48 protein-coding genes and 1 tRNA gene (1 of these 49 cut by a window edge) are annotated in these 50,574 nt (G+C 71.2%); 30 read left to right on the forward strand and 19 right to left on the reverse strand.

The window, feature by feature from the left end; translation table 11 throughout:
- Together pta and IEZ08_RS08505 are read left to right on the forward strand one after the other, a co-directional pair.
- A protein-coding gene (pta, locus tag IEZ08_RS08500) for a phosphate acetyltransferase (protein ID WP_068926441.1) crosses the window boundary here: on the forward strand, window positions 1-312 show its 3' end. The gene continues 1,728 nt to the left of window position 1, outside the view; 312 of the gene's 2,040 nt are visible here — the last part of the coding sequence; its start codon lies off the left edge, out of view; it ends in the stop codon at window positions 310-312.
- The gene (locus IEZ08_RS08505; RefSeq protein WP_189241957.1) at window positions 309-1,469 is read left to right on the forward strand and encodes an acetate/propionate family kinase; all 1,161 of its coding nucleotides are present in this window, start codon (window positions 309-311) and stop codon (window positions 1,467-1,469) included. Before pta ends, IEZ08_RS08505 begins: the two co-directional genes overlap by 4 nt.
- A 226-nt stretch (window positions 1,470-1,695) precedes the next feature.
- Here IEZ08_RS08505 and IEZ08_RS08510 read toward each other — a convergent pair whose 3' ends face one another.
- Entirely contained in the window at window positions 1,696-3,129 is a 1,434-nt protein-coding gene (locus tag IEZ08_RS08510) for an aldehyde dehydrogenase (protein ID WP_068926437.1), read from the reverse strand.
- A 399-nt stretch (window positions 3,130-3,528) separates the two neighbouring features.
- On the opposite strand from IEZ08_RS08510, the gene IEZ08_RS08515 reads away from it, so the two are divergent.
- Entirely contained in the window at window positions 3,529-4,440 is a 912-nt protein-coding gene (locus IEZ08_RS08515) for a coiled-coil domain-containing protein (protein WP_068926435.1), read from the forward strand.
- Between the two features lie 95 nt (window positions 4,441-4,535).
- Here IEZ08_RS08515 and IEZ08_RS08520 read toward each other — a convergent pair whose 3' ends face one another.
- Window positions 4,536-4,988 carry a hypothetical protein gene (locus IEZ08_RS08520; RefSeq protein WP_189241958.1) on the reverse strand — a complete coding sequence of 151 codons (453 nt, stop codon included), beginning with the start codon at window positions 4,986-4,988 and terminating at the stop codon, window positions 4,536-4,538.
- 28 nt (window positions 4,989-5,016) lie between these two features.
- Here IEZ08_RS08520 and IEZ08_RS08525 point away from each other — a divergent pair, with 28 nt between their 5' ends.
- The gene (locus tag IEZ08_RS08525) at window positions 5,017-5,508 is read left to right on the forward strand and encodes a hypothetical protein (RefSeq protein ID WP_068926431.1); all 492 of its coding nucleotides are present in this window, start codon (window positions 5,017-5,019) and stop codon (window positions 5,506-5,508) included.
- 47 nt (window positions 5,509-5,555) lie between these two features.
- On the opposite strand, the gene IEZ08_RS08530 is transcribed toward IEZ08_RS08525, so the two are convergent.
- On the reverse strand, window positions 5,556-6,887 hold the full coding sequence (locus tag IEZ08_RS08530) for a GH1 family beta-glucosidase (protein ID WP_068926429.1): 1,332 nt from the start codon (window positions 6,885-6,887) through the stop codon (window positions 5,556-5,558).
- Between the two features lie 71 nt (window positions 6,888-6,958).
- Between IEZ08_RS08530 and IEZ08_RS08535 the strand changes: the two genes are divergently transcribed.
- The gene (locus IEZ08_RS08535; protein ID WP_068926427.1) at window positions 6,959-7,609 is read left to right on the forward strand and encodes a TetR/AcrR family transcriptional regulator; all 651 of its coding nucleotides are present in this window, start codon (window positions 6,959-6,961) and stop codon (window positions 7,607-7,609) included.
- 15 nt (window positions 7,610-7,624) lie between these two features.
- Here IEZ08_RS08535 and IEZ08_RS08540 read toward each other — a convergent pair whose 3' ends face one another.
- Window positions 7,625-8,563, reverse strand: coding sequence for an aldo/keto reductase (locus IEZ08_RS08540; RefSeq protein ID WP_084780655.1), 939 nt, complete (start codon window positions 8,561-8,563; stop codon window positions 7,625-7,627).
- A gap of 188 nt (window positions 8,564-8,751) precedes the next feature.
- On the opposite strand from IEZ08_RS08540, the gene IEZ08_RS08545 reads away from it, so the two are divergent.
- Both IEZ08_RS08545 and IEZ08_RS08550 read left to right on the forward strand, forming a co-directional pair.
- A complete protein-coding gene (locus IEZ08_RS08545) occupies window positions 8,752-9,114 on the forward strand; it encodes a MerR family transcriptional regulator (RefSeq protein WP_068929122.1) in 363 nt (120 codons plus the stop codon).
- Window positions 9,115-9,251: 137 nt separating this feature from the next.
- Window positions 9,252-10,703 carry a peptidoglycan D,D-transpeptidase FtsI family protein gene (locus IEZ08_RS08550; protein WP_084780653.1) on the forward strand — a complete coding sequence of 484 codons (1,452 nt, stop codon included), beginning with the start codon at window positions 9,252-9,254 and terminating at the stop codon, window positions 10,701-10,703.
- A gap of 64 nt (window positions 10,704-10,767) precedes the next feature.
- Here IEZ08_RS08550 and IEZ08_RS08555 read toward each other — a convergent pair whose 3' ends face one another.
- A complete protein-coding gene (locus IEZ08_RS08555; RefSeq protein WP_084780652.1) occupies window positions 10,768-12,735 on the reverse strand; it encodes an ABC transporter ATP-binding protein in 1,968 nt (655 codons plus the stop codon).
- 220 nt (window positions 12,736-12,955) lie between these two features.
- Between IEZ08_RS08555 and IEZ08_RS08560 the strand changes: the two genes are divergently transcribed.
- The 3 genes from IEZ08_RS08560 (at window position 12,956) to IEZ08_RS08570 (ending at window position 16,241) form a co-directional block, all read left to right on the forward strand.
- On the forward strand, window positions 12,956-14,248 hold the full coding sequence (locus IEZ08_RS08560; protein ID WP_068926424.1) for an ABC transporter substrate-binding protein: 1,293 nt from the start codon (window positions 12,956-12,958) through the stop codon (window positions 14,246-14,248).
- A gap of 174 nt (window positions 14,249-14,422) precedes the next feature.
- Window positions 14,423-15,301 carry a carbohydrate ABC transporter permease gene (locus tag IEZ08_RS08565; protein WP_189241959.1) on the forward strand — a complete coding sequence of 293 codons (879 nt, stop codon included), beginning with the start codon at window positions 14,423-14,425 and terminating at the stop codon, window positions 15,299-15,301.
- Between the two features lie 127 nt (window positions 15,302-15,428).
- Entirely contained in the window at window positions 15,429-16,241 is an 813-nt protein-coding gene (locus IEZ08_RS08570; protein ID WP_229802993.1) for a carbohydrate ABC transporter permease, read from the forward strand.
- A 148-nt stretch (window positions 16,242-16,389) separates the two neighbouring features.
- Here IEZ08_RS08570 and IEZ08_RS08575 read toward each other — a convergent pair whose 3' ends face one another.
- From IEZ08_RS08575 to IEZ08_RS08590, 4 genes are all read right to left on the reverse strand, one after another.
- Window positions 16,390-17,382 carry a LacI family DNA-binding transcriptional regulator gene (locus tag IEZ08_RS08575; protein ID WP_373294333.1) on the reverse strand — a complete coding sequence of 331 codons (993 nt, stop codon included), beginning with the start codon at window positions 17,380-17,382 and terminating at the stop codon, window positions 16,390-16,392.
- A 242-nt stretch (window positions 17,383-17,624) separates the two neighbouring features.
- The gene (locus IEZ08_RS08580; RefSeq protein WP_068926416.1) at window positions 17,625-18,428 is read right to left on the reverse strand and encodes an IclR family transcriptional regulator; all 804 of its coding nucleotides are present in this window, start codon (window positions 18,426-18,428) and stop codon (window positions 17,625-17,627) included.
- 41 nt (window positions 18,429-18,469) lie between these two features.
- Window positions 18,470-19,195, reverse strand: a complete 726-nt coding sequence (locus IEZ08_RS08585) for a CoA-transferase subunit beta (RefSeq protein ID WP_068929119.1) — start codon at window positions 19,193-19,195, stop codon at window positions 18,470-18,472.
- Between the two features lie 104 nt (window positions 19,196-19,299).
- Window positions 19,300-20,118, reverse strand: coding sequence for a CoA transferase subunit A (locus tag IEZ08_RS08590; RefSeq protein WP_068926415.1), 819 nt, complete (start codon window positions 20,116-20,118; stop codon window positions 19,300-19,302).
- Window positions 20,119-20,332: 214 nt separating this feature from the next.
- Between IEZ08_RS08590 and IEZ08_RS08595 the strand changes: the two genes are divergently transcribed.
- The 3 genes from IEZ08_RS08595 (at window position 20,333) to IEZ08_RS08605 (ending at window position 22,999) form a co-directional block, all read left to right on the forward strand.
- Entirely contained in the window at window positions 20,333-20,491 is a 159-nt protein-coding gene (locus tag IEZ08_RS08595) for a hypothetical protein (RefSeq protein ID WP_176728599.1), read from the forward strand.
- A 34-nt stretch (window positions 20,492-20,525) separates the two neighbouring features.
- The gene (locus IEZ08_RS08600) at window positions 20,526-21,725 is read left to right on the forward strand and encodes a CynX/NimT family MFS transporter (protein WP_084780650.1); all 1,200 of its coding nucleotides are present in this window, start codon (window positions 20,526-20,528) and stop codon (window positions 21,723-21,725) included.
- 164 nt (window positions 21,726-21,889) lie between these two features.
- Complete coding sequence (locus IEZ08_RS08605) at window positions 21,890-22,999, forward strand: glycerophosphodiester phosphodiesterase (RefSeq protein ID WP_068926413.1); 1,110 nt, start codon at window positions 21,890-21,892, stop codon at window positions 22,997-22,999.
- Window positions 23,000-23,047: 48 nt separating this feature from the next.
- Here IEZ08_RS08605 and IEZ08_RS08610 read toward each other — a convergent pair whose 3' ends face one another.
- Both IEZ08_RS08610 and IEZ08_RS08615 read right to left on the reverse strand, forming a co-directional pair.
- A complete protein-coding gene (locus tag IEZ08_RS08610) occupies window positions 23,048-23,569 on the reverse strand; it encodes a cysteine dioxygenase (RefSeq protein WP_068926412.1) in 522 nt (173 codons plus the stop codon).
- Window positions 23,566-24,543 (reverse strand): amidohydrolase family protein, encoded by a 978-nt coding sequence (locus IEZ08_RS08615; protein ID WP_068926411.1) that lies wholly within the window; start codon window positions 24,541-24,543, stop codon window positions 23,566-23,568. The genes IEZ08_RS08610 and IEZ08_RS08615 overlap by 4 nt, the downstream gene beginning before the upstream one ends.
- Before the next feature lie 172 nt (window positions 24,544-24,715).
- Here IEZ08_RS08615 and IEZ08_RS08620 point away from each other — a divergent pair, with 172 nt between their 5' ends.
- Entirely contained in the window at window positions 24,716-25,708 is a 993-nt protein-coding gene (locus IEZ08_RS08620; RefSeq protein WP_068926410.1) for a LacI family DNA-binding transcriptional regulator, read from the forward strand.
- A 24-nt stretch (window positions 25,709-25,732) separates the two neighbouring features.
- Here the strand turns inward: IEZ08_RS08620 and IEZ08_RS08625 are convergent, their stop codons facing one another.
- Complete coding sequence (locus IEZ08_RS08625) at window positions 25,733-26,101, reverse strand: phage holin family protein (protein WP_068926408.1); 369 nt, start codon at window positions 26,099-26,101, stop codon at window positions 25,733-25,735.
- A gap of 226 nt (window positions 26,102-26,327) precedes the next feature.
- Between IEZ08_RS08625 and IEZ08_RS08630 the strand changes: the two genes are divergently transcribed.
- From IEZ08_RS08630 to IEZ08_RS08640, 3 genes are all read left to right on the forward strand, one after another.
- Entirely contained in the window at window positions 26,328-26,603 is a 276-nt protein-coding gene (locus tag IEZ08_RS08630; RefSeq protein ID WP_218061771.1) for a hypothetical protein, read from the forward strand.
- Window positions 26,604-26,668: 65 nt separating this feature from the next.
- Window positions 26,669-27,067, forward strand: a complete 399-nt coding sequence (locus tag IEZ08_RS08635; protein ID WP_068926404.1) for an OsmC family protein — start codon at window positions 26,669-26,671, stop codon at window positions 27,065-27,067.
- 479 nt (window positions 27,068-27,546) lie between these two features.
- A tRNA-Lys gene (locus IEZ08_RS08640) sits at window positions 27,547-27,620 on the forward strand.
- Window positions 27,621-27,677: 57 nt separating this feature from the next.
- Here the strand turns inward: IEZ08_RS08640 and rfbB are convergent.
- Entirely contained in the window at window positions 27,678-28,655 is a 978-nt protein-coding gene (gene rfbB / locus IEZ08_RS08645; protein ID WP_068926402.1) for a dTDP-glucose 4,6-dehydratase, read from the reverse strand.
- A 312-nt stretch (window positions 28,656-28,967) separates the two neighbouring features.
- Between rfbB and IEZ08_RS08650 the strand changes: the two genes are divergently transcribed.
- Window positions 28,968-29,753, forward strand: coding sequence for an ABC transporter ATP-binding protein (locus tag IEZ08_RS08650; RefSeq protein WP_068926400.1), 786 nt, complete (start codon window positions 28,968-28,970; stop codon window positions 29,751-29,753).
- Complete coding sequence (locus IEZ08_RS08655) at window positions 29,753-32,263, forward strand: FtsX-like permease family protein (RefSeq protein ID WP_189241960.1); 2,511 nt, start codon at window positions 29,753-29,755, stop codon at window positions 32,261-32,263. Before IEZ08_RS08650 ends, IEZ08_RS08655 begins: the two co-directional genes overlap by 1 nt.
- A gap of 110 nt (window positions 32,264-32,373) precedes the next feature.
- On the opposite strand, the gene rfbA is transcribed toward IEZ08_RS08655, so the two are convergent.
- Window positions 32,374-33,243 (reverse strand): glucose-1-phosphate thymidylyltransferase RfbA, encoded by an 870-nt coding sequence (rfbA, locus tag IEZ08_RS08660; protein WP_068926396.1) that lies wholly within the window; start codon window positions 33,241-33,243, stop codon window positions 32,374-32,376.
- 150 nt (window positions 33,244-33,393) lie between these two features.
- Between rfbA and IEZ08_RS08665 the strand changes: the two genes are divergently transcribed.
- The gene (locus tag IEZ08_RS08665; protein WP_068926394.1) at window positions 33,394-34,506 is read left to right on the forward strand and encodes a DegT/DnrJ/EryC1/StrS family aminotransferase; all 1,113 of its coding nucleotides are present in this window, start codon (window positions 33,394-33,396) and stop codon (window positions 34,504-34,506) included.
- On the opposite strand, the gene IEZ08_RS08670 is transcribed toward IEZ08_RS08665, so the two are convergent.
- The 4 genes from IEZ08_RS08670 to IEZ08_RS08685 are packed head-to-tail and all read right to left on the reverse strand — an operon-like array spanning window position 34,469 to window position 38,038.
- On the reverse strand, window positions 34,469-35,836 hold the full coding sequence (locus tag IEZ08_RS08670; RefSeq protein WP_189241961.1) for an NDP-hexose 2,3-dehydratase family protein: 1,368 nt from the start codon (window positions 35,834-35,836) through the stop codon (window positions 34,469-34,471). The two genes, IEZ08_RS08665 and IEZ08_RS08670, sit on opposite strands and share 38 nt — an antisense overlap.
- Complete coding sequence (locus IEZ08_RS08675; protein WP_084781083.1) at window positions 35,833-36,747, reverse strand: NAD-dependent epimerase/dehydratase family protein; 915 nt, start codon at window positions 36,745-36,747, stop codon at window positions 35,833-35,835. The genes IEZ08_RS08670 and IEZ08_RS08675 overlap by 4 nt, the downstream gene beginning before the upstream one ends.
- 56 nt (window positions 36,748-36,803) lie before the next feature.
- Entirely contained in the window at window positions 36,804-37,403 is a 600-nt protein-coding gene (locus tag IEZ08_RS08680; protein ID WP_068926390.1) for a dTDP-4-dehydrorhamnose 3,5-epimerase family protein, read from the reverse strand.
- Complete coding sequence (locus tag IEZ08_RS08685) at window positions 37,400-38,038, reverse strand: thioesterase II family protein (protein ID WP_229802986.1); 639 nt, start codon at window positions 38,036-38,038, stop codon at window positions 37,400-37,402. Before IEZ08_RS08685 ends, IEZ08_RS08680 begins: the two co-directional genes overlap by 4 nt.
- 267 nt (window positions 38,039-38,305) lie before the next feature.
- On the opposite strand from IEZ08_RS08685, the gene IEZ08_RS08690 reads away from it, so the two are divergent.
- The 4 genes from IEZ08_RS08690 to IEZ08_RS08705 are packed head-to-tail and all read left to right on the forward strand — an operon-like array spanning window position 38,306 to window position 42,981.
- Window positions 38,306-39,550 (forward strand): activator-dependent family glycosyltransferase, encoded by a 1,245-nt coding sequence (locus IEZ08_RS08690; RefSeq protein WP_068926387.1) that lies wholly within the window; start codon window positions 38,306-38,308, stop codon window positions 39,548-39,550.
- The gene (locus IEZ08_RS08695; protein ID WP_189241962.1) at window positions 39,547-41,067 is read left to right on the forward strand and encodes an MFS transporter; all 1,521 of its coding nucleotides are present in this window, start codon (window positions 39,547-39,549) and stop codon (window positions 41,065-41,067) included. Before IEZ08_RS08690 ends, IEZ08_RS08695 begins: the two co-directional genes overlap by 4 nt.
- A 1-nt stretch (window position 41,068) precedes the next feature.
- Entirely contained in the window at window positions 41,069-41,974 is a 906-nt protein-coding gene (locus IEZ08_RS08700; RefSeq protein ID WP_068926383.1) for a proline iminopeptidase-family hydrolase, read from the forward strand.
- Between the two features lie 32 nt (window positions 41,975-42,006).
- A complete protein-coding gene (locus tag IEZ08_RS08705) occupies window positions 42,007-42,981 on the forward strand; it encodes an ACP S-malonyltransferase (protein ID WP_218061770.1) in 975 nt (324 codons plus the stop codon).
- Between the two features lie 107 nt (window positions 42,982-43,088).
- On the opposite strand, the gene IEZ08_RS08710 is transcribed toward IEZ08_RS08705, so the two are convergent.
- Window positions 43,089-43,337, reverse strand: coding sequence for an acyl carrier protein (locus tag IEZ08_RS08710; RefSeq protein ID WP_068926379.1), 249 nt, complete (start codon window positions 43,335-43,337; stop codon window positions 43,089-43,091).
- A gap of 95 nt (window positions 43,338-43,432) precedes the next feature.
- Between IEZ08_RS08710 and IEZ08_RS08715 the strand changes: the two genes are divergently transcribed.
- The 6 genes from IEZ08_RS08715 to IEZ08_RS08740 form a co-directional block, all read left to right on the forward strand.
- On the forward strand, window positions 43,433-44,989 hold the full coding sequence (locus tag IEZ08_RS08715; protein WP_189241963.1) for an AMP-binding protein: 1,557 nt from the start codon (window positions 43,433-43,435) through the stop codon (window positions 44,987-44,989).
- 96 nt (window positions 44,990-45,085) lie between these two features.
- Window positions 45,086-46,570, forward strand: coding sequence for an AMP-binding protein (locus IEZ08_RS08720; protein WP_068926375.1), 1,485 nt, complete (start codon window positions 45,086-45,088; stop codon window positions 46,568-46,570).
- Entirely contained in the window at window positions 46,567-47,805 is a 1,239-nt protein-coding gene (locus tag IEZ08_RS08725; protein WP_068926373.1) for a type III PLP-dependent enzyme domain-containing protein, read from the forward strand. Before IEZ08_RS08720 ends, IEZ08_RS08725 begins: the two co-directional genes overlap by 4 nt.
- The gene (locus IEZ08_RS08730) at window positions 47,802-48,251 is read left to right on the forward strand and encodes a cobalamin B12-binding domain-containing protein (protein ID WP_068926371.1); all 450 of its coding nucleotides are present in this window, start codon (window positions 47,802-47,804) and stop codon (window positions 48,249-48,251) included. The genes IEZ08_RS08725 and IEZ08_RS08730 overlap by 4 nt, the downstream gene beginning before the upstream one ends.
- Window positions 48,248-49,537 carry a methylaspartate mutase gene (locus tag IEZ08_RS08735; RefSeq protein WP_068926369.1) on the forward strand — a complete coding sequence of 430 codons (1,290 nt, stop codon included), beginning with the start codon at window positions 48,248-48,250 and terminating at the stop codon, window positions 49,535-49,537. The genes IEZ08_RS08730 and IEZ08_RS08735 overlap by 4 nt, the downstream gene beginning before the upstream one ends.
- 121 nt (window positions 49,538-49,658) lie before the next feature.
- Window positions 49,659-50,574, forward strand: a 916-nt coding sequence (locus IEZ08_RS08740) for a beta-ketoacyl synthase N-terminal-like domain-containing protein (RefSeq protein WP_189241964.1), incomplete at its 3' end; no start/stop codon positions are given.

The following is a 50,574-nucleotide window of genomic DNA, read 5'->3' on the forward strand; positions in this document are numbered from 1 at the left end:
GCCGAGCGGGCGCCGGGGCTGCTCGTCGCGGGGCCGATCCAGTACGACGCGGCGGTGGATCCGAGGGTCGCGGCGGCCAAGCTGCCCGGCTCGCAGGTCGCGGGCCGGGCGACCGTGCTGGTCTTCCCGGACCTCAACACCGGCAACAACACCTACAAGGCCGTGCAGCGCTCGGCCGGGGCGGTGGCGATCGGCCCGGTCCTGCAGGGTCTGCGCAAGCCCGTCAACGACCTGTCGCGGGGCGCGCTGGTCACCGACATCGTCAGCACCGTCGCCATCACCGCCATCCAGGCCCAGGAGACCGCCCGATGACGCACATCCTGGTCCTGAACTCCGGGTCCTCCTCGGTGAAGTACCGGCTCCTGTCCGCCGGGGACTGGTCCGCGCCCGGGACGGCGACCCGCCTGGCCTCGGGGACGATCGAACGGATCGGCGAGGAGGGCTCCCCGGTGGCCGACCACGCCGCGGCGCTGGAGGTGGTCTCCGGGGAGCTCGCCGCCACGGGGTTCGGGATCGACTCCCCGGAGCTGACCGCGATCGGGCACCGGGTGGTGCACGGCGGCACGGCCTTCACCGAGCCCACGCTCATCACCGATGAGGTGGTCGCCCGGGTCCGGGACCTGATCCCGCTCGCACCCCTGCACAACCCGGCCAACCTGGCCGGCGTGGAGGTGGCCCGGCGGGTCCGTCCCGACCTGCCGCAGGTCGCGGTCTTCGACACCGCCTTCCACGCCACCATGCCCGCCGAAGCCTGCGCCTACGCGATCGACCGGGAGACGGCCGGCCGGCTCGGCATCCGCCGCTACGGCTTCCACGGCACCTCCCACGCCTACGTCTCGCGCGCGGCGGCGGCGCTGGCGGACCGGCCGGACGCCAACGTGATCGTGCTGCACCTGGGCAACGGCGCCAGCGCCTCCGCGGTGGCGGCCGGGCGGTGCGTGGACACCTCGATGGGCATGACCCCGCTGGAGGGGCTCGTGATGGGCACCCGGAGCGGTGACCTCGACCCGGGGGTGATCCTCCACCTGGGGCGGTCGGCGGGCATGTCCCTCGACGAGATCGACACGCTGCTCAACCGGCGCAGCGGCATGCTCGGCCTCTGCGGCGACAACGACATGCGCGAGGTGGAGCGGAGGGTGGCGGCCGGGGACCCGGACGCCGAGCTGGCCCTGGCGGTCTACTGCCACCGGCTGCGCAAGTACGTCGGCGCCTACTACGCGGTGCTCGGCAGGGTGGACGTGATCGCGTTCACCGGCGGGGTGGGGGAGAACTCGTCGCTGGTCAGGGAGCGGGCGATGGCCGGGCTCGACGGGCTCGGGATCGTGCTGGACCCCGCGCGCAACGCCGCCGGCAAGGGCGTGATCTCGGCAGGGGACTCGCGGGTGAGGGTCGCGGTGGTGCCCACAGACGAGGAGCTGGAAATCGCCCGGCAAACTTTTGCGGTGGTTTCGCGAACCAACTGCGGATGAATGCCGTCTACCTACAGCGGATGGAAGAAATCCGCCGGGAGAAGTCCACGGGACACGTACCACCATGATCAGGTGGTCGTGGGACATACTCCCATGTAGTCGGGCGGTAGCCCAGCGTCGCGGGGGCGCGCTGGGTGACCATCCCCGAGGGGCGTGCGGTACGGCGTGAGCCGTACCGCACGCCCCTCGCCTGTGGGGCCGGGTGCGGCCGGGTGCGCGCGGTGAGTCAGCCCAGCCGGGCGATGGACTTGTACTCCAGGTAGGAGGCGAGCCCCTCGGGACCCAGCTCGCGGCCGAGGCCGCTGCTCTTGTAGCCGCCGAACGGGGCTCCGGTCTCGATCATGAAGAGGTTGACGCCGTAGGTGCCGGTGCGGACCTGGCGGGCCACGTCCATGCCGTGCTCGACGTCGGCCGTCCACACCGTTCCGGCCAGGCCGTAGTCGCTGTCGTTGGCGATGCGGATCGCGTCGGCCTCGTCCTCGTAGGGGATCACGGTCAGGACCGGGCCGAAGATCTCCTCGCGGGCGATGCGCATCTCGTTGGTCGCGCCGGCGAAGACGGTGGGGGCGACGTACCAGCCGCGGTCGTGGGGGCGCTCCAGGCCGCCGACGACGGGCTTGGCGCCCTCCTCGATGCCGATCTTGATGTAGCCCTCGACCCGCTCCTGCTGGCGCTTGGCCACCAGCGGCCCGATGCCGGTGGCCGGGTCGGCGGGGTCGCCGACCGGCATGCCCTGGACCATCGCCGCGACCGCGTCCACGACCTCGTCGTAGCGGTTGCGGGAGGCCAGGATCCGCGTCTGGGCGACACAGGCCTGACCGTTGTTCATCAGCGAGGCGATCGACAGGAAGCCCGTCGCGGAGGACAGGTCGCAGTCGTCCAGGATGATCGCGGCGGACTTGCCGCCGAGCTCCAGGGTGCAGCGCTTGAGCTGCTCGCCGCAGATGCTCCCGATGCGGCGGCCGGCCGCGGTGGAGCCGGTGAAGGCGACCTTGTCCACGCCGGGGTGGGAGACCAGGTGCTCGCCGGCCTCGCGCCCGGCGGCGACGATGTTGACGACGCCGTCGGGGATCCCGGCCTCCTTGACCATCTCGGCCAGGAGGTAGGCGTCGAGCGGGGTCTCCGGCGCGGGCTTGACGACGATCGTGCAGCCGGCGACGAGGGCGGGGGCCAGCTTGATCATGATGACGAACTGCGGCACGTTCCACGGGACCACGGCGGCGACGACGCCGACCGGCTCGCGCCGTACGACCACCGGGCCGAACGTGCCGGGCCGCTCCTCCTCCACCGGGAAGGTCGTGCCCAGCTCGGCGTAGTACTGCAGCATGCCGAGGGGCTGCGGGGCCTGGGCCATCTGGGAGAAGGTGATGGGCGAGCCCATCTCCTCGGTGATGATCTCGGCCATCTCGCTCTGGCGGGCCGCGTAGATCTCCGCGAGCCTGCCGACGACGGCGGCGCGCTCGGCCATGGTCATCCGGGGCCACGGGCCGTGGTCGAACGCCTGGCGGGCGGCGGCCACCGCGCGGTCCATGTCGGCGGGAGTGCCGTCGGGGACGCGGCCGATGATCTCCTCGGTGTGGGGGGATATGACGTCGATGGTCCCGGTGCCCGCGGGAGCCACCCAGTCGCCCCCGATGAACAGCGTGTCGTGCTGGCGCATGATGTGTTGCCTCCTGGTGGGCGGGCCGGAGTCGTGTGATCGCCACGTGGCCGTTCGGCCACTTGAACGAGTGCTTGCTTGGATAGTGTCGTTCGCGGCGGGGCTCTCCACAAGACCCGTCACTGCTGAGACCGAACCACGTTCTAGCCATGCTGACAAGGGAGCCGCGGTGCCCGCCGGGGGCGCTTCTTTATGCGGATGTAAGGATTCGTCCCGTGATCGCCGTGGACGATGGCCCAAGCGCGTTTGTTTAAACCATCACAAACTGGTAGATAGTTCGTCAGCGGTACATGGGTGTACATGGGTTGTACGCGGGTTCTGTCGTTCTGGTGGCGAGGCCGAAGATCGTCTCCTATAGTTTCGCTCCGTCCATGAGGGGGCTCTGGAGGTGAGCGACGCGTGAGACCGAGCCGCCCGGCGATGCTGGGTGTCCTGCTCACCGCTCTGCTGCTGACTCCCGCGATGGCAGGGGCCAGTGCCGGGCGGGCGGTCAAGCCCGACCCCGAGGCCGAACTGCGCAAACTGACCCAGCAGGCCGGCCAGCTCAACAAGGACTACCGGGGACAGGTCCAGAGCCTGGAGGACGCCCGGGTCAAGGCCAGGAAGGCCACCGACACGGCCAAACGCCTGAAGGCGGCCCTGGCCACCGCCCGCACCGACGTACGGCGGTTCGCGCAGAACACCTACATGTACGGGCGCCTGGACGGAGACAACCTGCTCGCCTTCCAGGGTGACGCCTCCGGCGCCCTCAACCAGGCCGCCACCCTGTCCCACCTCACCGCCACGCGCACCAGCCAGCTCGACCGGGTCAAGGAGTTGATCAAGCAAGCCGGAAAGGCGGAGAAGGCCGCCGAGGCCGAGATCGTCGAGCTGCGCAAGGACATCGAGAAGCTCAAGAAGGACCGCGTCAAGATCGAGACGCTCCTGGCCAAGTACGGCTTCCAGGCCCCGAGCGGCAACGGCGGCCTGACCCCGCGCACGGTCGCCATGCGCAACCTGGTGCTGCAGAACTTCCCCATGCCGTACGGCTACGGCTGCCTGCGCCCCGGCGACCCCGGCGACCACGGCAGCGGCCGGGCCTGCGACTTCATGATGAGCACCGGTGGCCGCGTCCCCACCCCCGAGGCCAGGGCCCGCGGCGACCGCCTGGCCCAGTGGGCCATCACCAACGGCCAGCGCCTCGGGGTCATGTACGTGATCTGGCAGCAGAAGTACTACGACGTCCGGACGGGCGCGGGCTGGCGGATGATGTCCGACCGCGGCGGCAACACCGCCAACCACATCGACCACGTGCACATCTCGATGTTCTGACAGCCGACCGATCGGCCGGACCGCCTCTCATGACCATCGCGACCGCCGGGCCCACCCCGGTGGTCATCGATGAATTCCCCTATCCGGTCAAGGCCTCACCGCATCCTCCCTCGCTGATCCAGCGTGCTCTCGGACCGCAGGGGCAGCGGGACGGCGGCGCCGTGCGGCTGCTGCTGTGCGGGTCGGCGCTGTCCTTCATGGGGGCGCTGCTCGCCGGGACGGCACCACTGCGTGGCCGGGCGAGTCTGGAACTGGTCGTCCCCACCCTTGACTACCGTCTGGCCCGTGATTTCTGGGGTATCGCCGATCCCGCCCTGGCTCTTCTGGTCAACGCGGTCGTCGGCGGCACCCCGGCCTATCGGCGCGAGTTCACCCTCGGTGACGTCCCCGGCGGCATCGACGACTTCGGCCCCTGGGTGATCAGGAATGTGCTCAATCCCGGGCGCCCCCTGTTCCGCGAGGCGCGTTTCCTTCTCGCCGAGGAGCTCGAGCTGCGGGACGGCGCTCTCTATCGCGGCGTCCTGTCGGCGATAGCGGGAGGCAACCACACACGCGCTCGCCTTCTACCACGCGATCATGAGGCCGGAATGGACCGACCTGGAACGCCCGGCCTATGCCGGGCAGGTCTGGGAGCGCTCGCAGACGGCGTTCCGGAGCAGGGTCCTCGGCCCGCACTTCGAACACCTCGCCCGCACCTGGACCCGCTGGCACGCCGATCCCGGGACTCTCGGCGGCCTGGGCACCCGTGTCGCCTCCGGTGTCCCGCCCGATCCGGCGGGCAAGACCAGTCATGAGGTGGACGTCGTCGTCTTCGGCCGTGCCGACGACGGAAAGGAGGTCATTCTCGCGATCGGGGAGGCCGAGTACGGCGATGTCATCGGCCGCGGTCATCTGCAACGTCTCGAACACCTCCGCGACCTGCTCATCCGCCGTGACGACCGGGCGACGGCCGCCACCCGGCTGCTGCTGTTCAGCGCCGCGGGGTTCGTGCCCGGGCTTCACGAGGTGGCCCGGGGTCGTGAGGATCTGCAGCTCGTCGATCTCGACCGGCTCTACGGGGGGTCATAGGGCTCTGCAGGGGTCATAGTGCGTACGGTCTGACCCCGCTTCCGGCGTCACGGGAGGGCCGGAGCCGCCCGGAGACCCCGGTGGCGGGCGATGTGCTCCCTGAACCAGTGGTAGGAGGCCTTGGGAGTGCGCTCGCCGGTGGCGAAGTCGACGTGGACCAGGCCGAAGCGCTGGTGGTAGCCCTCGGCCCACTCGAAGTTGTCCAGCAGCGACCAGACGTAGTAACCGCGGACGTCCACGCCCTCGGCGACGGCCTGCCGGACGGCTTCGATGTGGCCGTCGAGATAGGCGATGCGGTCCTGGTCGTCGACGGTGCCGCCGGGTCCGGGCTCGTCGGGCTGGGAGCAGCCGTTCTCGGTGATGTAGACCGGGGGCAGCGCGGCGCCGTAGCGCGCCTTGAGACCGCTCAGCAGCTCCCGCAGGCCGTCGGGGACGACGGGCCAGCCGAAGGCGGTGACGGGGTATCCGGTGATCCCGGCGTCGGTGAAGGGCAGGCCGTCCCCGGTGGGCGCGGCGATCCGGGTGGGGTTGTAGTAGTTGATCCCGAGCCCGTCGAGCGGGGCGGAGATCAGGTCGAGGTCGCCGTCGCGGACGCAGTCGAGGGCGGTGCCGTACGCCGTCAGATCGGGGTAGCTCCCCAGCAGGACCGGGTCGTTGAACAGGCGGTTGTGCAGGATGTCGTAGGCCTCGGCGGCGGCCAGGTCGGCCGGGTCCGCGGAGGCGGGCCAGACCGGGGTGCAGTTGTTGGTGATCAGGACCTGCTCCGCGCCGTGCGCCCGGAGCGCCGCTACGGCCAGGCCGTGCCCGAGGAGCTGGTGGTGGGCGACCGGGAGCGCGTCGGAGAGCAGGGCCAGTCCGGGGGCGTGCACGCCCGTGGCGTAGCCGAAGGCCATGTGGACGAACGGCTCGTTCAGGGTGATCCACATCGGGACGCGGTCGGCGAGCCGCTCGGCCACCAGGGCGGCGTAGTCGGCGAAGCGGGCGGCGGTGTCGCGGGCGAGCCAGCCGCCCTCGTCCTGGAGGGCCTGGGGCAGGTCCCAGTGGAACAGGGTCGCGGCCGGGACGATGCCCTTGTCGCGGAGCCCGTCGACCAGCCGGTCGTAGAAGTCCAGCCCGGCCTGGTTGACCGGGCCCCTGCCGCCGGGCTGGATCCGGGGCCAGGCGATGGAGAAGCGGTAGGAACCCACCCCGAGGTCCGCCATCAGCGCGATGTCCTCGGGCCAGCGGTGGTAGTGGTCGCAGGCGACGTCGCCGGTGTGGCCGTCGCGGACGCGCCCCGGCTCATGGGCGAAGGTGTCCCAGATGGAGGGGCCCCGGCCGTCCTCGGCGACACCGCCCTCGATCTGGTAGGAGGCGGTAGCCGTACCCCAGAGGAACATCCTGACCTCCCGATGGTATGAGTACCGCTCATGTTAGCCGCTCAATCTCCTCCATAAGGGATGATGAGGGGATGACGAACGTCTCCGGGGGAACGCTGCGGCGTCGCCCCGCCCAGCGCCGCAGCGCGGAGCGGGTGGAGCGGATGCTGGACGAGTGCGCGAAGCTGCTGGACGAGGTCGGCTACGACGCGCTGACCACCAAGGAGGTCGCGCGCCGCGCGGAGGTCCCGATCGGGACCTTCTACCAGTTCTTCCCCGACAAGCACGGGCTGGTGCGCGCGCTCGCCCTGCGCAACCTGGAGGCTTTCCTCGACCGGATCACCGCCCGGATCCAGGACGCCGGACCGTCCGACTGGACCGGCATGGCGGACCTGGCGATCGACGAGTTCGTCGCCATGAAACGCTCCGTCCCCGGCTTCGGCGTCGTCGACTTCGGCGAGGTGCTGTCCGCGCCGGGCGGCCCGGCCCTCCACGGGACCGAGCGCATGCTCGACGCCGTTCTGGAGAACAACGTCGTCGTGGCCGACCGGCTCCGGGCGGTCATCGTGGACCTGTTCGGCGCCCCGGTGACGCCGGGGCTGGACCGGGCGCTGGTGGTCGCGGTCGAGGCCGCCGACGCCGTGCTCAAGCTCGCCTTCCGGGCCCTGCCGGAAGGCGATCCCGAGCTGGTCTCCGAGTGCAAGCGCCTGGTCCGGCGCTACCTCTCGGACTACCTGGCGTAGCCCCCGACGGTCCTTTCAGCGGGCGGCGTCCAGACGGGCGCGGAGCTCGTCGTCGAGCTTCAGGCCGACGGCTCCGAGCGCCTCCTCCAGCTGGGCCGTGGAGCTCACGCCCACGATCGGGATGACGGCCGGCGAGCCGCCGATCAGCCAGGCGAGGACCACCTGGTTCGGCGTGACGCCCAGCTCGGCCGCGACCTCGCGCAGCACCGCCAGGCGGCGGGTGGTGCCGGGGTGGTCGAACGCCTCCTCCAGGGGGCGGTCCTGGCGGGTGTAGCCGCCGCTCAGCAGGGTGCTGTAGGCCCAGAGCGACACGTCCGGCTCCTGCCGCAGGTAGTCGAGGGTGTCGTCGTTCACCAGCGTGTGCCCGGCGGATCGCAGCGGGGCGTCCGGGCGGGGGCGGACGTAGGAGTGGCGCAGCTGGAGGTGGGTGTAGGGCGTCCAGCCGTTCGCGCGGGAGACGTTCCTGGCGCGTTCGAGCCGCCAGGCGGGCATGTTGCTGGCGCCGATCTCACCGACCGAGCCCGCCCCGACCAGCTCGTCGAACGCGCCGAGGGTCTCCTCCAGCGGGACCGACCGGTCCTCCATGTGCGCCCAGTAGACGTCGATGCGGTCGGTCCCCAGCCGCCGCAGGCTGCCCTCCGCCGCGGTCTTGATCACCTTTGCGGACAGTCCCTCCGCCGAGGCGAGGGTACGGTCGCCCGGGACGGTGGGGCGGGCACCGCACTTGGTGCTCAGCACGATCTGCTCGCGGTTGCCCCGGGACGCCAGCCAGCGGCCGATGGTCAGCTCGCTCTCGTCGCCGGTCGCCCCCTCCTGCCAGAAGGGGTAGTTGTTCGAGGTGTCCAGGATCGCGCCACCGGCCTCGGCGAACCGGTCCAGGATCGCGAAGGTCGTCCGCTCGTCGACGGTCGTGCCGAACGGGATGGTGCCCAGTGCGAAGGGGATGCGTGTCATGCCGTACAGACTGGAAGCTGGAGTGAGCTCCATGTCAAACGGGGCCCGGATCCGCGCCGGAGTCCCGCTCCGGGTCCGCTTCGGGCAGGGATCCGGCGGTTCCGCAACGATCCTGAAAGGTTCCGCAATGATCGTGAAATACGCCCCGGCTTGACCTGGAGCCGACTCCAGGTGCGATGCTGCCGGGCATGAGTGTGTTCACGCCGGGACAGGTGGCAGAGGAGACCGGGTTCAGCCTGGACACCCTGCGGTACTACGAGCGCATCGGGCTGCTGGAGCCGGTCGGCCGTAACGCCGCGGGCCAGCGCCGTTTCACGCAGGACGACATCGGATGGCTCGGCATGGTCAGGTGCCTGCGGGACACCGGCATGCCGATCGCCGAGATGCTCCGCTTCGCGGAACTGGTCCGGGCGGGTGAGCACACGATCCCCGACCGGATCGCGCTGCTGGAGGCGCACGACCGCCGGGTGGAGGCCCAGGTGGCCAACCTGAGGGAGAAGCAGACCGCGATCCGCAACAAGATCGGTTACTACCGCTCCGTGAGCTGCTGATCGCCGTCCACCGGGCCGGGGCCGGTGCGGAGCCGCGGGGTGGCGGATCGCGGGTGTACGGGGGTTTTGCCCGCAGGTGAGGGGCGCTTTCCGGTGCCGGTGTTAGACCGGATAGCCGGACCTCAGGGAGGGGGCCCATGGCCGCTCCGCGCGCCCGCCGGATCAACGTCCCGCTGCGTCACGTCGCCGTGCTCTGCGGGGCTCTGCTGTTCGTGCTGCTCGGCAACGTGACACGTGTCCAGGTGTTCGACGCCGGGAGATGGAAGGAGCACCCGGACAACCAGCGGCCGCTGCTCGCCCGGTTCGACCGGCCGAGGGGGGAGATCCGGCTGCGCGACGGCACGGTCGTGGCGACCAGCCGTGAGCGCGACGGGAAGTTCCGGCACCGGCGGGTCTATCCCGGCGGGGCGGTGTACGCGCCGGTCACCGGGCACCTGTCGCGCTACGGCGCCACCGGCCTCGAACGCGCCGTGGACGCCGTGCTCTCCGGTGCCGCCCCCCGGGTCACGGTCCGCTCGATCATGGCCGGGACCGGGGCGGGGGCCACGGTCGGGCTCACGATCGACGGAAGGGCGCAACGCGCCGCCTACGAGGCGTTGCGGGCCACCGGGCTGCCCGGGGCCGCGGTCGCGGTCGACCCGGCCACCGGCGCGATCCTGGCCATGGCCTCCTTCCCCTCCTACGATCCGAACCTCTACACCTCCTTCGACGCGGAGGCCCTGGACCACGCCGACGCCGGTCTGCAGGCCGATCCCGCCAGGCCGCTGCTCAACCGGGCGATCCAGCAGAACTATCCCCCGGGGTCCACCTTCAAGATCATCACCGGGGCCGCCGCGCTCGCCTCGGGCGGCTACGGGCCCGCCGAGAGCGTCAGCGCGCCCGCCGCGTTCCTGCTGCCGGGCACCGCCGTCCGCCTGCGCAACGCCCGGGGATCGTCCTGCGGTGACGGTGACCCGCCGCTGGCCTACGCGTTCAAGACGTCCTGCAACACCCCGTTCGCGATGATGGGGGTCGAGCTCGGCCAGGACGCCCTGCGCGAGCAGGCCGAGGACTTCGGGTTCAACGACGGGGACCTCACCGTGCCGATGCCCGTGGCCAGGAGCGTCTACCCCGAGGGGATGGACCCGGCGCAGACCGCGCTGTCGGCGCTCGGCCAGTTCGACGACCGGGTGACCCCGCTCATGCTCGCGATGATCTCGTCGGCGGTCGCCAACGGCGGCTCGCTCATGCATCCCCACCTGGTCAGGGAGATCCGGCTCGGCGACGGCACGGTGATCGACAAGACCGTGCCCACCGAGTACCGCCGCGCGCTCGACTCCGATGACGCCCTGCGGCTGGCCGCCATGATGGTCACGGTCACCCAGCCGGGCGGCACCGGTACGGCGGCCGCCATCCCGGGCGTCGAGGTGGCGGCCAAGACCGGCACCGCGGAGAACGCGGCCGGCGAGGAGGACCACGCCGTCTTCACCGGATTCGCCCCCGCCGGTTCCCCCCGGGTGGCCGTGGGGGTCGTCGTGGAGGGCGGCGGGTACGGCGGCCGGGTCGCGGCGCCCGTCGCCAGAGCGATCATGCAGGCCGTACTGCGATGACCGCCGGTGCGGCGGCCCCGGTCAGACTCCCGCCGCCGCGCCGGGCCGGGAGCGGGGCGCCGCCTCAGGCCGAGTAGGCGCGGGCCTGGAGGGTGTAGAGGTCGGCGTAGAGACCGTCGAGCTCCATGAGCTGGGCGTGCGTGCCCTGCTCGGTGACCTTGCCGTGATCCAGGACGTAGATCCGGTCGGCGTAGCGCACGCTGGCCAGCCGATGGGTGATCAGCAGGACGGTGCGGCCGTCGGCGTGCCGCCGGATCCGCTCGAACAGGGCGTGCTCGGCCCGGGCGTCCAGGGCCGCGGTGGGCTCGTCGCAGATCAGCAGGAGGGCGTCCCGGTGGAAACCGCGGGCGACCGCGATCCGCTGCCACTGGCCGCCGGACAGCTCCTGGCCGTCCTTGAAACGGCGGTCGAGCAGCGTGTTGTAGCCGTACGGCAGCTCGGCCACGACCTGGTCGGCCCCGGCCACCTCGGCCGCGGCGACCAGCGCCGGCTCCCCCTTGCCGGTGCCCATGTCGATGTTGTGCCTGGCGGTCAGCGGCCAGCGCGTGTGGTCCTGGGCGATCACCGCGATGTGCTCGCGGACCTGGTCGGGATCCACCCCGGCCAGGTCGGTGCCGTCCCAGAGCACCCGCCCGCCGTCCGGCGTGTAGAGGCCGGACAGGATCTTGGCGAGGGTGGTCTTGCCCGAGCCGTTCTCGCCGACGAGCGCGATGACCTCGCCCCGGTCGATGTGGATCGAGACGCCGTGCAGAGCGGGGTCGCCGGAGCCCGGATAGGTGAACGTGACGTCGTCGACGGTGATCCGCTCGAACCCCCGGGGCGCCGGGGCGGTGCGCCCGGTGCTCACCCGGGTCTCCGCGTCGGCGCAGAAGTCGAGGAAGTCGGTGAAGTAGAGGCCCTCCTCGTAGAGGCGGTTGGTGGCGTACATCAGGTTCGCCAGGGAGCTCTTGCCCGACTGGATGGCCAGCACGGCGGTGCCCGCCACCGCCAGCGGCACCGCGCCGACGGCCAGCAGCAGGCCGAGGGCGACGTAGACCGCGGCCGTCCCCACTCCGCTGAGCGCCTCCCCGACGAGCCGCGCCAGCGTCTGCCGCCGCGCGAGGCTCAGCATGATGGACTGCTCGGCGCGGGAGACCGCGTCGTACATCCGCATCAGGAAGCCGCGCATGGTGAACGAGCGCACCTCCGCGGCCGGCTCGCGGTTGGCGAGCAGCTCGGCGATGATCCACTTGCGGCGGTGGGCGGGGATCAGCGCGTACATCGTCGTGTAGCGCATGCGCGCCGCCCGCACGGCGGCCCAGGCGTCGGGCATGACCGCGAGCACCAGCAGCGGCAGCAGCACCGGGTGCAGGACGCCGAGCACCCCCGCGGCCGCCGTGATGCCGATGGCGGCGGTCAGCAGGTTGACGGCGGTGCTCACCACCGTGTCGGCCATCGCCACCCCCCTCGACCTGGCGCGCTGCAGCGCGTCGTGGAACTCGGGGTCGTCGAAGGCGGCCAGCTCGACGCGGCTGGTCAGGCCGTACAGGCGTTCCTCGGCGATCCGGCTGACCTGCGGGTCCAGCCGGGACTGCGCCCAGCCCGCGCCCGCCTGCACCAGCGTGCGCAGGGCGGCGGCCACGCCGACCAGGATCAGGCTGGGCAGCGCGGCCCTGACCCGCTCCGGAGTCGGACCCGCCTCGAACAGGGCCGACAGCACGCCGGTCGTGGCCAGCAGCCCGAAGGCGGTGAAGACGCCGCCGAGCACGCTGAGGGCGATCGTGGCGACGGTGTCGCGGGGGCTGGCCAGCCAGGCCAGCCGTACGGCGTGGGCGATGAGGGCCGGGAGACGGCGGGCGATGGTCAGGAAACCGATGCCGACCAGCTTCTCCGCGTGGGCGTGCCAGTCGGAGAAGGTGAGCTCACCGAGATCGGGCTCGGGATCGGGCGCGAGGCCGGGTGCGGGGCCGGGTGCGCCGGAGGTGGCCGCCGGATGGGGATCAGGGTCCGGGGACGGCGCCGGTGGGCGCGATGCCGGGGGAGTGTCCGCCATGGCAGCCAGTGTGAGCGGTGCCACCGACAGTTCGCCAGGGCGGCGGCCGTGCGCGGGCCACGGATATCCGTCGTGGCACAGACGTTATCCGCCGTTATCCGTACATATCTTGACGACGCACGGTACGAGTGGGTTGATTGCCCTACTGACAACGTTGTCACCTTTCTCGGGGGACCGGCGGCGTACGGGCCGCGATCGACGACCCAGGAGGGACGGAGCGATGCGACGACGGTGGATGGCGGCCGTCGCGGTCACCGTGGCGGGCATGCTGACGCTGACCGCGTGCGGTGGCGGTGAAGAGGGCGGCGCCGGGCAGAGTCCGCAGGCGGGCGCGGCCAAGCAGGTGGAGGTCTTCTCCTGGTGGACCGGGCCCGGCGAGGCCGACGGCCTGAAGGCGATGCGGGAGATCTTCGAGAAGCGGAACACCGGACTGACGTTCTTCGACGCGGCGGTGGCGGGCGGATCCGGTGACAAGGCTCGCGCCCTGCTCACCTCCAAGCTCCAGGCCGACGACCCGCCGGACACCTTCCAGGGCCACGCGGGCGCCGAGTTGCAGGGCTACATCAAGGCCGGCGACCTGGAACCGGTCAACTTCCTCTACGACGAGCTGAAACTCCGGGAGGTCTTCCCGCAGCAGCTCATCGACCAGATCAGCGTGGGCGGGCAGATCTACTCGGTTCCGGTGAACATCCACCGCTCCAACGTGATGTGGTTCAGCCCCGGCGTGCTGAAGGAGGCGGGCGTCACCGAGGTGCCCGCGACGATCGAGGAGTTCGTCGCGGCGCTGGAGAAGGTCAAGCAGGCCGGCAAGATCCCGCTCTCGATCGGCTCGGAGTGGACGGTCGTGCACCTGCTGGAGAGCGTGCTGCTCGGCTCGCTCGGCACCGAGGCCTACAACCAGCTGTGGACCGCCGGGTCCGACTGGTCCGGCCCGGCGATGACCAAGGCGCTCAACGACTTCAAGACGATCCTGTCGTACGCCGGCGACCCGCAGGACGACTGGCAGCCCGCCGCCAAGCAGGTGGCCGACGGCGAGGCCGCGTTCACCATCATGGGCGACTGGGCCTACGGCTACTTCCACAACCCGCCGGACGGCGGTCTGGGCAAGACGTCCAAGACCGACTTCGACTGGGCGCCCGCGCCCGGTACCGGCGGCACGTTCATGTGGCTGTCGGACAGCTTCACCCTCCCCAAGGGCGCGCCCAACCGGGACGGGGCCATCGCCTGGCTGAAGGTGGCCGCGAGCAAGGAGGGCCAGGACGCCTTCAACCCGAAGAAGGGCTCGATCCCGGCCCGCAAGGACGCCGACACCTCGCTCTACACCGACTACCTGGCCGACGCGCTGAAGGACTGGGGCAGCAACAAGCTCGCCGGGTCCATCCAGCACGGCGTGACGGTCAACGACGCCTGGCGGACCGCGATCAACGAGGCGGTCGGCCTGTTCCAGCAGTCCCAGGACGTGGCGGAGTTCCAGAAAGCCCTGGCCGACGCCGCCAAGAACTCCGGTCAGTGACCTCCGGCCGGTGACCTCCGGGGTGCGGCCCGCGCCCCGGAAAGTGCCCGCCGGGCGCGGGCCGCACCCAGGGGCCGTACACCGTGGAGACGCGCGGCCGTACGCCGTGGGGAGGTACACCGTGGAGCCGAACATCGGGAAAACGACGTCGGGGAAAGGACGTCCGTGACGCGGATGCGCAGATGGCTGCCGGGGCTGTTGCTGGTGGCGCCGTCGATCGCGGCCATCGCCGTCTTCGTGTACGGCATGCTCGGCTGGAACTTCCGGCTGGCGATGACCGACCAGCACGACGAGGTGTCCGAGGGGAAGTTCGTCGGGCTGGAGAACTTCACCGGGATCTGGGACCAGCCGCGCTGGTCGATCTCGGTCAACCACGCCATCGTCTTCACGGTGGTGTTCGTGGGCGGGGCACTGCTGCTGGGCTGGCTGCTGGCGTTCCTGATGGAGAAGGGGCTCCGGGGCGAGGGGACCTTCCGGGCGATCTACCTGTTCCCGATGGCGATCTCGTTCGTGGCGACCGGGGTCGTCTGGCGCTGGCTGATGAACTCCGGCACCGGCGAGCGGGCGGTCGGACTGAACCGGCTCTTCGACGTCGTCGGGCTGGAGTTCCTGCAGTGGCGGTGGTTCCGGGACCAGGACTGGGGGATGGCGGCGATGGCCATCCCGGCGATCTGGCAAATGTCCGGATATGTCATGGCACTGTTCCTGGCAGGCTTCCGAGGCGTGCCGGAGGAGCTCCGCGAGGCCGCCCGAGTGGACGGCTGCACCGAGTGGAAGGTCTACCGGCACATCGTGCTGCCGATGCTCCGCCCGGTCACCCTGTCGGCCCTCATCATCCTCGGCCACATCTCGCTGAAGGCATTCGACCTGATCGTCGCGGTCTCCGGCAAGCAGATCATCACCGACGTGCCCGCGGTCTTCATGTGGGTGGCGGTCTTCGACTCCCACGACCCGGCCAAGGGCGCCACCATCGCGGCCTACATCGTGATCGCGGTGAGCGTCTTCGTCATCCCCTATCTCGTCTGGTCGCTGCGGAAGGAGAGACGCTCGTGACGACCGTGGCAGACGTGAAGGAGGGTCACCGGTGACGGCCGTGGCAGACGCGCGGGAGGAGCGTGCGCCGTCCCGGGACCGGGGCGAGCGGGCCGTACGGCGGGCGCGGTGGGCCCGCGGCGTCCGGCTGGTCGTGCTGACGGTCTTCGTCGTGGTCTTCCTGACCCCGGTCTACGTCCTCCTCGTCACCAGCTTCAAGCCGCTGACCGAGGCCGACCCGTCCCGGGCCTGGGCGCTGCCCGAGATCTGGACGTTCCAGCCGTGGCGGGTGGCGTGGGAGAAACTGGCACCGGGGATCTGGAACAGCGTGCTGCTGGCCGTACCGGGATCGCTGATCTCCGCGGCGCTCGGCTCGATGAACGGCTACGTGTTGTCGAAGTGGCGGTTCCCGGGGGCGGACGTGGTGTTCACGCTGTTCCTGTTCGGGATGTTCATCCCCTACCAGGGGGTCATGATCCCGCTCGTCCAGCTGCTGTCCGGGCTCAACGAGCTCACCGGGCTGGACGGAGTCTTCTACGGCGGCATCCCCGGTCTCGTCCTGGCGCACGTGGTCTACGGCATCCCGATCTGCACACTGATCTTCCGCAACTACTACGTCACCATCCCCGGGGAGGTCATCGAGGCCGCCCGGGTAGACGGCGCGGGGATGTTGCGGACCTACCGGTCGGTGGTGCTGCCGGTCTCCGGTCCGGCCTTCGCCGTCGTGATCATCTGGCAGTTCACCGCCCTGTGGAACGACTTCCTGTTCGCCGTCTTCCTCACCGGCCCGCGCAGCTGGCCCACCACGGTCATGCTCAACAACATCGCCGGAGCCCAGACCGTCCCCTACAGCCAGCAGATGGCCGCCGCCCTGCTCGCCTCCATCCCCACCATGGTCGTCTACGTCCTCCTCGGCCGCTTCTTCATGCGCGGCCTGATGGCCGGCGCCCTGAAGGGCTGAACCGGGCAGAACCCGCCCGGTGACTCAACGCGCTTGTCCGGATGCCCTCCGCCCGGGGCGGCGGTGGTACAGGACACTTCCGGCCAGGCCATCCGGAGACTCGTGCAGGATCACGGTGCCTCGCGCCGGATCGGTCAGCGCGTAGCGGTCAGGGTGGGAGCTCACCCGAGCCGCGGGGGATGAGCCGGGTGGGGAGCTCGATGCGCTCGGCGGGGCCCGACCCGCCGGAGAGCCGGTGGAAGAGCAGTTCGGCGGCGGTGCGGCCGAGCCCGCCCGGGGTCTGGGCCACCACGGTCACGCCGGGCGTCAGGGCGTCGGCCAGCTCGAAGTCGTCGAACCCGACCAGGGCCGGGCGGTGGCCGGTACGCAGGGCGGCCACGGTGATCCGCCCGTTGCCGGTGAACACCGCCGTGGGCGGATCGGGAGCGGCGAGCATCGCGCGCAGCGCGGCCCCGGTCCGCGACTCCGGACCCATCGTGATCAGTGACTCGTCGGCGGGCAGGCCCGCCTCGGCCAGCGCCAGCCGGTAACCGGCCAGGCGTTCCCGGGCGGTGAAGATGGCCTCGCTGTCCCCGAGGAACGCGATGCGGCGGTGACCGTGCCGGATCAGATGGGCCACTCCGGTGCGCGCGCCGCCGACGTTGTCGCAGAGGACGGTGTCCACCTCGGCCAGCCCGCCGGGCCGGTCGGCGAAGACGGCGCGCACGCCCGCGTCGAGCTCGGGAAGGAGATACTCGTGGTCGGACCCGGCGGGCACGATGATCAGCCCGTCCACCCGGCGGTCGCAGAAGGTGAGCACGAGCTCCCGCTCGCGGCGGGGATCCTCTCCCGAGGAGCCGCTGAGCACCAGCGAGCCGTGTTCGAGCGCCACGTCCTCGACCGCCCGGCTGATCTCCGAGTAGAACGGGTCGGCCACATCCTCGATCACCAGGCCGATGGTGGCGGTCCGGCCGCGGCGGAGCACCCGGGCGCTCTCGTTGCGCCGGTAGCCGAGCCGCTCGATGGCGGCGGCGACCCGCTCGGCCATGGCGGGGCTGACCCCCGGCTCGTCGTTGACGACCCGGGAGACCGTCTTGAGCGCGACCCCGGCCGCCGCCGCGACGTCCTTCATCGTGGGACGTCCCTGGATGCTCCCTGACACGGCTCGATCATTACCCAGGTCGCGTGCCCAGACAACGTTGTCATCGGGTGTCGTTCCCGGGGAGCGCTCTCTGGTTTCGGGGGCCGGGGCGGCGGTGCTTCCGCCGGTCGGCATGACACCGTCCATCGGTGGGGTGTCCATCGGTGCGGTGTCCATCGGTGCGGTGTCCATCGGTGAGGTGTCCGTCGGGGTAGCGCGCATCTGGTCCGTGTTCATCTGGTCCGTGTTCACCTGGTCGGCGTTCACCGGGGCAGGGCGGTGCCCCGCGTCCCGGTCGCGTGCAGGTCGGCCTCCACCCGTGCGGCCGTCGCGAGAAGGTGCGGCAGCAGGTCGCGCCGGGCGGACTCGGGGGTCGTCCGGCTGGCGTGCGAGGAGACGTTCATCGCCGCGACCACCCGGCCGGAGCGCTCCCGGATCGGGACGGCGAGCGAACGCAGTCCCTCTTCCAGTTCCTGGTCGACCATGGCCCATCCCTGGGAACGGACCCTGTCCAGTTCGGCGCGGAGCGCGGCGGGGGTGGTGACGGTCCGGCCCGTGAACGCGCGCAGCTCGGCGCGCTCAAGGTAGGCGTCGAGCTGGTCCGGGGGCAGCCAGGCCAGCAGCACCCGTCCCATCGAGGTGCAGTGGGCCGGGAAGCGGGTGCCGATGCTGATCGTCACCCGCATGATCCTGCTGGTGGCCACCCGGGAGACGTAGACGACGTCCTCGCCGTCGAGCACCGCCACCGAGGCGGACTCGTGGATCTCGGCGACGAGCCGCTCCAGGTGCGGTTCGGCGACCTCGGGCAGGGTGAGGCTGGACAGGTAGGCGTAGCCGAGCTCCAGGATGCGGGGCGACAGGGCGAACAACCGCCCGTCGGTGCGCACGTAGCCCAGATCCACGAGGGTCAGCAGGAACCGCCGGGCCGCCGCACGGGTCAGGCCGGTGGCGCGGGCCACCTCGCTGAGCGTGAGCTCGGGGGAGGCCGCGCTGAACGCCCTGATCACAGCCAGCCCCCTGGCCAGCGACTGCACGTGATCCGAGCCTCGGTCGACCGGTTCGGCCATCTGCACCTCCTCGTCCGATCGAACCCTAGCGGTAGGCCCCGCTATCCCTGCCGGCCGGTGAGGGCGCGCAGCGCGGCGAGCTCCCGCGGACCGGGGGGCTCGGTCTCGCGCAGGTCGGCGGCGACCGCGAGATCCCAGCCGGTGGCGGCGCGGACCCGGTCGACGGTGACACCGGGGTGCAGGTGGGTGAGGACCAGTTCGCAGGTGACGGGGTCGGGTTCGAGCACGCCGAGGTCGGTGATGACCGTCCGGGGGCCGCTGCCGCGCAGGCCCAGGCGTTCCCGGTCGCCGGGGCCCGAGCCGAAGCCGACCGAGGTGACGAAGTCCACGCGCTCGACGAACGTGCGCGGGCTCTGCCGTACGATCACGGTCACCTCGCGGCAGGAGGCGGCGATCTCCGGTGCCCCGCCCGCGCCGGGCAGTCGGACCTTCGGGTCGTCGTAGGTGCCGATCACGGTTGTGTTGATGTTGGCGAACCGGTCGATCTGGGCCGCGCCGAGGAAACCGACGCCGATGCGGCCGGGCTGGAGCCAGTAGTTGAAGATCTCCGGGACGCTCACCACGGCGTCGGCGGTCTCGGCCAGCTCACCGTCCCCGATCGAGAGCGGCGGGCGCTCGGGCTTGGCGCCGATGGTCCCGGACTCGTAGATCAGCACCAGGTCCGGGGCGTGGGTGCGGCGGGCGAGGTTGGCCGCGACGCTGGGCAGGCCGATGCCGACGAAGCAGGAGCCGCCCCGCAGCCGCCGGGCGGCGGCCACGGTCATCATCTCGTCGGCGGTGTACGGGTCCGCGCCGGGAGCGCCGGAGGATGCGGCGGAGGCGGGGGAGCCGGAGGGGACTGCGGGCAGGGGGGAGTCGGAGCGGGGGACGGTCATCGGCCGGCCTTCCGGGTCAGGACGTTCTCGTCCATCCAGGCGAGGAAAGTGTCGCGGTCCCGGGCGATGCCGTCCCAGGCCCGGTAGAAACCGTTGTCGCGGACGGAGTAGCCCGCGCTGTAGGAGGGGTGGGAGCCGCCGGGCGCCTCGGACACATGGGTGATCGCCCACTCGGGCAGGACGACCGCGCCGGGACGGGGCTGCAGCTCCTCGACGATCTCCTCCACGGTGACCAGGGAGCGCCGGGCCGCCAGCACGGCCTCCTTCTGCACCCCGGTGATCCCCCAGAGCTGCACGTTGCCGTGCCGGTCGGCGCGCTGGGCGTGCACGATGGCGACGTCGGGGTTGATCGCCGGGACGGCGGTGAGCTCCTCGCCGGTGAACGGGCAGGTGATGGGCTTGATGTTGGGGGTCCGGGAGGGCAGGTCGGTGCCCCGGTAGCCGCGCAGCACCGCGAACGGCAGGCCCGAGGCTCCGGCGACGTAGGCGTTGGCGATGCCCGCGTGGCTGTGCTCCTCGATCTCCAGCGGCGCCGGCCAGTGGTTCTGCACGGCGTCGCGGAAGCGGTGCAGCGATCCGACGCCGGGGTTGCCGCCCCAGGAGAAGACCAGTCGCCGGGCGCAGCCCATCCCGATGAGCTGGTCGTAGATCAGGTCGGGGGTCATCCGGATCAGGACGAGGTCACGGCGCCCCTGGCGGATGATCTCGTGTCCGGCCGCGTAGGGAATCAGATGGGTGAAACCTTCCAGCGCGACGCTGTCGCCGTCGCGGACGAGGTTCCCCACCGCCTCGGCAAGTGGGACCACCGTGGCCATTGCGCCCCTCTCATCGTGTTCGCTATGCGAACGTAGGTTCTCTATACGAACATACTGAGTCGGTCCGCTGGCGGTCAATTCACTGTGCCGCAGTCCCTGACGTGTGCCTGGGTGGATGAGAACCGGCCACGTACATTCCGCGATAGCGCATGATCTGCGGGGAGGATGGGTGTTCGCATAGCGAACGTTGTTCCCGGACCCCTCAGAAGGTCGGATGCGCCGCCGCCCCACCACTCTGGCCGCCGCGATCGAGCAGGGGCTCGACGTCAAGGTCGTGGCCAACGCGGTCGCCTCCACCGGCGAGCCGGGCAAGGACTTCAGTGCGGTCCTCGTGCTCAGGGGAAAGATCGACGTGCCCGCGCTGATCCCGTGAGAGGTCCCGCCGGGAGCTGTGCGAAGGTTGAGCGGTGGCTGAGCGTCGGAGTGGCCTGTCGTGGGCGGTGATGGTCGCGGGCTTCGTGCTCGCCGCGCTCAATCTGAGACCCGCGCTGGCGGGGATCTCACCGGTGCTCGACGAGATCATGAAGGATCTGGGGCTGAGCCCGGCCGGGGGCGGGGCGATCACCACGGTGATGGTCGTCTGCCTGGGCGTGCTGGCCCCGCTCGCGCCGCCGCTGGCCCGCCGCTTCGGCCTGGACCGGGTGCTCCTGGTGTGCCTGCTGGTCCTGGCCGCCGGGGTGCTGCTGCGCAGCGCGGGCACCGTGCCCGCGCTGTACGCCGGGGCGGCCGTCGCGGGCACGGCCATCGCGGTGGCGAATGTGATCATGCCCGCCGTGGTCAAGCAGCACTTCCCCGAGAGGGTCGGCCTGTTCACCGGGGTCTACGTGTCCGCCCTGGTGATGGGCGCGGCGGCGGCCTCGGGGCTGATGATCCCGCTGGAGCACGCCACCGGATACGGCTGGCGCGAGGTGACCGCGACGGCCGCGATCCCCGCCGTGGCGGCGGCCGTGCTCTGGCTGCCCCAGGCACTGCGCCCCCGGGCCGGCGCGCGGGCCGGGCGCAGATCGTTCCGCGCGCTGCTGCGCACCCCGGTGACCTGGCACGTGACGCTGTTCATGGGGTTCCAGTCGCTCACCTTCTACGTCACGCTCGCCTGGCTTCCGACGATCTTCCAGGAGGCCGGACTCCCCGCCGACCAGGCCGGATACCTGCTGAGCCTGTCCAACCTGGTCCAGGTGGGGATCGCGCTCGCGGTCCCGCCGTACGCGGGGAGGGCGCGCTCGCAGGTGCCGTATGTGACGGCCGCGACCCTGCTCACCGTCGCGGGGTACGCCGGGGTGCTGCTGACCCCCACGACCGTCCCGTGGCTCTGGATGGTCCTGCTCGGCATCGGCCAGGGGGCCGCGATCGCGCTGGCGCTGCTGATCATCGCGCTCCGCGCCCCCGACCCCGCCGCGGTGACCGCGCTGTCGGCGGTGGCGCAGTCGGCCGGGTACGCGCTGGCGGCGCTCGGCCCGTTCCTGATCGGCGTGCTGCGGGAGGCGTCGGGCGGCTGGACGCTGCCGCTGCTGGCCGGGCTCGGCGCATGCGGGGTCCAGCTGGCGGCGGGGTTCCTCGCCGGGCGCCCCGCGCCGGTGCGCGACTCCGCGCCCGCCGTCCGGGGGTGAGCGCCCGGACGACGCCCAGGGCGGCGCCCCGAGCGATGTCCCGGGCGGCGCTTCCAGAACTCCAGTCCCTCCGGACGCTTCAGTGACTGTCCGGACACCGAGGTGTCCGGAACCGGCCGTGCGAAAGGCACCCGGAAGTCACCCGCAATCTTTACGTTCCAGACATGATCCGTAGATTCGCCGCCGTGGCACTGAGCGTCATCGTGACCGGTACCGTCGCCGTTGTGCTGCACCAACCCGACCCCGCCGCGGCCGACCGCCGCGCCCGTGAGCCCATCGTCATCGGCCACCGGGGCGCCAGCGCCCACCGGCCCGAGCACACGCTGCTCTCCTACGAGGCCGCGATCGCACTGGGCGCCGACTACATCGAGCCCGATCTCGTCTCCACCAAGGACGGGGTGCTCGTCGCCCGCCACGAGAACGAGATCGGCGGAACCACCGACGTGGAGAACCACCCGGAGTTCGCGGCCCGCCGTACCACCAAGAGCATCGACGGGCGGCCGGTGACCGGCTGGTTCACCGAGGACTTCACCCTCGCCGAGCTGAAGACGCTCCGGGCCGAGGAGCGCATCCCCGACCTGCGCCCGGACAACACCGCCTTCAACGGGCTGGCGCAGATCCCGACCTTCGAGGAGGTCGTCCAGCTCGCGCAGAAGCACGGCGTCGGCGTCTACCCCGAGACCAAGCACCCCACCTACTTCGACTCCATCGGCCTGTCGCTGGAGGAGCCGCTGCTGGAGGTCCTGAACCGGTACGGCTGGAACGGGCGGCGGGCGCCGGTCTTCATCCAGTCGTTCGAGACCGCCAACCTGCGTGAGCTGAGCAAGAAGACGCGGCTGCCGCTGATCCAGCTGATCAACGCGACCGGCGCGCCGTACGACTGGGTCGCCGCCGGGGACCCCCGCACCTACGACACCATGGTCACCCCCGACGGGCTGCGCGAGGTGGCGAGCTACGCCGACGGCGTGGGTGTGGACACCCGGCGCATCGTCCCGGTCGGCCCCGACGGCCGCCTGCTCGCGCCGACCCGCCTGATCGAGGACGCCCACCGGGTCCGCCTGGCGGTCCACACCTGGACCATCCGCAACGAGAACTCCCAGCTCCCGGTGGACTTCCGGCTCGGCGACCCGGCCAGCCCGGTCTTCGCCCGCGCCACCGGAGACGTGATGGGCTGGCTGGAGAAGCTCTACCGGCTCGGCCTGGACGGCGTCTTCGCCGACGACCCGGGTGTCGCCCGCGCCGTCCGCGAGCGCGTCTTCGACCGCGGGGCGTAGCCCCGGAAGCCGTCAGGGCTCCGGGAGCTACCGGAGCTCCGCGAGCGGTCAGACGGCCGCTTCCACGGCGAGGAGCTCATTGTCCACGGGACGGAGCTCGTCGGCGTAGCTGACCGAGACGCGGCGCATGAGGCCGGTGCCGTCGATGGAGTACTGGCCCATGCGCCACAGCGGGGGGGAGTAGGCGTGGATCGACACGCTGCCGTGCTCCACCCCGGTCAGCCGGTGGATGTGGTCGGGACCGAAGGAGAACGACTCGCCCGCGGAGATCAGCGTCTCCAGGTGCTCGCCGCCGATGCGCGGGTTGCACTCCATGAGCGTCCCGGCCACCACCCGGACGGCCCCGGAGGAGATGTCGTGGTCGTGCCAGCCCGTGTCGTCCTCGGGCCGCCAGCACAGCAGCCAGACGTCCACGTAGGCGTCCCGGTGGAGGGAGGCGTAGTGCCGGCCGCCCTCCTCGGGGAAGGCCACCTGGGCCGCCCAGCGGGCGGGGTCGGCGGCCAGCCCGTCGACCAGGTCGCGCAGCTCCCGCCGGTCCAGGACGCGGTCGGGCAGGGACTCGATGCTCATCGCCTACGGGCTCCTTCCGGTTCGGCGGGCGGCCGGGGCCGGTGACGGTCCCGGTTCAGGAGGCGGCCGGGATTGGTGACGGTCACGGCGTGCCGGGCGGCCTCGCCGAGGACGGGTGCGAGGTCGGGGGCGGTGGCGTAGGGCCGATCGGAGCCGTTGACCACGACGTCGACGCCGAGTTCGCGGACGATCGCGTCGACGGCCCGGGGGCCGTAGGAGGAGGTCTCCACGAACATCCCGGGGTCCACCCGTCCCCGGCCGGGGCCGCCCCGGCTGATCAGCCGCTCGGAGTGGAGCGGGGCCAGCCCGGCCAGCAGGGCGAAGCAGACCCGGAGCCGGGGGTGGCGGGGGCGGCCGAAGGCGGCGAAGGCGAACCACGCGGCGTGCATCTGCTGGACGTACGGCACCACGGCGGGCCACCAGCCGGGGGCCTGCGCACCGGGGACCTGCGCGTCGGGGGCTTGCGGGCCGGATGCCACAGGGCTCCCGGCCGGGCCGGGGTGGACGAAGAGCGGCAGGTCGCGCTCCGCCAGCACGTCGAGCAGCGGGGCCACGGCCAGCAGGCCCTCCTCGGTCCCCACGGCCGTCGCGGGGAGCTGGAGCCCGGCCAGGCCGAGGTCGAGGGCCGCGCGGAGCCGTACCGGATCGACGTCGGTGAGGCAGGCCGCGGCCCAGGCGCCGAAGGGCGCGGGCAGGGCGGCGGCGTCCTCGTGGTAGGCGTCGATGAGCGGCCAGGCGTCCTCGGGCGGCAGCGACTCGATGCCGAGGGGGCTCGACAGGGACACCAGGGCCAGGTCGAGCTCCCGGTCCAGGGCGAGACGGGCGGCCGGGTCGTGGTCGAGCGGGTCGGCCGGGAAGGGGGGCTCGCCGTCGAGGTGGAGGGTCCAGCCGTCGAGGCGGGGCGGGGCCGTGCGGCGCCTGAGCGCCTCCGTGAAAGCGGGAGTCCACAGATGCTGGTGCACGTCGATCGTCATCCTCGCCTCCTTCCTTAATTACCTACCTAGAATACATGTAATCCCTTCCGCCTCGGACACCTACTGGTGAAGCGGTTCACTGAACCGTTTCAGTGAACCGCTTCACCAGATGGCTGTCAATCGGGGCCCACGACCTTCTCCCCCGGTCCCGGCAGGGGCATAGGCTGGGCGGGTGCCGCAGCCACGTAAACGCGCGACGATACGCGAGGTCGCCAAGGCGACCGGTCTCTCGCCCGCGGCGGTGTCATACGCGCTCCGCGGCATGCAGGTCTCCGAGGAGACCATCGAGCGGGTCCGCCGGGCGGCCGAGGAGCTCGGCTACGAGGCCGACCCGATCGCCCGCGCCCTGGCCAGCGGCCGGACCGGGACGGTCGGCCTGCTCTGCGGTTCGCTGGAGGACCTCTGGCAGCAGGCGCTGGCCGTCCGCATCGGCCGCGCGCTCAAGGACAACGATCGCTACGCCCTCATCCTCGACGCCGCGGGCGACCCGGCACGCGAGCGCATCCTGGCCCGGCAGCTCCGCGACCAGCGGGTGGACGCGCTGATCGTGCAGCCGGTGGACCCGGCGGCCGCGTTCTGGGCCGGGCTGTGCGAAGGGCTGCCGGTGGTGGCGATCGGCGACGCGCTGGCGGGGGCGCGGACGGCGGGGGAGGTCGTGTTCGACAACCGGGCCGGGGTGACCCTGGCGCTGGAACACCTGCGTGACCGGGGGCACCGCCGCGTCGCCGTCCTCACCCCCACCCGGGCGAGCACCCCCGACCGCCCCGCCGACGTGCACGTCCTCGCCGAGGCCGGGCGGCTGGGCATGGACATCGAGGTCGTCACCGCCCCGCACGCGCTGGCGGCGGCGACGGAGGTGGCCGACACGGTGCTGTCCGCCGGCCACCGGGCGTTCTTCTGCTTCGCCGACTCGATCGCCTACGGGGTGTACGCCGCGGCGACCGAGCGGGGGCTGGCGATCCCCGGAGAGGTGGCCGTGATGGGCTACGACGACCATCCGATGTCCGGGCTGCTCAGCCCCGGGCTGACGACGGTCGACTGGGACATCGGCGGCATCGTCCGCGCGGCCGTCCGCCTGGTCATGGGCGCCGCCGACGGCGGAACGCCCCACCACGGCCGGATCGTCCAGGCGCCCCAGCTGCGCGAGCGCGGCTCGGTCGGCTGACCGCCGGGCCGCCTCGGGCCTGCCTCAGTCGCCGAGCACCAGGTCGAGCAGCCAGCTCACCACGCCGACGACGATCGCGCCCCAGAAGGCGGCCCAGAAGCCCGCCACGTGGAAGGGGAGGTCCACCTGGGCCGCGATCCAGCTGGTGAGCAGGAGCAACCCGGCGTTCACGATGAGGGCGAACAGGCCGAGGGTGAGGATGTAGAACGCGCAGCCGACGGTCTTGATGATCGGCTTGAGGACCGCGTTGACGAGACCGAAGATGAGGGCGACCGCGAGCAGGGTCAGGACGTTCCTGCTGGTGGTGTCGCCGGAGACGGTGATGCCGTCCACCAGCTCGGTGGCCACCCACAGGGCGGCCGCCACGGCGAGAATTTTGACGATGATCTTCACGTTCGGGCGTCCTCGCGGGGTTGGTCGGATGGGCTATGGGACTCAAGAGCACCAGGTTCTACCAAGACCCTAAACATTCCGGGGTCGTCATGGCGGCTGCCGTACCGCGATCTCCCGGTGATCTCCCGGAGCGGGGCCGCGGCGGCCACGAGACGCCCGTCCGGAGCGCCGATCGTGCATGGCTCCCCGGATCTGCGGGCAGATGGGGCCTAAGGGGGTGTGTTCGGTGGAAACGGACCAGCTAGAGGAGTTGTCGGCCCAGGAGCTGCACGAGCGTTCGGTGCGCTATGCCGTACGTCATGGAGACTTCGGCTTCTTGTGGGAGCTGCTCAAGGTGATCCCGGCGGCCGAGGCGGCCAGCGGGCACGACCAGGAGACGGCCAACGATCTCAGTCGGGTCTCGGCCCTGCTCAGCGATGCGATGGCCTCGGGAGAGGGTGAGCTCGCCGAGGCGTTGCGTCCGTTCTATATCGACTACCTGTCCAAGCACGCCGACGCCTGAGGGAACCGTTGTCCGTTCTGTCGGCTTCGATAGGGTGATCGGCAGTCGAGGAGAAGGGACACGCTGTGGCGTCGGTGAACGTGGAGCGGACCGAGAACGGGTATGTCGCGCGTAACGACCGGGGCGCGGAGGTCGCCATGGGCGGCGGTGACGAGCAGGGCGTGTTCACCCCGGTCGAGCTGCTGCTCGCCGCGCTCGGCGGCTGCAACATCGTCACGGTGGAGCCGCTGACCGCCAAGCGCGGCCACCGGCTGGTCCGGCTGGCGATGACCGTCCACGCCGAGAAGGTCGAGACGACGAAGCTGGGGCCGATCACCGTCTCCTACGACATCGAGCTGCCCGAGGGCGACGAGCAGGCGGAGGAGGTCTTCCGCGCGGTCGCCCACCGGGTCGAGGAGAAGTACTGCACGGTGAGCCACGCCCTGCGCAATGAGACCGAGGTCGTCCTGGAACTGCCCGTCTGACGGCCGGTGGCCCGGACGGCCGGTGGTCAGACGGCCAGCCGGACGGCGGTCCGGTCGGTTCGGGTATACCAGGCCAACTCTGTATGTAGCCCCAGAATCAACCTGTCGATGACGTGCTCGTTGCAATCGGCTCGCTAGTGTTGAAGACAGATCAACGAGGTCTGCGGGCTTCGTGGGATCGCACGGAGACTTTCACCGGAAACAGGACGCGGGTACCGCGTCCCATGCGAGCCGCCGGAGTCTAGGGGGAGACGGCCGGCAAGGCCCGCGAGGTAGAGGCGGGGCCGGACGGTTGGGGGAACCGTCCGGCCCCGCGCCTCCTTTTCCGCCCCTCCCGCGTTCTCTCCCCTCCCGCGTTCTGCCGTCCTTCGCTCGCCGGCCCTTCCTTTCCCCGCTCGTCCCGCGCCGCCCTCGGCCGCGTCCCGGTTCGCGCGAGGTGCGTTCCGCCTGGCGGGGCTGCTAGAGTTAACCCATCGCAGGCGCCGCTAGCTCAGTTGGTTAGAGCAGCTGACTCTTAATCAGCGGGTCCGGGGTTCGAGTCCCTGGCGGCGCACCGGAGAGAGATCCCAGTCCATGACCATGGGCTGGGATCTCTTTCGTGTTCCGGCGGTCACGTCCCGGCGGTGGCGACGGCCGTCCGGCCGAGCAGGGGCTGCCACCACGACCGGTTGTCCTGGTACCACCTGACCGTGTCGACCAGGCCCGAGGCGAAATCCTTGCGGGGGCGGTAGCCGAGCTCGCGGCGGATCTTGGACCAGTCGACGGAGTACCGCAGGTCGTGCGCCTTGCGGTCGGGTACGTGCTCGACCATGTCCCAGCCGGCGCCGCAGGTCTGCAGCAGCAGCTCGGTCAGCTCGATGTTGGTGAGCTCGGTGCCGCCGCCCACGTTGTAGACCTCGCCGGGCCGGCCCGCGCCGCGGACCAGTTCGATGGCGGTCACGTGGTCGTCGACGTGGAGCCAGTCGCGCACGTTGAGCCCGTCGCCGTAGAGCGGGACCTTCAGCCCGTCGAGCAGGTTGGTCACGAACAGGGGGATGACCTTCTCGGGGAACTGGTAGGGGCCGTAGTTGTTGGAGCAGCGGGTGACGCGCACGTCCAGGCCGTGGGTGCGGTGGTAGGCCAGGGCGAGCAGGTCGCTGGAGGCCTTGGAGGCCGAGTAGGGCGAGTTCGGGCGCAGCGGGTCGGTCTCGGGCCAAGAGCCCTCGCTGATCGAGCCGTACACCTCGTCGGTGGACACGTGGACGAAGGTCCCGGCCCCGTGCCGGACCGCGGCCTCCAGCAGGACCTGGGTGCCCAGCACGTTGGTGTGGACGAACTCGCTTCCGCTCCCGATCGACCTGTCGACGTGGGACTCGGCGGCGAAGTGCACGATCTGGTCGTGGTCGGCCGCCAGCGCGTCGACCAGGACGGGGTCGCAAATGTCCCCGTGAACAAAGTTGATCTTGTCGTGCACGGCCGCCACGTTGGCGAGGTTGCCCGCGTAGGTGAGCTTGTCCAGGACCGTGACGCTGACGCCGTCCCTGGCGGCGATGGTTCTGACGTAGTGGGAGCCGATGAATCCGGCCCCGCCGGTGACGAGAATCTTCACGGTTGCTCTCCAGCAAAACAGATGCAGATCAATTGGTTACCGCACGCCGTACAGAAGACGGGAGCCGTCGGATGACGGCTCCCTGATCTCGGTCCTCGCGAGAGTGGTTTCCACGATGGCGACGTTCTGACTCGGCGCTAATGGCACCACCTCTCTGTTATTCGCAAATCCTCGCAAGCTCGATGACATGACCATATCCAGTGATATTTGCGGTAGGTAACCCTTAAGTCATAGGGCGTGACCCCTGACCGCCCCCTGAAAACCCCGGGTCCGCGTTGACCCTCCGCGCGCGGGGGACGGATGCTTCCGACCATGAATCGACACATCCAGGCAGGCGAGATCGTCAGACTGGAATCGGTGCGAAAGACCTACGGCGAGAGCGGCGGTCGGGTGGATGCGCTCGCCGGTGTGACGATCGGCTTCCGCAAGGGCAGCCTCAACGCGATCATGGGTCCCTCCGGTTCCGGGAAGAGCACGTTCCTGCACTGCGCGGCCGGCCTGGACCGGCCGACCTCCGGCTCGATCGAGTTCGAGGGGAGAGATCTGACCAAGCTCAACGAGGTCGAGCTCACCAAGCTCAGGCGGGACCGGATCGGCTTCATCTTCCAGGCCTTCAACCTGCTGCCCGCGCTGGACGTCACGCAGAACGTCACGCTGCCGCTGAGACTGGCGGGCAGGCGCGCCGATCCGGCGCGGGTACGCGAGATCATCTCCCGCGTGGGACTGGCCGAGCGGAGCGGGCACCGGCCGGCCGAACTCTCCGGCGGGCAGCAGCAGCGCGTGGCCATCGCCCGCGCGCTGGTCACCGACCCGGCCGTCATCTTCGCCGACGAGCCCACCGGAGCACTGGACACGCGGACCGCCATGGAGGTCCTCAGCCTGCTGCGGGAGTCGGTGGAGCGGGACCAGCAGACCGTGGTGATGGTCACCCACGACCCCGTGGCCGCCTCCTACGCCGACCGGGTCGTCTTCCTGGCGGACGGGCAGCTCGTGGACGAGATGCACCGCCCCAGCGCCGACCAGGTGGCGCAGCGGCTGACCCGGCTGGGCGCGTGGGACGACAAGCGTCCCGCCTCACCGGTCGGAGGTGGCTACTGATGTGGGGCCTGGCCCTGAGCACCCTGCGATACCGCCGCAGCGCCTTCGTCGCGGGGTTCCTCGCGGTCTTCCTCGGGGCCGCGATCATCACGGCGTGCGGCGGGCTCATGGAGACCGGCATCCGCCTGGACGTGCCGCCGCAGCGGCTGGCCGGAGCGGACGTGGTGGTCACCGGCGACCAGGTCTACACGCTGCCCAAGGCCAATCCGTCCGATGAGGACGAGGACACGCAGTGGGGCACACTGCCCGAGCGGGTCAGGCTGGAGGCGTCGCTGGTCGCGAAACTGGGCCAGGTGCCCGGAGTGAAGTCCGCGGTGGCGGATGTGAGCTTCCCCGTGGTCCTGGACGGCGCGCCGGTGACCGGGGCGAGCTGGCCGTCGGCGGCGCTGTCGTACCGGATCGCCGAGGGCAAGGCGCCCGCCGGCGCGGGCGAGATCGCGCTGGGCGGCGGCGGCCACGCCGTGGGCGACGAGGTCGAGGTGGCGGTGCGCGGCGAGATCGCGACCTTCCGCGTCTCCGGTCTGGTCACGGGTGCCCAGGCGCCCGGTGTCTTCTTCCCGGCCGGGGAGGCCGACCGGCTCTCCGGGCACCCGGGCCGCATCGACGCCGTCGCCGTGGTCGGAGACGTCACACCCGAGCAGCTGAAGGGCGCGCTCGCCGGAGTGCCCGCCGTGGCGCTGACCGATGACGATCGAGGGCTGGCCGAGTTCCCGCGCGCCCTGACCAGCAGCGAGAGCCTGATCGTGATCGCCGCCGTGTTCGGCGCCATGGCGATCATGGTGGCGATGTTCGTCGTGGCCGGGACGCTCGGCCTCGCCGTGCAGCAGCGCCAGCGCGAGATCGCCCTGCTGCGCGCCATCGGCACCACCCCTGGCCAGGTGCGCAGGATGGTACTGGCCGAGGCGATGGCCGTCTCGGCCCTGGCCACGGTGATCGGCGCGTTCGCCGGCTTCTTCGTGGGACGCTGGCTCTTCGACCGGCTGGTGGGCGCCGGTGTCGTCCCCGCGGAAGTGGTCTTCCGCCACGGTCTGCTGCCGGCGGTCGTCGGGGTGGCCGTCTCGCTGCTCACCGCGTTCCTGGCCGCGTACGTCACGGCGCGTCGCGCCGCGAACGCCCGGCCCACCGCGGCGCTGGCCGAGGCCGAGGTCCCCGCCTACCGGGGGCTGCGTCCCGTGCGCCGGGTGATCGCCGGGGTGTGCTTCCTGGGCGGCATCGCCCTGGCTCTGGTGACGGTCCTGTTCATGAGCGGCCCGCTGAGCAGCAGTACGGCGGGACCCGCGGTGCTCGTGTGGGTGCTCGGGCTCGCGCTGCTGGCTCCGGCGATCACCACGGCGCTGGTCAAGCGGGTACGGCTCAGCGGGCCGATGGGCTACCTGGCCGTCCACAACGCCCGGTCCCGTGCCCTGCGCGTGTCGGCGGCGGTGGTGCCCGTGATGCTGGCCACCGGCATGGCCACGGCCAACCTCTACATGCAGACGACGCAGCTCGACGCCACGGAACGCGCCTTCACCGACAGCATCAGCGCCGACGCCGTGCTGACGTCCGCCGACGGCGGGCTGCCCGCCGGGCTCCTGGCCGAGGTGCGCAAGCTGCCGCAGGTCGGCGCCGAGGGCGCGAGCGAGCTGGTGACCAGCACCGCGTACGTGGAGAAGCCGCACGACAACTGGCAGCGCGAGGAGGGGTGGCCGGTGCAGGGCGTCACCCCCGAAGGGGTGGCACGCACCCTCACGCTCCGGCCGGACCAGGGCAACCTGGCCGACCTGCGGGGCGACACGATCGCGCTGGAGGCGGACCACGCCGCGGCGATCGGTGACGGCGTCGGCATCGGTGACACGGTGACCGTCCGGCTCGGTGACCGCTCCGCCGTGGAGCTGAAGGTGGTCGCCCTGTTCTCCGCCCGGACGGGCGCGGAGAAGTTCCTGGTGCCGGCGGAGGTGCTCGCCCCGCACACCACGGCGGGGGCCGCGCCGCAGATCCTGGTCAAGGCGGCCCCGGGAACCTCGTCCGACGAGCTGACCGGCGCGCTGGCCGGCCTGGCCGGGAAGTGGCCGGGGGTGGTGGCCGCCGACCGCGCGGCGCTGACCGCCGGGCACGCGGAGGCACAGCAGACCCAGGCGATGGTGAACTACCTGCTCGTCGGCCTGATCCTGGCCTACACGGCGATCTCCATGGTCAACACGCAGGTCATGGCCACCGCGCGCCGTGCTCGGGAGTTCGGGCTGCAGCGGCTGGTCGGCTCGACCAAGGCACAGGTCATCAGGATGATGACGCTGGAGAGCCTCATGGTCGCCGCCTTCGGCGTGCTGCTCGGCACGATCGCCTCCCTGATCACGCTGGTGCCGTTCGCGATCACGATCGGGGCGACGCCGTTCCCGTCGGGCTCACCGATGATCTACCTGGGTGTGGTCGCGTTCGCCGTCCTGCTCACGCTGGCGGGCACGCTCGTACCGGCCTGGCAGGCGATGCGCGACCGTCCGGCCGACGCGGCGAAGATAGCCGCGGCCCTCTGAGACGCGGGAGCCCGGCGCGGCCCGGCTCAGCTCAGCTCAGCTCAGCGAAGAGAACGAGGCACACACGAATGTGGTCCCGCCCGGATGGGCGGGACCACATCGCTTGCTCCTCAGGCCGCGTAGGCGATGGTCATCACGTACTGGCCGTAGCTGGACTTGCCGAGCTCCACCCCGAGCCGGTAGCAGGCCTCGGCGTCGATGAACCCCATGCGCAGGGCCACCTCCTCCACGCAGGCGATGCGCACGGCCTGGCGCTCCTCCAGGGTCCGCACGTACTGCCCGGCCTGCAGCAGCGACTCCGGCGTGCCGGTGTCGAGCCAGGCGAAACCGCGGCCCAGGTTCACCAGCCTGGCCTGGCCGCGCTCCAGGTAGGTGAGGTTGACGTCGGTGATCTCCAGCTCGCCCCGGCCGGAGGGCCGGAGGTTCTTGGCGATGTCGACCACCTGGTCGTCGTAGAAGTACAGCCCGGTCACCGCCAGGTTGGAGCGCGGTTCCGCGGGCTTCTCCTCGATCGAGAGGATCGCGCCCGACGCGTCGACGTCGGCCACGCCGTACCGCTCCGGATCGCGCACGGGATAGCCGAACAACACGCAGCCGCGCACATCCCTGGCGTTCTCCTCCAGCAGGTCGGAGAAGGCGTGGCCGTGGAAGATGTTGTCGCCCAGGACCAGCGCCACGGTGTCCCCGCCGATGAAGTCGGCACCGATCAGGAACGCCTCGGCGATGCCCTTCGGCTCGGCCTGCTCCGCGTAGGAGAGACTGATTCCCAAATGTGAGCCGTCGCCGAGCAGGCGGCGGAAATGGGGCAGGTCGCCCGGGGTGGAGATGATCAGAATATCCCTGATCCCGGCCAGCATCAGCGCGGAGAGCGGATAATAGATCATTGGTTTGTCGTTCACCGGCAGCAATTGTTTCGACACCGCGAGCGTGATGGGATGGAGCCGGGTGCCCGACCCGCCGGCGAGAATGATGCCCTTCATGACGTGACAACCTCCTTTTTGATTCGAAAGATAGGTCAGCCGGAAAGCGGCGGGCAAGGAGGCGTTTCGTTTTCTGTGGTCGATTAGGGGTTGTCCGGCGCCGCAGCCGAATTTTAAGGTGATCTGGAATCACGGAGAAAGGAAGCTGTAATGGCCACTCTGGTGTGGGACTATCTGCGCGAATATGAGAACGAGCGCGCCGACATCCTCGACGCGGTGGAGAAGGTGTTCGCCTCCGGCCGGCTGGTGCTCGGTGAGAGCGTGCAGGGCTTCGAGGAGGAGTTCGCCGCCTACCACGGCCTGCCGCACTGCGTCGGCGTCGACAACGGGACCAACGCCATCGTGCTGGGGCTGCAGGCCATCGGGGTGAAGCCGGGCGACGAGGTCATCACGGTCTCCAACACCGCCGCGCCGACCGTGCTCGCGATCGACGCGGTGGGGGCCACCCCGGTCTTCGTCGACGTGCACGAGGACAACTACCTCATGGACGTCTCCAAGGTGGAGGCCGCGATCACCGACCGCACCACCTGCCTGCTCCCGGTCCACCTGTACGGCCAGTGCGTCGACATGGCCCCCCTGCAGGCGATCGCCGACAAGCACGGCCTGGCCGTCTTCGAGGACTGCGCGCAGGCGCACGGCGCCCGTCACCACGGCAAGCCCGCCGGCACCTTCGGCAAGGCGGCGGCGTTCTCGTTCTATCCCACCAAGGTGCTCGGCGCCTACGGCGACGGCGGCGCCACCGTCACCGCCGACGACGAGACCGACGCACGCCTGCGCAGGCTGCGCTACTACGGCATGGAGAAGGTCTACTACGTCGTGGAGACCCCCGGCCACAACAGCCGCCTGGACGAGGTGCAGGCGGAGATCCTGCGGCGCAAGCTGACCCGCCTGGACGACTACGTCGCCGGCCGCCAGGCCGTGGCGGCCAGGTACGCCGAGGGGCTGGGGGACACCGAGCTGGTGCTGCCCAAGGTGGAGGAGGGCAACACCCACGTCTACTACGTGTACGTCGTGCGGCACCCCAAGCGCGACGAGATCATCGAGCGGCTGAAGGCCTACGACATCCACCTGAACATCAGCTACCCCTGGCCGGTGCACACGATGACGGGTTTCGCCCACCTCGGGTACCAGAAGGGCCAGCTCCCCGTGACCGAGGAGCTGGCCCATCAGATCTTCTCACTGCCGATGTACCCGTCCCTGCCCGTGGGCGTCCAGGACAAGGTCATCAGCGCGATCCGAGAAGTGCTCGACTCGCTGTCGTAAGACGCGTGGTCGTGAGACTGTGCAGGCACGCCATCAGACTGCGTGCCTGCACATTCATGTAGTAGCTGTGCCGCATCAGCTCGCCGAGCTGGTGCACGGTCAGCCAGCGGTACTCGGGGTGGGGACCGGTGAAGCCCGCGTCCACCTCGATGACCACGTAGCGGTTGAGCGCGTGGTGGAACCGGCCGCCCTCCTCCGAGAGGATCGTGTCGTACCTGATCGCGGCGGGGTCGGCGCCGAGGACCTGGTCGAGGTAGGCGGGCCGGGCCGTCGGGGGCAGGTGCCAGTAGTTCTCCGGCGTGCACTGCACGGTCGGGGCGAGCTCCACCACGTCGGCGTAGCCGGGCTCGGTCCGGGCGTGCATGAGCACGTGGAGCACGCCGTCGATCGGGGCGACGAGGAAGGCCACGACGCCCTCGCCGATCGGCTTGATCATGGGCTGCGCCCAGCCCTGCACCTCCCGGCCGCGCGCCTCGACGTTCACCCCGATGACGTCGAAGAAGCACCCCGTCTCGTGGGACACCCGGCCGTCGGCGAGCTCCCAGCCGCGCACGCTGTTGAGCGGGATGCGCTCGGCGACCACGTCGGTGACCGAGCGCCGGTCGGTGATCCACGTCAGCACGTCGCCCATGGTGTGGACGCCGGGCAGCCGGGGATCGAAGGAGCGGGCGAGCGCCCGGTGGAAGTCGTCGTCCTCCCCGTCCTGCAGGCCGTACGGCAGGCAGGACAGGACGGTCCGGGCATCCATGTTGACCAGGTCCTCCACCGCGAGCAGCTCGTGCAGCTCCGCCAGCGTCAGCCAGCGGAAGCCGTCGAGGAGCTCGACCTCCTCGGCCACCTCGACGACCATGTTCCTGTTGCGCTTGCGGTAGAACCAGGCGCCCTGCTCGGACTGGCGCACGTCGGTCAGGACGCGGTGGCGCGAGGTGTCGCGGAAGTAGTCCAGGTACGGCACCGGCCGCCCCTGGTGGACCCGCGTGTAGTTGCTGCGGGTGGCCTGCACGGTGGGGGACAGCTGCAGGCCGCGGCGGTTGCCCGGCTCGATCTTGGCCTGCATCAGGTAGTGCGGCACCCCGTCGAAGCGCTTGGAGAGGATGCCCAGGATGCCCACTTCGGGCTGGTTGATGATGGGCTGGGTCCACCCGCTCACCGGGGCCTCCGGCCGGCTCACCTCCAGTCCCTCGACGGTGAAGAACTTGCCGCTGTGGTGGCGGATGTTGCCCGTCGCCGGATCGCGCTCCCAGCCGGGCAGCTCGTCCAGGCCGACGACGGAGACGTCCATGGAGGAATGGGCGGCGAACTCCTCCAGCCACGTGAGGGTCGTGCTCATCGGTGCTCCTGGGTGTCGAAGGAGGTCCACATGTCGCGCAGCGACTCGTCCAGGCCGACGACCGGGCGCCAGCCCAGCAGCCGCCCGGCGAGCGTGATGTCGGCCCTGGTCCAGTCGCCGCCCTTGCTCTCCACCCGGTCGTGCTGCTCCTGCAGCACCTCGGGCGGGAAGCCGGCCGCCGCGACGAGCAGGCGCACCAGCTCGCGCAGTTCGACGGCGACGCCGCGGCCGATGTTGACCGCCCGGCCGCGCTCGGCGCTGCCGATCGCCCTGACCACCGCGTCGGCCAGGTCACGCACGTCGAGGTAGTCGCGGCGCGCCGGGGCGATCGTCAGCTGGAGCGGCTCGCCCGGGAGCAGCGCCCTGAGCTTGCCGGTCACCATGCCGAGGAAGCTCGCCTCCGTGGTGTACGGCCCGCAGACGTTGACCGCGCGCAGCACGATCGCGTCCAGGTCGGCGGCGTCCAGCACGACCTGGGAGCCGGCCTGCTTGGTCCGGGCGTAGGGGGTGGCGGGACGCGGCTCGATCCCCTCGTGGATGAGGACGCCCTCGGCGATCGGGCCGTACTCGTGGATCGTGCCCAGGTGCACCAGCCGCGGCGGGCGCGGCAGCAGGCGCAGCGCCTGCACGAGCCGCTCCACCAGGCGCACGTGGGCGTAGGCCATGTCGGCCTCCTCGCGTGCCCATCCGCCGGTCGCGTTGACGACGGCGTCCACGCCCTCCAGCAGTTCGGCCAGTACGGGCGCGGGGGTGGCCGCCACGTCGAGCGCGGCGAAACCGTACCGGCCGATGTGGGCCGCCGGATGCCTGGCCACCGCGAGCACCTCGCCGCCGGCCCGGGCGACCGTGGCGCAGACCTGGCGCCCGACGCAGCCCGTCGCGCCGAGCACGGCGACCGTCCGCCCGCTCATCGGCCCGCCCGCCGGTCCGTTCGCCGGCCCGCCGGCGGGTCCGTTCGTCGGCCCGTTCATCGGAACGTGTCCCCGATCGCCTGGCTGACCCGGTACTCGGGCAGCAGGCCCAGCTCGGCGGCCTGGGCCAGGGTGGGCGCGACGCTGTCACGCTCCGACTGGATGAGCGTCAGGTCGCTGGGGAACTCCAGGCCGATGTCCGGGTCCAGCGGGTCGATCGCCAGCTCGTGGGCGGCCACGTAGGGAGAGGAGATCATGTACGACATGACGGTGTCGTCCTCCAGCGCCAGGAACGCGTGCCCGACACCGGGAGGGAAGTACATCGCGCGGAAGTCCAGCGGGTCCAGCACGGCGGAGTCCCACTTGCCGAAGGTGGGGGAGCCGACCCGGATGTCGACGATGATGTCGATGGCGCTGCCGCTCGCGCAGTACACGTACTTCGCCGTGCCCGGCGGGGTCAGCGTGAAGTGGATCCCGCGCAGCACCCCGCGCCTGGACCGGCTGTGGTTGGTCTGCGCCACGGGGAAGAGCTTGTGCCCCAGCGCCGCGACGAAGGCCTCCTCCTGGTACGGCGAGACGAACACGCCGCGCTCGTCCGGGAAGGACTGCGGGGTGAATTCGTAGGCGCCGGCGACGTTGAGCGGACGGTACTTCACTGGCGCTCCTTGGCGAGTTCGGTGATGATGAGCTGCTGGATCTGGGTGGCGTGGTCGACGAGGAAGAAGTGGCCGCCGCCGTAGACCTTCATCTCGAAGCCGGCCGAGGTGTGCTCGCTCCACGCGGACACCTCGTCGAGCGTGGCCATGGCGTCGTCGTCGCCGGTCAGCGCGTGGATGGGGCAGGTCAGGCGGGGGCCGGGCCAGTAGCGGTAGGTCTCGGCGGCCCGGTAGTCGCCGCGCAGCGCGGGCAGCACCATGCGCAGCGCCTCCTCGTCGCCGAGGAGCTGGGGCGCCGTGCCGTCCAGATTGGCGAGCTGGGCCAGGAGGGCCTGGTCGTCGGCGAGGTGGACGCGCTCGTCGCGGAAACGCGACGGCGCCCGCCTGCCGGACACGAACAACGAGCTGGGCGGCTGCTCACGCTGCTGCAGCCGCAACGCCACCTCGAAGGCGAGGGTGGCGCCCAGGCTGTGCCCGAAGAACGCGACCGGCAGGTCGAGCCACGGCGTCAGCTCCCTGCTCACATGGTCGGCCAGCTCGCGCAGGTTCCCAATCGGCTGCTCGTGGCGCCGGTCCTGGCGCCCCGGATACTGCAGGGCCAGCACCTCGATCCACGGCGGCAAGGCGCGCGACAACGGGAAGTAGAAGCTCGCCGAGCCGCCGGCATGGGGAAAACAGATAAGGCGGACCTGCGCGTCCGCCGAGGGGTGAAAACACCTCACCCACAGATTCGATTGCTGCTGAATTTGTGTCATCGACATACTCAGAAAATGACAGTGGCCTTTCTATGCGCTCAACCCCTATCGCTCCCCTGAAGTGGGAGATAAGGGTTCAGTCGCGATCACTCACCGCGCTAGCCTCGGAGCCGCGGCTTTCCCTCGCCCATGCACCCGGGAGGTCTAATGCGCGTTCTATTCACCACTCTGGCCGCCACGTCGCATCTCAATAATCTCGTTCCGCTCGCCTGGGCGTTGCGGGCCGCCGGTCACGAGGTCTGCGTGGCCAGCCAGCCCAATCTGACCGAAGCGATCACCCGGACCGGGCTCACCGCGGTCTCCGTGGGCGAGGAGATGGACAAGGCGACCGGCAACGAGTCGTGGGGCGGGCGTGACGGCTCACCGTACGGGCTCGGCTTCGACCTGGCGGAGACCAGGCCGGAGGTGCTGACGCCGGACTACGTCCACGGCGCGCTGTCGGCTTACACGTCCGTCATCTGCGAGTACCTCTCCGGTGAGGAGATGACCGACGAACTGGTCGACTTCGCCCGCTGGTGGCGCCCGGACCTCGTGGTCTGGGACTCGCTGACCTACGCCGGCCCGGTGGCCGCCATGGCGTCCGGCGCCAGGCACGCCCGCACGCTGGTGGTCATGGACCACTGGACGCGCATGCGCGGCCTGCACGCCGAGCTCGTGGGCGGCGAGGACCCGCTCACGACCTACCTGACCGGCAAGCTCTCCCGGTACGGCGTGGCCTTCGCCGAGGAGGCCGTGACGGGGCAGGTCACGATCGACCCGCTGCCGTCCTGGAGCCGCCTGCCGCTCGCGGTCGAGCGGATCGCCATGCGCTACGTCCCCTACAACGGCGCCGCCGTCGTCCCGGCCTGGTTGCAGCGGCCCGCCCGCCGGCCGCGCGTGTGCCTGACGCTCGGCGTCACCGGCGACGCGTTCGGCATGGGAGAGGGCGCCGTGTCGGTGTCGGAGCTGCTGGCCGCGATCGCGGCGCTGGACGTCGAGGTGATCGCCACGGTCAAGCCGGGGCAGCTCACGCCGGGGACGGAGCTGCCGGACCACGTCCGGCTGCTGGACTTCGTGCCGCTGAACGCGCTCGCCCCCACCTGCTCGGCGATCATCCACCACGGCGGCGCCGGCACGCTGGGCACCGCGCTGGTCCACGGTGTGCCGCAGCTCATCGTGCCGAGCAACATCTGGGGAGAGTCGGTCTACGCCGCAGCCCTGGCCGGTACGGGGGCGGGCCTGGCGATCCCGCCGGCCGAGCTGACCGCGCCGGTGCTGAAGGACTCGCTGCGCCGCCTGCTCGACGAACCCGCGTTCGCCGAGCGCGCCGCGCACATCCAGCGGGAGATGGCCGCCACGCCGAGCCCCCGCGACGTCACTGTCCGCCTGGAAGAAATGGTTGAGGAGAGATGAGTTCGATGACCCAGGGCACCGAGGGCAAGGCCACCCGGAGGGAGTGGATCGGCCTGGGTGTGCTGATGCTGCCCGCCCTGATCGTCTCCATGGACAACACGATCCTGTTCCTCGCGACCCCGTTCATCAGCGCCGAGCTGAATCCGAGCGGGTCGCAGCTGCTGTGGATCCTCGACTCCTACGCCTTCATCCTCGGCGGGCTGCTGATCACCATGGGCACGCTCGGCGACCGGATCGGCCGCCGCAGGCTGCTGATGACGGGAGGACTCGCCTTCGCCGCCGCGTCGGCGCTGGGCGCCTTCTCCACCAGCGCCGAGATGCTCATCGTGGCCCGCCTGCTCATGGGTGTGGCGGGTGCGACGCTCGCGCCGTCCACGCTGTCCCTGATCCGCAACATGTTCCACGACCCCCAGGAGCGCACGACCGCGATCGGCGCGTGGACCGCGGCCTTCGGCGGCGGCGCCCTGGTCGGCCCGCTCCTCGGCGGGCTGCTGCTGGAGCGTTTCTGGTGGGGTTCGGTCTTCCTCATCAACGTGCCCGTCATGCTGCTGCTGCTGGTGCTGGCGCCCCTGCTGCTGCCGGAGTACCGCGACCCCCGGCCGGGCAGGTACGACCTGCTCAGCGCGGTGCTGTCGCTGATCGCGGTGCTGGGTGTGATCTACGGAATCAAGCGCCTCGGGGAGGACGGGTTCGGCGTGGAGGCCGCCGTCGCGATCGCGGCCGGCGCGGTCGCCGGGATCGTCTTCTGGGTGCGGCAGCGCCGGCCCCAGCCGCTGCTCGACACCTCGCTCTTCCGTGAGCGCGGTTTCAGCGTGCCGCTGGTCGCCAACACGATCTCGCTGTTCGCCATGGTCGGCATCGGCCTGTTCACCGCCCAGTACCTCCAGCTCGTGCTCGGCATGCAGCCTTTCACCGCGGCCCTGTGGTCCATCGTCTCCGTGGTCGGCATGGTGGTGGCCACCTCGCTGGCGCCGCAGCTGGTGCGCGCGGTCCCGCACGGCGTGGTGATGGCCGCCGGCCTGGCGATCGCGGCGGCCGGTTTCGCCGTCATCACGCAGGCGCAGGTGGACTCCGGCCCGGCGCTGGTCGTCATCGGCTCGGCCGTGACCTCGCTCGGCCTCGGCATGGTCATCACGCTCGCCTCCGACCTCATGGTCTCCGCCGCTCCGCCCGAGCGCGCCGGCGGCGCGTCGGCGATCTCCGAGACCGGGACCGAGCTGGGCGGCGCGCTCGGCATCGCCGTGCTCGGCACCATCGGGAACGCCATCTACCGTTCGCGCCTGGAGGCCCCGCCGGGCGTGCCCGAGGAGGCGGTGGACGCGGCGAGCACCACGCTGGGCGCCGCCGCCGAGACGGCCGCGGGCCTTCCGGCCGAGGCGGGCGGCGCGCTGCTGCGGGCGGCGCGCGAGGTGTTCGTGGACGGCATGCACGTGGCCGCGATCTCGGTGGGCGGGCTCGTGCTCGTCACGGCGCTGGTGACCCTGTCGCTGCTGCGGCGTACGAAGGCGGGTGCCTGAGATGGCGCCCGCGGCCACCGCCAAGGGCAACGTGCCCTTCGGCCCGTACACGACCTGGTACCGGGTCACCGGCGACCTGCGCTCGGGTAAGACCCCGCTGGTCATCGCGCACGGCGGTCCCGGGAGCACCCACGACTACCTGCTGCCGATGGCCTCGCTCGCCGCGACCGGGCACCCCGTCGTCCACTACGACCAGCTGGGCAACGGCGGCTCGACGCGGCTGCCGGACAAGGGCGAGGAGTTCTGGACCGTCCAGCTCTTCCTCGACGAGCTGGACAACCTCCTGCGCCACCTGCGCATCACCGACCGGTATGCGCTGTACGGGCACTCGTGGGGCGGCCTGCTCGCAGCCAAGCACGCCTCGGCCCGGCCCGCCGGGCTGCGCGGCCTGGTCATCGCCAACTCCCCGGCCTCCTACCCGCTGTGGCGGCAGGAGATGAAGGTGCTGCGCGACCAGCTGCCTGCGGGCGTGGACGAGACGCTGCGCCGCCACGAGGAGGCGGGCACGACCGACACCGACGAGTACTTCGCGGCCATGCGCGTCTTCTACGACAAGCACGTCTGCCGCGTGCAGCCCTGGCCGCGCGAGTTCTTCGCCTCCTTCATGGAGATCCATCACGACCCGACCGTCTACCACACGATGAACGGGCCGACGGAGTTCCACGTCATCGGCTCGCTGCGGGACTGGGGTGTGGAGGACTGCCTGCCCGACATCGCGGTGCCCACGCTGGTGCTGTCCGGCGCGTACGACGAGGCGACGCCCCCCACGGTCCAGCCGTTCGCCGACGCCGTCCCCGATTCCCGGTGGGTGGTGTTCGACGAGTCCAGCCACGTGCCCCATCTGGAGGAGCCCGAGCGCTTCACCGAGGTGATGACGGGCTTCCTCGCCGAACTGGAGAAGCAGTGAGCGCGGGAGCGGCGGTGAACGCGGGAGCGGCAGTGAGCACGGGAGCGGGGATGAACGCGGGAGCGGTGGCGAGGACGGCCCTGGTCTTCCCCGGGATGGGGCCCGCCTCCTTCGCCGAGGTCGGCAAGTTCATGGTGATCAACCCGTTCGCGCGCAAGCTGGTGGCCGCGGCGGACCGGCGGCTGGGCTACAGCCTGGTCGACCGGTTCGCCGCGGCCGAGGGCCACTACAGCGAGTACGCGCAGGTGGCCTTCATGGTCAACTGCGTGGCCCTGGCCCAGTGGGCCGAACGGGCGCTGGAGGTCGAACCGGTCGCGGCCACCGGCGTCAGCTTCGGCGCCAAGCCGGCCGTCGCCCACGTCGGCGCGCTCGGGCTGGAGGACGCCGTGTGGATGACGGCGGAACTGGCCCGCCTGCAGGAGGACTACTTCGCGACCGAGTTCCGCGACCTGGTCACCCACTCCTTCGTCAGAGCGCCGGCCGAGCGGCTCGCCGAGGTGCTGGCCGAGCTGGAGGACAGGGGCGAGTGGCACGAGATCTCCTGCCGCGTCGACTCCGACTTCGTCATGCTGACCCTGCGCGAGTCCAACCTGGACTGGCTGGAACGGCGGCTGCGCTCGATCGGCGCCCTGTCGCTCTACACCATGCGGCCTCCGCTGCACTGCACCGTGTTCGGGGCGTTGCGCGAGCGGGCGGAGGAGGAGGTCATCGGCCGCCTGCGGTTCGCCGATCCGGCCGTACCCCTCCTGGCCGACCAGGACGGGCGGCGGGTGACGACGGCCGAGGGGGTCCGGACCCTGCTGCTCGACGGGTTCGACCACGCCGTGCGGTGGCCGGCCGTGGTCTCGGCGCTGCGGGACATGGGCGTCACACGGGTCTGCGTGGCGGGGCAGGACACGCTCTTCGGGCGGGTGCCGGTCACCAGGAACGCCTTCGAGGTGGTTCCGGCCACACCGTACACGGCGACGCGACCCCGGCCACGCAGGGCGGCCGGGGTCGCGTCGTGAGGAACGCCGTGAGGAACGTCGTGCGGAACGTACGGAACACCGGAAGGGGCCTGGCCGTGGGCCGGGCCCCTTCCGGGTCAGCCGATTCCGGGTCAGCCGATTCCGGGTCAGCCGACCGGCTCGCGGGCGGCGCTCAGCGCGTCCCACAGCCGGCCCGGAGAGGCGAAGGTGTCGAGCATCAGCGCGTCCTCGCCGAAACGCGTCCCGTAGGCGCTCTCCAGCGTGCCGAGCAGCTCCACCATGCCCAGAGAGTCCAGGCCGAGATCACGCAGGCCGGTCTCGGGCTCCAACGGCTCATCGGTGGCCAGGAAAGGCAGAAAACGGCGCAGGATGGCTTCGAACTGCTGGTCCCACATAGCGACTCCCGTCGTTTGGATATTCGTTCGCGAAACTATGTCGCGGGCGCCCGACCGACAACCCGGAATGAACCCCTGAATGTCATGGAGACGTGATGAGCGACACCCTGCACGGACGTTTTCTACGCGGCCTGAGTATTTCTCCCGACGGTACGGCCGTGCGCACGGCCGGAACGGAGATCAGCTATTCCGAACTGCACCGGACGGCCCTCGAACTGGCGGGCGCGCTGCTCGCCGGCGAGCGCCCCGCCGCGGTGGGGGTGCTCGCCGCGAAAGGGGTGGAGGCCTACGCCGGGATCCTGGCCGGCCTGTACGCCGGGGTCACGGTGGTGCCGCTGCAGCCCGCCTTCCCCGCCGCACGCACGGCCGCGATGATCGAGGCGGCCGGGGTGACCGCGGTGATCGCCGACGACCCGGGCCGGGCCCGGCTCCGCGAGATCGAGGAGCTCGTGGAGCCCGGCCGGGCCGTACCGCGCCTGGTCGAGCCGGGCGGCGAGCCCCTGACGGACCCGGTGTCCAGCACCCCCGGCAGTGTCTCCGGCGGTGCCCCCGGCGGTGCCCCCGACGATGTCGCCTACATCCTGTTCACCTCGGGCTCGACCGGGCGGCCCAAGGGCGTCACGATCACCCACGGCAACACGGCGCACTACTTCGCCCTGCTCGACGCGCGCTACGACTTCACCGCGGCCGACGTCTTCACGCAGGTCTTCGACCTGAACTTCGACTGCGCCATGTTCGACCTGTTCTGCGCCTGGGGCGCCGGCGCCACGGCCGTGGTCGTGCCGCCCTCCGCCTACCGGGACATCCCGGGGTTCCTCGCCGAGCAGGGCGTGACCGTCTGGTTCTCCACGCCCAGCGCGATCTCGCTGGTCAGGCGCATGGGCGGTCTCCGTCCCGGGTCGATGCCCGGCCTGCGCTGGAGCTTCTTCGCCGGAGAGGCGCTGCGGTGCGAGGACGCGGCCGAGTGGGCGCGGTCGGCGGACCGCTCGACGGTGGAGAACATCTACGGCCCGACCGAGCTGACCATCACGGTCAGCGGGCACCGGTGGTCGCCTGAGCGCACCCCCGGACTGGCCGTCAACGGCGTGGTGCCGATCGGCCGGATCCACGACGGGCACGAGTACCGCCTGCTGGAGGAGACGGACGGGGAGGGCGAGCTGTGCATCAGCGGCCCCCAGCTGACCCCGGGCTACCTGGACCCGGCCGACGGCGAGGGCCGCTTCACGGTCCTCGACGGCCGCACCTTCTACCGGACCGGCGACCGCGTGCGCCGCCTGCCCGGCGGCGAACTGGCCTACCTGGGCCGCCTGGACGCCCAGGTCCAGGTGAACGGCCTGCGGGTGGAACTGGCCGAGATCGAGCACGCGCTGCGCGGCTGCGCGGGTGTCGCCGAGGCGGTCGTGGTCGGCGTGGGGGAGGAGGGCGCGATCGTCCTGCACGCCTTCCACACCGGCGAGCGTACGGCGGCGGCGCGGCTGGCCGGCGAGATGCGCGCCCTGCTGCCGGAGCAGATGATCCCCCGGCACTTCCGGCACCTCGACGAAATGCCGTTGAACTCGAATCGGAAAATCGACCGCCCGCGGCTCAGGGAATGGGCGGTCAAGGGGGTTCCTAGGGGTACGGCGAGCGAACTCGCCGCGATTACCGTTTAAAGGGCGACCCGTGCGTCTCCGCCGTCCGGGCGACCGCGGCAGAAAAATATTCACAGGACACCCGTAGCATTCACTGTTGATTTCGTGGAGAGCCAGATGCTCGTGCATTCCCTTTTGGACGGAGCGGCGGCCGCGGCACCCGACGCGGTGGCGGTGAGCGACGCGGCCGGACGATGGACCTACGCGGAGTTGGACGCCTGCAGCAGGGCCGCCGCGGCCTGGCTGGCCGGCAACGGGATAGGGCGCGGCGACCGCGTCCTGCTCCAGGTGCCGAGCATCCGGGAGACCGTGGCGCTGCTGTTCGGCGCCTCGCGGCTGGGCGCCATCTTCGTCCCGATCAATCCGCAGATGAAGGATTTCCACTTGCGCTCGGTGGTGGAGAACGCCGAACCGGCGATGGTCATCACGGTGGCCGACCGGGTGCCGGTCGTCGAGGAGTGGGCGGGCGTGCCGGTGCACGCCCTCGACGAGGTGTGGGCCGAGGTCGAGCGCGGCGAGGCCGCGCCGTACCGGGAAGGGGTCGTCGAGCCGGACGACGTGGCCGTGCTCATCTACACCTCGGGAAGCACGGCGGCGCCGAAGGCGGTCATCTGCCCGCACGCCCAGGCGACGTTCGCCACCAAGGCGATCGTCGACATGCTCGGCTACCGCCCGGACGACGTGGTCTTCTGCCGGTTCCCGCTGTCGTGGGACTACGGCCTGTACAAGGTGCTGATGAGCTGCGCCGCCCGCGCGCAGATCGTGCTGGCCGACCGGGAGTCGGATCTGGTGCTGCTGAGCGCGATGGCCGACAGCGGCGCCACGGTCCTGCCCATCGTCCCGTCGCTGGCGACGATGATCCTCAAGCTCGCCGAGCGGCGCACCGCCCCCATGCCGCCCCTCCGGCTGATCACCAACACCGGGGCGGCGCTGCCGCAGGCCACCATCGACAGCCTGCGCGAGGTCTTCCCCGGCGTCGTGGTCGTCCGGCAGTTCGGGCAGACGGAGTGCAAGCGCGTCACCGTCATGCCGCCCGAGCTCGCCGACGAGCGGCCCGGCGCCGTGGGGCTGCCGCTGCCGGGCACCTCTGTGCGCATCACCGGGCCCGGCGGCGAGGCGCTGCCCACCGGAGAGGTCGGCGAGATCGTGGTGTACGGCCCCCACGTCATGCCCGGCTACTGGCGCAACCCGGAGGCCACGGCGCAGTCCTTCCGCACCGACCCGGCCACCGGCGAGCCGGTGCTGCACACCGGCGACTACGGCTGGCTGGACGAGGACGGATTCCTCTACTTCCAGGGCCGCCGCGACGACATGTTCAAACGGCGCGGGATCAGGATGAGCACGCTGGAGATCGAGAAGGCCGCGATGGACGTGCCGGGGGTGCGGGCCGCGACGGTACTGCCGCCGACGGCGGACCGCGACCTCGCCGTGGTCGTCGAGTCCGAGCTGGAGCCGCACGCGGTGCTCAAGGAGCTGGCCAGGCGGCTGGAGTCGGCCAAGGTGCCGGCGCTGTGCCGCAGCGTCAGCGAGATCCCACTCACTCTGCACGGAAAGAACGAGCGCGCCGGACTGGCCGCTCTCTTCGAGGGGAGCCTGCGATGATTCACCACGAGGAGCTGGCGGCCCGCTACGGCACCCCGCTCTACGTCTACGACCTGGACGAGATCTCCGCCGCCAGGCGCGACCTGTTCGACGCGCTGCCCGAGCCGTTCGCCCTGTACTACGCGATCAAGGCCAACGCGCATCCCGACGTGGTCCGCGCCATGCGCGAGGGGGAGGGCCGGGCCTGCCGCGCCGAGATCAGCTCGACCGGCGAGCTGGCGGCGGCGCTCGCGGCCGGTTTCTCCGGCGCGGACTGCCTCTACACCGGCCCCGGCAAGACCGAGGGCGAGGTGGAGGAGGCGCTCGCCAAGGGCGTGCGCCGCTTCTCCGCCGAGTCGGCGGGCGACTTCCGGCGGATCGCCGCCACCGCCGAGCGGCTCGGCCTGGTCGCCGAGTGCCTGCTGCGCGTCAACAGCGCCTCGGCGAGCGCGACCACCAGCATCAGGATGACCGGCAGGCCGTCGCAGTTCGGCTTCGACGCCGAGCGCCTCGTCGAGGAGGCCGCGCAGCTGACGGGCACGCCGGGGGCGCGGATCGTGGGACTCCACCTGTTCCCCCTGTCCAACGCCCAGGACGAGGAGAGCCTGATCGCCGAGTTCCGCGGGACCATCGCCCTGGCCGCGAGGATCCAGGACGAGCTCGGCATCCCCTTCGAGCTGGTGGACATCGGCGGAGGTTTCGCGGCGCCGTACGGCGAGCCGGGCGAGCGGCCGGTCTACCGGCGGCTGCGCCGGGAGCTGGAGGACGCCCTGGACGAGCACCTGCCCACCTGGCGTGCCGGCGCGCCCGAACTGGCCTGCGAGTCCGGCCGCTACCTGACCGCCACCTGCGGCAGCCTGGCGGCCGAGGTCGTCAACGTCAAGGACAGCAGGGGCAAGAAGTTCGCGATCCTGGACGCGGGCATCAACACCTTCGGCGGGATGTCCGGGCTGGGGCGGCTGCTGCCGCCCGCCGTACAGCTCGCCCACCCGGAGCGGGCCGAGCGTGAGACGGCCAGCCTGGTCGGGCCGCTGTGCACCCCGGGCGACGTGATCGGCAGGGAGGTCGAGCTGCCCGTGCTGCGGCCGGGTGACCTGATCGTCATCCCCAACGCGGGCGCCTACGGCGTCACCTCAAGCCTGCTGATGTTCCTGGGCAGGCCGGCCCCGGTCGAGATCGCCGTCCGCGGCGGCGAGGTCGTCTCGGCCACCCGCATCGAGCACCATCGGGTCGGCGAACCCGCGAGGCTGCCGTGAACCCGTCCACGGTTCGGGACCTGCCCGGCTCCGGGCGGGTCGCCGTGGTCACCAGCGTGGCCTCCGACGCCCACACCTGGAACCTGGTCTTCCTCCAGCTCCTGCTGGAGGAACTGGGCTTCGAGGTGGTCAACCTGGGGGCGTGCGTACCCGAGCGGCTGGTCGTGGAGGAGTGCCTGGCGAACCGGCCGGACATCGTCGTGGTCAGCAGCGTCAACGGCCACGGCCACCAGGACGGGCTGCGCCTGATCGAGCACGTGCGGGCGGTCGGGGAGCTGGCGGACCTGCCGGTGGTGATCGGTGGCAAACTGGGCGTCGCGGGCGTGGAGGACGGCCACGCCGCGGAGCTCCTCGCCGCCGGCTTCACCATGGTCGTCGAGGACGGCGCGGGCACCGCCCCGCTCACCGAGTTCCTCGAGTCGCTGCCGCAGCGGGCACTGCGATGAGCGGTGGCTTCGCCGAGTTCGTGCGCCGTGCGCGCGCACGCGGCTCGCTCGTCGTGCAACCCCGCATGGGCTTCGGCGAGACGCACGCCATGCGGGACGGGCTCGCGGCGACCAAGGCCGCCAACGCCACCACGGTCGGCACGCTCACGCTCGACAGCTACACGCGGGTCGGCGACTTCGAGGCCGCCCGCGAGGCGCTGGACAGGGGCAACGCGCTCAACGGCTACCCGATCGTCACCCACGGCGCGCAGGTCACCCGCGAACTGCTCGACGGCATCCGCGCGCCCGGCTTCCCCGTGCAGGTGCGCCACGGCTCGGCCCGGCCCGTGCCCATCTTCCGCTCGTTGATCGAGTCCGGGATCGAGGCGACGGAGGGCGGGCCGGTCTCGTACTGCCTGCCGTACGGGCGGGTGCCGCTGGCCGAGTCCGTGAGCAACTGGGTCCGGTGCAGCCAGCTGCTGGCCGGGCTGCGCGATGAGGGCCTGGAGCCGCATCTGGAGACCTTCGGCGGCTGCATGATGGGCCAGCTGTGCCCGCCCAGCCAGCTGGTGGCCATCAGCGTGCTGGAGGCGCTGTTCTTCTGCCGGTACGGCGTGCGCAGCGTTTCGGTGAGTTACGCGCAGCAGACCGATCCGGCTCAGGATGTGGAGGCGGTCTTCGCGTTGCGGCGGTTGTGCTCGGAGCTGCTGAGCGGCATTTCCTGGCACGTCGTGATTTACACGTACATGGGGGTGTATCCGAAGACCGCGCACGGCGCTTACGCGCTGCTGGCGGGCGCGGCCGAACTGGCGGCCTGGACCGGCTCGGAGCGGCTGATCGTCAAGACGATCGCCGAGGCGCACCGCATCCCCACGGTGGCGGAGAACGTGACGGCGCTGGAGTACGCCGGCGTGGTGTCGGCCGCCTCCAACCGGCTGCCCGCCCCCGACGGCGACACCCAGACCTACCTGGAGGCCCGTGCCCTGATCGAGGCGGTGCTCAACCTCGACGCGAACGTGGGGCGGGGCCTCCTGCGCGCCTTCCGGCACGGGTACCTCGACATCCCCTACTGCCTGCACCCCGACAACCAGGGCAGGACCCGCAGCTACATCGACGAGTCCGGCCGTCTGGCCTGGGCGGAGATCGGCAATCTGCCGATCGGGCATCTGGTGGAGCCCGCCGGAGCCGGGGCGCTCACCTCCACGGGGCTGCTCGCCGCGCTCTCCCATGTCCAGCGCAAATTCGATGGTGACCCGGGAGCGGTCAGGGGGCGGCTAGGGGTTCAGCCGCATATCAGCCTTTCGTAGCTTAAGCCCAGAGCCTGAGCGCAGCGCTTAAGGCACAGAGCTTAACGCATAGCAGTTTTCCCGGATGCTTCCGGTTATTTCGCGTTATTTACTTCATTGCCTGGCGGGTGGGGCGACGCATATGGACAACGAACAGAAACTCCTCGACTACCTCAAGCGTGCGACTGCCGACCTGCGTTCCGCCCGCAAACGCCTGAGCGAGGTGGAGCAGCGCGACACCGAGCCCATCGCGATCGTGGGAATGGGATGCCGGTATCCCGGCGGCGTCACCTCACCGGAGGAGCTGTGGCGGCTCGTCGCGGACGGGACGGACGCCATCGGCCGCTTCCCGCGTGATCGCGGCTGGGACGTGGCGGGGCTCTACGATCCGGAGCCGGGCAGGCCGGGCAAGACCTACGCCCGTGAGGGCGGGTTCCTGTACGACGCGGCGGAGTTCGATCCGGGGTTCTTCGGGATCTCGCCGCGCGAGGCGCTGGCCATGGATCCGCAGCAGCGGCTGCTGCTGGAGACCTCCTGGGAGGCACTGGAGCGCGCCGGAATCGACCCCACGGCGCTGAAAGGCAGCTCCACCGGGGTGTTCGCCGGACTCATGTACCACGACTACATGGGAAGCGGCGGCACAGGAGCGATCGTGTCCGGCCGGGTGGCCTACACGCTGGGCCTGGAGGGTCCCGCCCTGACCGTGGACACGGCGTGCTCGTCGTCGCTGGTGGCGATCCACCTGGCGGCGCAGGCGCTGCGTCGGGGCGAGTGCACGCTGGCACTGGCCGGCGGAGTCACCGTCATGGCGACCCCGGAGACGTTCATCGACTTCAGCCGGGAACGCGGCATGGCCGCCGACGGCCGGTGCAAGTCCTTCTCGGCCGACGCCGACGGCACCGGCTGGAGCGAGGGTGTCGGTGTGCTGGTGCTGGAGCGGTTGTCGGATGCGCAGCGGCTGGGGCATCGGGTGCTGGCGGTGGTGCGCGGGTCGGCGGTCAACCAGGACGGGGCCTCCAGTGGGCTGACCGCGCCCAATGGGCCGGCGCAGCAGCGGG

Source organism: Planobispora rosea, assembly GCF_014648175.1.
In the GTDB taxonomy this organism is placed as follows: Bacteria; Actinomycetota; Actinomycetes; order Streptosporangiales; family Streptosporangiaceae; genus Planobispora; species Planobispora rosea.

Coding starts and splice junctions, on each gene's coding strand:
- IEZ08_RS08505 (WP_189241957.1), top strand. CDS start 309: ATGACGCACATCCTGGTCCTGAACTCCGGGTCCTCCTCGGTGAAGTAC.
- IEZ08_RS08510 (WP_068926437.1), bottom strand. CDS start 3,129: ATGCGCCAGCACGACACGCTGTTCATCGGGGGCGACTGGGTGGCTCCC.
- IEZ08_RS08525 (WP_068926431.1), top strand. CDS start 5,017: ATGAGGCCGGAATGGACCGACCTGGAACGCCCGGCCTATGCCGGGCAG.
- IEZ08_RS08530 (WP_068926429.1), bottom strand. CDS start 6,887: ATGTTCCTCTGGGGTACGGCTACCGCCTCCTACCAGATCGAGGGCGGT.
- IEZ08_RS08535 (WP_068926427.1), top strand. CDS start 6,959: ATGACGAACGTCTCCGGGGGAACGCTGCGGCGTCGCCCCGCCCAGCGC.
- IEZ08_RS08540 (WP_084780655.1), bottom strand. CDS start 8,563: ATGACACGCATCCCCTTCGCACTGGGCACCATCCCGTTCGGCACGACC.
- IEZ08_RS08545 (WP_068929122.1), top strand. CDS start 8,752: ATGAGTGTGTTCACGCCGGGACAGGTGGCAGAGGAGACCGGGTTCAGC.
- IEZ08_RS08550 (WP_084780653.1), top strand. CDS start 9,252: ATGGCCGCTCCGCGCGCCCGCCGGATCAACGTCCCGCTGCGTCACGTC.
- IEZ08_RS08555 (WP_084780652.1), bottom strand. CDS start 12,735: ATGGCGGACACTCCCCCGGCATCGCGCCCACCGGCGCCGTCCCCGGAC.
- IEZ08_RS08560 (WP_068926424.1), top strand. CDS start 12,956: ATGCGACGACGGTGGATGGCGGCCGTCGCGGTCACCGTGGCGGGCATG.
- IEZ08_RS08565 (WP_189241959.1), top strand. CDS start 14,423: ATGCGCAGATGGCTGCCGGGGCTGTTGCTGGTGGCGCCGTCGATCGCG.
- IEZ08_RS08580 (WP_068926416.1), bottom strand. CDS start 18,428: ATGGCCGAACCGGTCGACCGAGGCTCGGATCACGTGCAGTCGCTGGCC.
- IEZ08_RS08585 (WP_068929119.1), bottom strand. CDS start 19,195: ATGATGACCGTGGCCGCCGCCCGGCGGCTGCGGGGCGGCTCCTGCTTC.
- IEZ08_RS08590 (WP_068926415.1), bottom strand. CDS start 20,118: ATGGCCACGGTGGTCCCACTTGCCGAGGCGGTGGGGAACCTCGTCCGC.
- IEZ08_RS08595 (WP_176728599.1), top strand. CDS start 20,333: ATGCGCCGCCGCCCCACCACTCTGGCCGCCGCGATCGAGCAGGGGCTC.
- IEZ08_RS08605 (WP_068926413.1), top strand. CDS start 21,890: ATGATCCGTAGATTCGCCGCCGTGGCACTGAGCGTCATCGTGACCGGT.
- IEZ08_RS08610 (WP_068926412.1), bottom strand. CDS start 23,569: ATGAGCATCGAGTCCCTGCCCGACCGCGTCCTGGACCGGCGGGAGCTG.
- IEZ08_RS08615 (WP_068926411.1), bottom strand. CDS start 24,543: ATGACGATCGACGTGCACCAGCATCTGTGGACTCCCGCTTTCACGGAG.
- IEZ08_RS08650 (WP_068926400.1), top strand. CDS start 28,968: ATGAATCGACACATCCAGGCAGGCGAGATCGTCAGACTGGAATCGGTG.
- IEZ08_RS08655 (WP_189241960.1), top strand. CDS start 29,753: ATGTGGGGCCTGGCCCTGAGCACCCTGCGATACCGCCGCAGCGCCTTC.
- rfbA (WP_068926396.1), bottom strand. CDS start 33,243: ATGAAGGGCATCATTCTCGCCGGCGGGTCGGGCACCCGGCTCCATCCC.
- IEZ08_RS08665 (WP_068926394.1), top strand. CDS start 33,394: ATGGCCACTCTGGTGTGGGACTATCTGCGCGAATATGAGAACGAGCGC.
- IEZ08_RS08670 (WP_189241961.1), bottom strand. CDS start 35,836: ATGAGCACGACCCTCACGTGGCTGGAGGAGTTCGCCGCCCATTCCTCC.
- IEZ08_RS08675 (WP_084781083.1), bottom strand. CDS start 36,747: ATGAGCGGGCGGACGGTCGCCGTGCTCGGCGCGACGGGCTGCGTCGGG.
- IEZ08_RS08690 (WP_068926387.1), top strand. CDS start 38,306: ATGCGCGTTCTATTCACCACTCTGGCCGCCACGTCGCATCTCAATAAT.
- IEZ08_RS08695 (WP_189241962.1), top strand. CDS start 39,547: ATGAGTTCGATGACCCAGGGCACCGAGGGCAAGGCCACCCGGAGGGAG.
- IEZ08_RS08700 (WP_068926383.1), top strand. CDS start 41,069: ATGGCGCCCGCGGCCACCGCCAAGGGCAACGTGCCCTTCGGCCCGTAC.
- IEZ08_RS08710 (WP_068926379.1), bottom strand. CDS start 43,337: ATGTGGGACCAGCAGTTCGAAGCCATCCTGCGCCGTTTTCTGCCTTTC.
- IEZ08_RS08715 (WP_189241963.1), top strand. CDS start 43,433: ATGAGCGACACCCTGCACGGACGTTTTCTACGCGGCCTGAGTATTTCT.
- IEZ08_RS08720 (WP_068926375.1), top strand. CDS start 45,086: ATGCTCGTGCATTCCCTTTTGGACGGAGCGGCGGCCGCGGCACCCGAC.
- IEZ08_RS08725 (WP_068926373.1), top strand. CDS start 46,567: ATGATTCACCACGAGGAGCTGGCGGCCCGCTACGGCACCCCGCTCTAC.
- IEZ08_RS08735 (WP_068926369.1), top strand. CDS start 48,248: ATGAGCGGTGGCTTCGCCGAGTTCGTGCGCCGTGCGCGCGCACGCGGC.